Annotated in this window: 56 protein-coding genes, 1 riboswitch and 1 other annotated feature (1 of these 58 only partly in view); of the genes, 9 read left to right on the top strand and 47 right to left on the bottom strand. The window is 41.4% G+C overall.

Annotation, left to right across the window (positions count from 1 at the left end; translation table 11 throughout):
- Together M3593_RS17535 and M3593_RS17530 are read left to right on the top strand one after the other, a co-directional pair.
- Positions 1-225 carry the end of a DNA alkylation repair protein gene (locus tag M3593_RS17535; RefSeq protein ID WP_251543447.1) on the top strand. The gene continues 450 nt to the left of window position 1, outside the view, so only the last 225 of its 675 coding nucleotides appear in the window; the start codon falls outside the window, past its left edge; it ends in the stop codon at positions 223-225.
- Between the two features lie 19 nt (positions 226-244).
- On the top strand, positions 245-538 hold the full coding sequence (locus tag M3593_RS17530; RefSeq protein ID WP_144475416.1) for a hypothetical protein: 294 nt from the start codon (positions 245-247) through the stop codon (positions 536-538).
- Positions 539-601: 63 nt separating this feature from the next.
- On the opposite strand, the gene M3593_RS17525 is transcribed toward M3593_RS17530, so the two are convergent.
- The 9 genes from M3593_RS17525 to thiC form a co-directional block, all read right to left on the bottom strand.
- Positions 602-1,255, bottom strand: a complete 654-nt coding sequence (locus M3593_RS17525) for a YcnI family copper-binding membrane protein (RefSeq protein WP_251543449.1) — start codon at positions 1,253-1,255, stop codon at positions 602-604.
- A gap of 24 nt (positions 1,256-1,279) precedes the next feature.
- A complete protein-coding gene (locus M3593_RS17520; RefSeq protein WP_251543451.1) occupies positions 1,280-2,866 on the bottom strand; it encodes a copper resistance CopC/CopD family protein in 1,587 nt (528 codons plus the stop codon).
- A gap of 349 nt (positions 2,867-3,215) precedes the next feature.
- Positions 3,216-4,373, bottom strand: coding sequence for a mannitol-1-phosphate 5-dehydrogenase (locus M3593_RS17515; RefSeq protein ID WP_251543453.1), 1,158 nt, complete (start codon positions 4,371-4,373; stop codon positions 3,216-3,218).
- A gap of 1 nt (position 4,374) precedes the next feature.
- On the bottom strand, positions 4,375-4,809 hold the full coding sequence (locus tag M3593_RS17510) for a PTS mannitol transporter subunit IIA (protein ID WP_395883497.1): 435 nt from the start codon (positions 4,807-4,809) through the stop codon (positions 4,375-4,377).
- A gap of 2 nt (positions 4,810-4,811) precedes the next feature.
- Positions 4,812-6,932: a BglG family transcription antiterminator gene (locus M3593_RS17505; protein ID WP_251543455.1), complete on the bottom strand. Its 2,121-nt coding sequence runs from the start codon at positions 6,930-6,932 to the stop codon at positions 4,812-4,814.
- A 191-nt stretch (positions 6,933-7,123) separates the two neighbouring features.
- Entirely contained in the window at positions 7,124-8,542 is a 1,419-nt protein-coding gene (locus M3593_RS17500) for a PTS mannitol transporter subunit IIBC (protein ID WP_251543457.1), read from the bottom strand.
- A 170-nt stretch (positions 8,543-8,712) separates the two neighbouring features.
- Positions 8,713-10,515 carry a glutamine--fructose-6-phosphate transaminase (isomerizing) gene (gene glmS, locus M3593_RS17495; protein WP_144475423.1) on the bottom strand — a complete coding sequence of 601 codons (1,803 nt, stop codon included), beginning with the start codon at positions 10,513-10,515 and terminating at the stop codon, positions 8,713-8,715.
- 634 nt (positions 10,516-11,149) lie between these two features.
- Positions 11,150-11,365, bottom strand: coding sequence for a diguanylate cyclase domain-containing protein (locus M3593_RS17490; protein WP_251543459.1), 216 nt, complete (start codon positions 11,363-11,365; stop codon positions 11,150-11,152).
- A gap of 194 nt (positions 11,366-11,559) precedes the next feature.
- Positions 11,560-13,305 carry a phosphomethylpyrimidine synthase ThiC gene (thiC, locus tag M3593_RS17485; RefSeq protein WP_251543726.1) on the bottom strand — a complete coding sequence of 582 codons (1,746 nt, stop codon included), beginning with the start codon at positions 13,303-13,305 and terminating at the stop codon, positions 11,560-11,562.
- 170 nt (positions 13,306-13,475) lie between these two features.
- Positions 13,476-13,590: riboswitch (TPP riboswitch) on the bottom strand.
- Positions 13,591-14,124: 534 nt separating this feature from the next.
- Between thiC and M3593_RS17480 the strand changes: the two genes are divergently transcribed.
- Positions 14,125-14,442, top strand: a complete 318-nt coding sequence (locus M3593_RS17480; RefSeq protein WP_481825315.1) for an HAD family hydrolase — start codon at positions 14,125-14,127, stop codon at positions 14,440-14,442.
- Between the two features lie 18 nt (positions 14,443-14,460).
- Positions 14,461-15,042 carry a YdhK family protein gene (locus M3593_RS17475; RefSeq protein WP_251543461.1) on the top strand — a complete coding sequence of 194 codons (582 nt, stop codon included), beginning with the start codon at positions 14,461-14,463 and terminating at the stop codon, positions 15,040-15,042.
- Between the two features lie 283 nt (positions 15,043-15,325).
- Here the strand turns inward: M3593_RS17475 and M3593_RS17470 are convergent, their stop codons facing one another.
- The 3 genes from M3593_RS17470 to M3593_RS17460 all read right to left on the bottom strand — a co-directional run bounded on the left by M3593_RS17470 (position 15,326) and on the right by M3593_RS17460 (position 17,109).
- On the bottom strand, positions 15,326-15,751 hold the full coding sequence (locus M3593_RS17470; protein ID WP_251543464.1) for an ASCH domain-containing protein: 426 nt from the start codon (positions 15,749-15,751) through the stop codon (positions 15,326-15,328).
- Between the two features lie 135 nt (positions 15,752-15,886).
- Positions 15,887-16,588, bottom strand: coding sequence for an HAD family hydrolase (locus M3593_RS17465; RefSeq protein ID WP_251543466.1), 702 nt, complete (start codon positions 16,586-16,588; stop codon positions 15,887-15,889).
- A gap of 344 nt (positions 16,589-16,932) precedes the next feature.
- Positions 16,933-17,109, bottom strand: coding sequence for a hypothetical protein (locus M3593_RS17460; RefSeq protein WP_251543468.1), 177 nt, complete (start codon positions 17,107-17,109; stop codon positions 16,933-16,935).
- Positions 17,110-17,537: 428 nt separating this feature from the next.
- On the opposite strand from M3593_RS17460, the gene M3593_RS17455 reads away from it, so the two are divergent.
- On the top strand, positions 17,538-17,696 hold the full coding sequence (locus M3593_RS17455; RefSeq protein WP_251543748.1) for a hypothetical protein: 159 nt from the start codon (positions 17,538-17,540) through the stop codon (positions 17,694-17,696).
- A gap of 207 nt (positions 17,697-17,903) precedes the next feature.
- Complete coding sequence (locus M3593_RS17450; protein ID WP_251543470.1) at positions 17,904-18,251, top strand: hypothetical protein; 348 nt, start codon at positions 17,904-17,906, stop codon at positions 18,249-18,251.
- On the opposite strand, the gene M3593_RS17445 is transcribed toward M3593_RS17450, so the two are convergent.
- The 12 genes from M3593_RS17445 to M3593_RS17390 form a co-directional block, all read right to left on the bottom strand.
- Positions 18,248-19,627: a sensor histidine kinase gene (locus M3593_RS17445; protein WP_251543473.1), complete on the bottom strand. Its 1,380-nt coding sequence runs from the start codon at positions 19,625-19,627 to the stop codon at positions 18,248-18,250. The two genes, M3593_RS17450 and M3593_RS17445, sit on opposite strands and share 4 nt — an antisense overlap.
- Positions 19,624-20,304: a response regulator transcription factor gene (locus tag M3593_RS17440; RefSeq protein ID WP_144475426.1), complete on the bottom strand. Its 681-nt coding sequence runs from the start codon at positions 20,302-20,304 to the stop codon at positions 19,624-19,626. Before M3593_RS17440 ends, M3593_RS17445 begins: the two co-directional genes overlap by 4 nt.
- A gap of 126 nt (positions 20,305-20,430) precedes the next feature.
- Entirely contained in the window at positions 20,431-21,108 is a 678-nt protein-coding gene (locus M3593_RS17435) for an ABC transporter ATP-binding protein (protein ID WP_144475427.1), read from the bottom strand.
- A gap of 1 nt (position 21,109) precedes the next feature.
- Entirely contained in the window at positions 21,110-22,144 is a 1,035-nt protein-coding gene (locus tag M3593_RS17430) for an ABC transporter permease (RefSeq protein WP_251543728.1), read from the bottom strand.
- A 250-nt stretch (positions 22,145-22,394) separates the two neighbouring features.
- The gene (ilvA, locus tag M3593_RS17425; RefSeq protein ID WP_353056107.1) at positions 22,395-23,372 is read right to left on the bottom strand and encodes a threonine ammonia-lyase; all 978 of its coding nucleotides are present in this window, start codon (positions 23,370-23,372) and stop codon (positions 22,395-22,397) included.
- 27 nt (positions 23,373-23,399) lie between these two features.
- Positions 23,400-24,413 carry a ketol-acid reductoisomerase gene (gene ilvC / locus M3593_RS17420; protein ID WP_251543475.1) on the bottom strand — a complete coding sequence of 338 codons (1,014 nt, stop codon included), beginning with the start codon at positions 24,411-24,413 and terminating at the stop codon, positions 23,400-23,402.
- A gap of 28 nt (positions 24,414-24,441) precedes the next feature.
- Positions 24,442-24,738 (bottom strand): acetolactate synthase small subunit, encoded by a 297-nt coding sequence (gene ilvN / locus M3593_RS17415; protein ID WP_251543477.1) that lies wholly within the window; start codon positions 24,736-24,738, stop codon positions 24,442-24,444.
- Positions 24,735-26,453, bottom strand: coding sequence for a biosynthetic-type acetolactate synthase large subunit (gene ilvB, locus M3593_RS17410; protein ID WP_251543479.1), 1,719 nt, complete (start codon positions 26,451-26,453; stop codon positions 24,735-24,737). The genes ilvN and ilvB overlap by 4 nt, the downstream gene beginning before the upstream one ends.
- Positions 26,454-26,818: 365 nt before the next feature.
- Positions 26,819-28,486: a dihydroxy-acid dehydratase gene (ilvD, locus tag M3593_RS17405; protein ID WP_251543480.1), complete on the bottom strand. Its 1,668-nt coding sequence runs from the start codon at positions 28,484-28,486 to the stop codon at positions 26,819-26,821.
- 23 nt (positions 28,487-28,509) lie between these two features.
- Positions 28,510-29,403 carry a branched-chain-amino-acid transaminase gene (gene ilvE, locus M3593_RS17400; RefSeq protein WP_251543732.1) on the bottom strand — a complete coding sequence of 298 codons (894 nt, stop codon included), beginning with the start codon at positions 29,401-29,403 and terminating at the stop codon, positions 28,510-28,512.
- Positions 29,404-29,467: 64 nt separating this feature from the next.
- Positions 29,468-29,722, bottom strand: a binding site (T-box leader).
- A 183-nt stretch (positions 29,723-29,905) separates the two neighbouring features.
- Positions 29,906-30,301: a hypothetical protein gene (locus M3593_RS17395; protein ID WP_251543482.1), complete on the bottom strand. Its 396-nt coding sequence runs from the start codon at positions 30,299-30,301 to the stop codon at positions 29,906-29,908.
- A gap of 156 nt (positions 30,302-30,457) precedes the next feature.
- Positions 30,458-32,842, bottom strand: a complete 2,385-nt coding sequence (locus M3593_RS17390) for a glycoside hydrolase family 31 protein (RefSeq protein WP_251543484.1) — start codon at positions 32,840-32,842, stop codon at positions 30,458-30,460.
- A gap of 418 nt (positions 32,843-33,260) precedes the next feature.
- Between M3593_RS17390 and M3593_RS17385 the strand changes: the two genes are divergently transcribed.
- A complete protein-coding gene (locus M3593_RS17385; protein ID WP_483308923.1) occupies positions 33,261-35,009 on the top strand; it encodes an alkaline phosphatase D family protein in 1,749 nt (582 codons plus the stop codon).
- Between the two features lie 24 nt (positions 35,010-35,033).
- Positions 35,034-35,225, top strand: a complete 192-nt coding sequence (locus M3593_RS17380; protein ID WP_251543486.1) for a twin-arginine translocase TatA/TatE family subunit — start codon at positions 35,034-35,036, stop codon at positions 35,223-35,225.
- 504 nt (positions 35,226-35,729) lie between these two features.
- Here M3593_RS17380 and tatC read toward each other — a convergent pair.
- The 14 genes from tatC to M3593_RS17310 all read right to left on the bottom strand — a co-directional run bounded on the left by tatC (position 35,730) and on the right by M3593_RS17310 (position 46,945).
- Entirely contained in the window at positions 35,730-36,455 is a 726-nt protein-coding gene (tatC, locus tag M3593_RS17375) for a twin-arginine translocase subunit TatC (RefSeq protein ID WP_251543488.1), read from the bottom strand.
- A gap of 56 nt (positions 36,456-36,511) precedes the next feature.
- Entirely contained in the window at positions 36,512-36,706 is a 195-nt protein-coding gene (locus M3593_RS17370) for a twin-arginine translocase TatA/TatE family subunit (protein WP_144475445.1), read from the bottom strand.
- A gap of 117 nt (positions 36,707-36,823) precedes the next feature.
- Positions 36,824-38,257, bottom strand: coding sequence for an alkaline phosphatase PhoX (locus M3593_RS17365; RefSeq protein ID WP_251543491.1), 1,434 nt, complete (start codon positions 38,255-38,257; stop codon positions 36,824-36,826).
- Positions 38,258-38,827: 570 nt separating this feature from the next.
- On the bottom strand, positions 38,828-39,307 hold the full coding sequence (locus M3593_RS17360) for a MarR family winged helix-turn-helix transcriptional regulator (RefSeq protein WP_251543493.1): 480 nt from the start codon (positions 39,305-39,307) through the stop codon (positions 38,828-38,830).
- A 14-nt stretch (positions 39,308-39,321) separates the two neighbouring features.
- On the bottom strand, positions 39,322-40,128 hold the full coding sequence (locus M3593_RS17355) for an N-acyl homoserine lactonase family protein (RefSeq protein ID WP_251543495.1): 807 nt from the start codon (positions 40,126-40,128) through the stop codon (positions 39,322-39,324).
- Positions 40,129-40,345: 217 nt separating this feature from the next.
- Entirely contained in the window at positions 40,346-40,594 is a 249-nt protein-coding gene (locus tag M3593_RS17350) for a group II intron maturase-specific domain-containing protein (protein ID WP_251543736.1), read from the bottom strand.
- A 335-nt stretch (positions 40,595-40,929) separates the two neighbouring features.
- On the bottom strand, positions 40,930-41,676 hold the full coding sequence (locus M3593_RS17345) for an enhanced serine sensitivity protein SseB C-terminal domain-containing protein (RefSeq protein ID WP_251543496.1): 747 nt from the start codon (positions 41,674-41,676) through the stop codon (positions 40,930-40,932).
- 205 nt (positions 41,677-41,881) lie between these two features.
- The gene (locus M3593_RS17340) at positions 41,882-42,718 is read right to left on the bottom strand and encodes a DMT family transporter (RefSeq protein ID WP_251543498.1); all 837 of its coding nucleotides are present in this window, start codon (positions 42,716-42,718) and stop codon (positions 41,882-41,884) included.
- 246 nt (positions 42,719-42,964) lie between these two features.
- The gene (locus tag M3593_RS17335) at positions 42,965-43,735 is read right to left on the bottom strand and encodes a hypothetical protein (protein WP_251543500.1); all 771 of its coding nucleotides are present in this window, start codon (positions 43,733-43,735) and stop codon (positions 42,965-42,967) included.
- Positions 43,732-44,232 (bottom strand): RNA polymerase sigma factor, encoded by a 501-nt coding sequence (locus M3593_RS17330; RefSeq protein WP_251543502.1) that lies wholly within the window; start codon positions 44,230-44,232, stop codon positions 43,732-43,734. The genes M3593_RS17335 and M3593_RS17330 overlap by 4 nt, the downstream gene beginning before the upstream one ends.
- A 241-nt stretch (positions 44,233-44,473) precedes the next feature.
- Positions 44,474-44,767: an ASCH domain-containing protein gene (locus M3593_RS17325; protein ID WP_251543504.1), complete on the bottom strand. Its 294-nt coding sequence runs from the start codon at positions 44,765-44,767 to the stop codon at positions 44,474-44,476.
- 104 nt (positions 44,768-44,871) lie between these two features.
- On the bottom strand, positions 44,872-45,507 hold the full coding sequence (locus M3593_RS17320; protein ID WP_251543506.1) for a YczE/YyaS/YitT family protein: 636 nt from the start codon (positions 45,505-45,507) through the stop codon (positions 44,872-44,874).
- Positions 45,508-45,653: 146 nt separating this feature from the next.
- A complete protein-coding gene (locus M3593_RS17315; RefSeq protein ID WP_251543508.1) occupies positions 45,654-46,376 on the bottom strand; it encodes an endonuclease/exonuclease/phosphatase family protein in 723 nt (240 codons plus the stop codon).
- On the bottom strand, positions 46,373-46,945 hold the full coding sequence (locus M3593_RS17310) for a hypothetical protein (RefSeq protein WP_251543510.1): 573 nt from the start codon (positions 46,943-46,945) through the stop codon (positions 46,373-46,375). Before M3593_RS17310 ends, M3593_RS17315 begins: the two co-directional genes overlap by 4 nt.
- 148 nt (positions 46,946-47,093) lie before the next feature.
- Here M3593_RS17310 and M3593_RS17305 point away from each other — a divergent pair, with 148 nt between their 5' ends.
- Entirely contained in the window at positions 47,094-47,729 is a 636-nt protein-coding gene (locus M3593_RS17305; RefSeq protein ID WP_251543512.1) for a nuclease-related domain-containing protein, read from the top strand.
- 377 nt (positions 47,730-48,106) lie between these two features.
- On the opposite strand, the gene M3593_RS17300 is transcribed toward M3593_RS17305, so the two are convergent.
- The 9 genes from M3593_RS17300 to M3593_RS17260 all read right to left on the bottom strand — a co-directional run bounded on the left by M3593_RS17300 (position 48,107) and on the right by M3593_RS17260 (position 57,391).
- The gene (locus M3593_RS17300) at positions 48,107-48,751 is read right to left on the bottom strand and encodes a hypothetical protein (RefSeq protein WP_251543514.1); all 645 of its coding nucleotides are present in this window, start codon (positions 48,749-48,751) and stop codon (positions 48,107-48,109) included.
- Between the two features lie 111 nt (positions 48,752-48,862).
- Positions 48,863-49,069: a hypothetical protein gene (locus M3593_RS17295; RefSeq protein ID WP_251543516.1), complete on the bottom strand. Its 207-nt coding sequence runs from the start codon at positions 49,067-49,069 to the stop codon at positions 48,863-48,865.
- A gap of 311 nt (positions 49,070-49,380) precedes the next feature.
- Complete coding sequence (locus M3593_RS17290; RefSeq protein ID WP_251543517.1) at positions 49,381-49,941, bottom strand: TetR/AcrR family transcriptional regulator; 561 nt, start codon at positions 49,939-49,941, stop codon at positions 49,381-49,383.
- Between the two features lie 7 nt (positions 49,942-49,948).
- Positions 49,949-51,355 (bottom strand): efflux RND transporter permease subunit, encoded by a 1,407-nt coding sequence (locus M3593_RS17285; RefSeq protein WP_251543519.1) that lies wholly within the window; start codon positions 51,353-51,355, stop codon positions 49,949-49,951.
- On the bottom strand, positions 51,355-52,866 hold the full coding sequence (locus M3593_RS17280) for an MMPL family transporter (protein ID WP_251543521.1): 1,512 nt from the start codon (positions 52,864-52,866) through the stop codon (positions 51,355-51,357). Before M3593_RS17280 ends, M3593_RS17285 begins: the two co-directional genes overlap by 1 nt.
- 161 nt (positions 52,867-53,027) lie before the next feature.
- Positions 53,028-54,218, bottom strand: a complete 1,191-nt coding sequence (locus M3593_RS17275; RefSeq protein WP_251543523.1) for an FAD-dependent monooxygenase — start codon at positions 54,216-54,218, stop codon at positions 53,028-53,030.
- 442 nt (positions 54,219-54,660) lie between these two features.
- Positions 54,661-55,134, bottom strand: coding sequence for a hypothetical protein (locus M3593_RS17270; protein WP_251543525.1), 474 nt, complete (start codon positions 55,132-55,134; stop codon positions 54,661-54,663).
- 39 nt (positions 55,135-55,173) lie between these two features.
- Complete coding sequence (locus M3593_RS17265; RefSeq protein ID WP_251543527.1) at positions 55,174-55,455, bottom strand: hypothetical protein; 282 nt, start codon at positions 55,453-55,455, stop codon at positions 55,174-55,176.
- 604 nt (positions 55,456-56,059) lie between these two features.
- Positions 56,060-57,391, bottom strand: coding sequence for a CoA-disulfide reductase (locus M3593_RS17260; protein ID WP_251543528.1), 1,332 nt, complete (start codon positions 57,389-57,391; stop codon positions 56,060-56,062).
- Positions 57,392-57,671 lie beyond the last annotated feature (280 nt).

Genomic DNA, 57,671 nt, shown 5'->3' with positions numbered 1-57,671 from the left:
ATCTTATTCCAACTGGGATATAAAGAAAAAACGGACGTGGCTATGCTAGAGGATATCATCTCAAGAACATGCCACACCAAGGAATTCTTTAACAACAAAGCGATTGGCTGGGCATTAAGGGAGTACGCTAAACAAGACCCGGAGAAAGTGATCGAAATAACCAATACATATCCTCTGTCAAACTTGAGCCGGAGAGAAGCATTGAAGCATTTGAAGGTAGATTAATTAGGGAGCTGGGGGATTCATGAAAAAAGCAATTCTTTTGTTTATATTTTGGTTCCTCATCATTTTTTCCATCATTGCTCAGCTGTCTGATCGGTTCATTTACTGGCTGAGTCCAAACGCACTTTCTCTAATAGATGAAAGAATGACCTATACGTTTGTGCCTGTGCTGATCAATTTCTTCATTGTATTTTTACTGTGGAAAATAAGAGTTTCAAAATCTCTTTTCAATATGGTGTTAATCACCAACACTATTTTTTTCTTGTTTTATTTTTATTATCAATATGGCGATACAGGCCTCGGAATTACAAGATAGATTTCAGGCCCATTAACGCCAAAAAGGGAGCACAGGGTACGTCCCCCATGCTCCCTCTTCAAATCATCCTCTTTTTTTCAAAGAAAGAACCAGTGCCAGCAATCCTGCAATCAAAGCAGCGATCGAAAGGTAAAGCGGCAAATTGTTTGTTGCCGATTTTGCTTCCGTGTCATTTGCTAGGTCTCCAGCAGCATTGTGGTCTTTGGATGGCTCAGCTGCTGCAGCTCCATGTCCGTGATCCGAAGATCCATCAGCGGGATTTACTGTTGTCACTGAAGCTGGCTTGTCTGCGTCAGGTGCCCCGATCCATTCCACTGTACTGCCATCGCTGTAGGTTTGATAGGCTTTCCAAACGATTTCAGTCGCTTCATCGCCAACTTTTCCCTGGATGTTGAATTGAACGAATTCAGTTGCTGACAGGCCTTTTTCTTCCGCTGCCCACACAACACTTGTTATTTTTCCAGTGTCATCTTTTTGCACTTCATATGTCCAGCCTGGTTTGTCTTCAAAGCGGGTGATGTTCACCTCTTCAGGGAATTTCACTTCCACTTTCGTCGTTTGGGCATCCTCTTTTTCAGAAGGAACCCGGACAGTGAAGACTTCATAATTCCCTTGTGAAGTCTCCTGAGGCTGAACGGATACATGCGCGCTTGCCGCACCGGCAAAAAGTATGATTGCACCAATCATTGCGATGCCTAAAATTAAAAGTTTTTTCATCTTGAAAGCTCCTATATCTTCATTTTAATAAACAATAAAATCCTTATGGAACACCTTTTCATTATCCTCGGAATCTATTATTCGAAGCTCCGCTGTCCAGTTCCCTTCAATTGGCAGATACGAGCCATTGATCTTGAATTGGACTTTCCTGGATTGTTCGATTTCGGAAAAAGGAACTTGAATCGGTTGGATTTCAAGGTTGTCTTGATAGATTAAAAATAGTTCAATCCTTTTAATCTCCAGGTTTTCTTTCTGCGCATTCGCGGTCACTTTAAAATGATTGTACCCAGGTGCCTTCGGTGAGATCGATGTCGTGAAATCAATATACTGATCTTCATTTTTCCATTCCAAAGGTTCGTTTTCCGGTAGTGGATTCAAGTGGGTTAAGACACCCACAATCCCTAAAATGATGACCATCACACTGAAATCAATTTTCACCAGGCTGCTGATTGAATTCTCCTTTTTCTTTTTCAAAGTATGGCGTAAAAGTGCGCCAATCACGAACACAATTGTGACCAGGCCAACTTTGACTAGAAGCAGTTTTCCCCATAGTGCATGGAGCAGATAATTGAGCTCCGGCAAGAAGATTAACGTATAAGACACTCCAGTTAAAATCAGGATCAGCATGCTGATCAGAGCAACCTGCGAAAAGAATGGAAGGAATTGGCCAACGTGTTCCCTCTGCTTTTTCCAGTAGGCCAGAATATACAGGATGCCTCCTGCCCATATCGCGGCTGCGAGTAAATGGACGACATCCAGCTGCAATGACATCGATCGGATTTCCGTTTCAAAGGCGGCAGCATGTCCGTTAAAACTCTTTGCTGACATCACCGCCAATACCCAAATCAAGTCGAGCCATTTGAAACGAAGCAGTAGCGGTAAACCTAATAGAGACAAAAGCACAGAAGCGACCAGGGACAACCCGACTGTTGTCCCTGTCAGAACCGACCCGATTTCAGTCAGTGTCCAGTGATCAACCAAATCGGATAATTGGACGAATACCAATCCCAAAGTGGTGATCAACAGGGCAATTTGCAATCGAAACGCCCGCTGTCTAAAGGATGGCTTCATTTCTTTTTCCAAAGTATGTATGGCTCCCCATATGATCCAGCCAGTCGTCAGGATCATTGACATATAAAACAGAATCCTTACCGACGACTTCAATACATTAACTGCAGCCGAGCTCTCTTGCTTTTCCAGGACCTGCTGGTTAATATCCCTTTTGAAGACCGTTTCTTCCCCTATTGAGACGACATAAGAACTCTTTATGGGATGGCCATCCGCTGAAATGACACTATAGGAAATGACATAATTCCCGTCTGGCAGGTCAGGCAAAGGCTGCGTGATGAATTTTTGATCCTTGCTCATCTCCGGCTTGCCGTTGACCACCCTTTCCCCTTTTTCATTAAAAACCTTAATAGAATAGAGTTCATTTTCAAGTCTTTCATCGAAAGTCAGAACAATCTTTTCCGGGGAATCTGTTAATTCACTATCCGGAGCAGGCTCAGCCATCTTTAGCGTCGCATGGGCAAAGACTTGTTGCGGAACGATAAAAATGAATAAAAGAGAACATAAAATAAAAAGATTGCTAATGGGATTTCGCTTGGACACGATCAATATCACCTGCCTTTTTCAAAACTCACATACCCAATAGTGTATCACTTGATATTATATACTATCAATACAAGGTTTATGGTAAAAAACATAGGCACAGTGCTTTTCGCTACAAAGGGATTGTTCTGCTGTCTAATGAAATACATATTTTAACTCATTATGAATAAATCCCTTCATATGAAAAAAGAAGCATCGGTTACGTCCCATGCTCTGGTGAAGATATTAAAGTAAAAAAAAGCACCCGTTCCTCCATGAACAGGCACTCTGCTTCTACAGAAAAGACGGTTCTCGATTTCATGTTTGGCTATTTTCACCATTTCATGAACCAGAAGAACCGTCCTCGTTTTTATTTGCTTTCCTTCAACCGTTTATACTGTTCAACTATAATGTTGAAAAGTGGTGATTCCGGGGAAATCTGGGTAAAAGTTGCGATTGCTTTTTCAAACCCATTTTCCTCAATTGTGTTCTGGATTTTAACTGCTTCTTCGTCACCCTGGAAATCGTATAAGAAAGCTGCGGCTACTCCTTTTAGCAGGTTGACAGGTTCTTTGGCGACTACTTCGAAATACTGTCTTGCTGGACTTACAAGGCGGTCATTCGGACCGAGTTTCCTGATTGGGGAACGGCCGACCCTTGTCACTTCATCAACGATGTGCGAATTAGAGAAGCGCTGAAGAATCTTTTGAATATATTTAGCGTGATCTTCAGCATTGAATCCGTACCTCTTGACTAGAAACTCGCCGCTTTCGTTCAGCGCACCTTCAACCAGCTCACGGATATGCGGGTTTTCCATTGCCTGATTAATGGTTTCTTCCCCAAAGTAATAACCAAAATAGGCTGCCAGTGCATGGCCCGTATTTACTGTGAACAATTTACGTTCAATATAAGGGACCAGGTCCTGAACATAGGTGATTCCCTTTATTTCCGGCTTACCGCCGACAAGCTTTGTTTCTTCTACTACCCATTCATAGAATGGTTCTACCTTCACCATCAATTTATCTTCATTCGTCTGGTTCGGGACAATCCGGTCGACAGCTGAATCCGGGAATCCGAACTGGCCGTCAAACTGAGCGATTTCCTCTTCCGATAACTTCTCAAATACCTTCTCTTTTAAAAGGGAACTTCCGCCAATCATATTCTCACATGCAATGATGTTCAGCGGTCTGTCAGACTGCGCAGCCCTTTTGCGCAGGCCCTCAGCTACCAATCCCGAAATCAAAGGAAGAATATTCGGCCCAATCGCAGTTGTTACCAAATCGGCCTCTGCAATTGCCTGAATCACTTGATCCGGATTCTCTGCGCTGTTGATGGCTCTGACATTCTTAATGATATCTTCTTGTTGGCCAGGCTCTGCGAGAACCACTTTATACTCATTCTTTTCATTAAGCAAATTAACAATTTCAGCGTTAACGTCTACAAAAACCGTTTCATAGCCTGAGTGATATAATAAATTCCCGATAAAGCCCCGCCCGATATTCCCAGCTCCAAAGTGTACTGCCAGCATATTAGTTTACTCCTTCAAAAATCTCTATAATTTCTTCTGGTGATTTTGCTGAAATAAGCTTTTCGATATTTTCCTCTTCAGAGCAAACGATCGCAATATTAGATAAGATGCTCAGGTGCTCATCGTTTTTGCCAGCAATACCAATCAGAAGCTTGACAATATTTCCTCCTCCGAAATCGACGCCTTCTGGCACCTGTACAAACGAAATGCCAGATTCTTTAACAAACTGCTTGGAATCCTCCGTGCCGTGCGGAATCGCTACGAAATTCCCCATATAAGTTGATGTAAGCTCTTCCCTTTCCATCATTTTTTCAATGTAACTGGGTTCGACATATCCTCTTTCGACCAGGACACTGCCTGTCAGCTTGATTGCTTCTTCCTTTGTGTTAAGAGACTTATTTAATAGAATGTTTTCTTTCGTTAAAATTGATGACATGTTCATACACTCCTTAGATGTTCTATTTTTTCGGTGAAAAATTGCTCGAATCTGGTTGAAAGATAGGATGAAATTTGATTTTCATCATTAGATTCGAAAATAGCTGTACTTTCTTCACTTTCAATCAGCAACGAACTTAAATGGCTAAGCACTTCAAGCGTTTTTTCATCAGGTTCCTCAGGAGAAAGCATCAAGAGCAGGAATCTGACTCCCATTGGGGAACCATCCATGCCAGCAGTGATGATGGGATGCTCCAGGGAATAAATCGTGAAGCTCGAGTGAATGACGCCCGGGGAACGGGCATGAAAAAGTGCCATGGCAGTACCCGGAATACCTAATCCCCCTAATTGTTCCCTTGCTTTCAGCGCATCTACCACAAGATCGATATGTTCTACTGCCTTTTTCCGGTATAGCTGTTGAACAGCCTGATTTAGGATTTCATCAGTAGTTTTCCGTTCCCTTATTTTAACCAATTCAAAACCCAAAAGAAGTTTTGAGATCGTTTCACTATATTTTTGAACAGTCTGTAGTTCTTCAATGAAATTTATTGCGTTTTTTGTCTTTCCAGTTTTTTGGCTCGAAAAAGGAAGACTTCGATCGGAACGGTTGATGAGTTTATATTTATTGATGAAAGAACGAATCTTTTCAATTTCGTCCTTGTTCAGCATTGGACTGACAATGATGTAGTCATTGTAATCAGGAATTGGAATCGTCGAAATGACGAGCTGGTAATCAGATTGCTTCAACTTTTTGAATTCCATGACTGATACATTTTGGACATTCTTCAGCTCCGGAAATTCCTTTTGCAGTCTGGTGACAAGCATTTTAGATGTGCCGATGCCGCTCGAGCAGATGACCAGTGTTTTAAAGTCAGCAAGTTCCCTGCGCCCCAGTACTGCTGCACCAAAATGCATGACAAGGTAACCAACTTCCTCATCAGGAACATGATGTTCCGTGAAAACTTCCTCTACCGCCTGTTTAACGATCGAGAACAGTTCAGGATAATCCTTTTTAACCTTCTCTGTTAAAGGGTTACTGATGCCCATCCCCTGCTTGATACGGTACATCGCTGGCTTCAAATGCATGACCAGCCCTTCAAATAATGAACGGTTCGCCGATAGTTCTGTTTCTACTTTTTTTTCAACATAATCAATCAGGTGCTTTGCCTTTAGCGCAACCTGCATGTTTGATTCTTCCATCAGGTACTCATTATCATGTCTTAGCTTCGCGCCCTTAAGGTGCATGGTGATGTATGCCACTTCTGCTTCAGGGATTCCGATATTAAAAACCTGCTCCAATTGGGCCACGATTTTTTCGGCGAATTTATATTCTTTTGAGGATTGCTGATCCTCCATATAAGATGGATTAATGGCAATTCCTTCACCTTTTTGGATTCTTTCGATTGCCAGAGCAAGATGGACAACCAGTCCAATATAGGCACTGTCCGCCATTGCAAAAGGCAGCTCCTGTATGATGGAATCCACTACTTTTTCAACAATCAGCAGCTTCTGCTTTTCGACAAGGCCCAACAGCCTATCAGAAATTGTGTTCAATTGCTGGGTTGATCGCTTTTGGATGGTCTCCCTTGCAAGGGAAAGGATTTCTGATTCATCCAGATGAGCCGAAATCAGGTATCTCATAGCCCGCCTTTTTGCAGCTTCGTCTCCTTCAAGTTCGACTCCATACCCTCTTTTTCTAATCAGGCTCAAACCGAAGGATTCCAGCTTGTCCTCTAATTTTGATAAATCTGTGCTGACAGTGGCAATCGTGACGTTAAGGTCATTGGCCAGTCCGAGCAGCTTCACCGGACCCTTTGTTTCCAACAGTTCACACAGGATGATTGTCTGCCGTTCGTCTGGAGTATATTCTGTGTGAAAAAGATTAAACAGGAAAAGCTCCAATTGATGTATTTTCTCTGGGTCACCAGATATTTGGACGCCGACCCCAGCTTTTTTCAGCAAGGTAAGCTCATATTCCGCCAGGATATCTTCTATATTTTTCAAATCCCGATGAACGGTCCTTCCGCTTACACCAATCCTGTCTGCGAGATCTTTCACTGTCATTTCTTCTTTTTCAGTCAGCAAGATTTCTAAAACCTGTCTCTCTCTTGCTGAAATATACATAAAGGTCACCCCCGTCTGATGAAATCCAACTCCTCTTAGGTTGTTGACAAAATTGATATTTCATACTGACAATTCTATTTTAAAATGCAAAATCCCCTTATACAACAAATGATAAACGAAAATTAGTCAATTGAGTTGTTGACAAGATTTAATAAGTTAAAAGCCCAACCACAACTGGCTGGGCTCTTTACTTATTTTTTCAGTGAATTGATCAATTCATCGTATTTAGGACTGTTCAGGAAGTTTTCAACAGAAATATGAGTAGCATTTGGCAGTTTTGCCTTCGCACGGTCTGTCAAATCTTTATGTGTAATAACAATGTCTGCGTCCTCTGAAAGATTATTAATCGCAGTATTGATGACTATTTGATCAAGTCCTGCTTTTTGGACTTTATTTCTTAGGATTCCAGCGCCCATCGCACTTGAACCCATCCCTGCATCACAGGCAAACACGATTTTGTTGACATCAACAGCTTTCACTTCAGCAGGCTCACTTGTTAATGCAGATGAAACAGAGCTCTTCTTGCCTTTCATTTCTTCCATTTTAGCTGCAGCTGCAGTCAAATCTTCCTCCGTCGCCTTGCTTGTTTTCAAGATCAGCGATGCAACTGCGAATGAAACGGCTGCGGCTACGATTACACCAGCAAGAGTTGCGAAATAACCGCCTTTTGGTGTCATCGCAAGTAATGCGAAGATACTACCTGGTGATGGAGCTGCCACTAGACCTGCATCAAGAAGATTGAATGTGAACACTCCGCTCACGCCACCCGCGATTGCAGCAAGGATCAGCATTGGCTTCATCAGGATATACGGGAAGTAAATCTCATGGATACCACCAAGGAAGTGGATAATGACTGCACCAGGTGCTGTTTGTTTTGCTGTTCCCTTTCCAAATAACCAGAATGCAAGCAGGATACCCAAACCAGGTCCTGGGTTTGTTTCAAGCAAGAACAGAATTGATTTCCCAGCATCTGCTGCCTGGTCAATTGCCAATGGGCTTAAGATACCGTGATTGATTGCATTGTTTAAGAATAAAACTTTTGCTGGTTCGATAAAGATGTTAGCCAATGGCAGCATTTTTGCATTGATAATCGCTTCCACGCCGCTTGCAAGTACATTGCTTATTCCTTGTACAACTGGACCGATTCCCTTATATGCCAATAAAGTTAAAAGGCCGCCAAGAATACCAGCTGAGAAGTTATTGACAAGCATTTCAAAACCAGATTTTACTTTTCCATGGATGGCCTGGTCAAACTTCTTGATCACCCATCCGCCAATAGGTCCCATGATCATTGCGCCAAGGAACATGGGAATATCCGTACCGACGATGACACCCATTGTTGCTGTCGCACCGACTACACCGCCTCGGACATCATAAATCATCTTACCGCCAGTATAACCAATCAACAGTGGCAGCAGGAATGTGATCATTGGGCCAACCAGCTTTGCCAGATCCTCATTCGGAAGCCAGCCAGTCGGGATGAATAATGCCGTAATCAAGCCCCATGCGATAAAGGCTCCGATATTCGGCATCACCATGCCGCTTAAATAACTGCCAAATTTTTGTATCCTTACTTTGACATCTTGTTTATTATCAACAGATTCATTCATCTAGATTCCCCCTCCAATTAGAAGAATTAACTTTATAGTTTTATATTAAAGCGTTTACAAATCTGTTTCAATTTAATGAAAAGTGCATTTTGGCAAAAGGATTGTTGACAAAATTAAAAAGGGACCAAAAAGCCTAATTCAAAGAATGGCTTTTTGGTCCTTTATGATCATTATTCAACCGTCACCGATTTGGCTAGATTGCGCGGTTTATCAACATCGCATCCCCTGTGAAGAGCTGCGTAGTAAGCAATCAATTGCAGTGGAATGACTGAAATAAGCGGAGTAAGCACCTCATGTACTTTCGGGATGACAAAGCTGTCTTCATCCATATTCAGCCCCTTCATGGAGATGATACAAGGGTTTGCTCCTCGTGCTGCCACTTCCTTGACATTCCCGCGGATACTTAAATTCACACTCTCCTGGGTTGCCAGGGCAATGATTGGAGTGCCTTCTTCAATCAAGGCAATGGTTCCATGCTTTAATTCTCCACCGGCAAAGCCTTCAGCTTGAATATAGGAAATTTCCTTCAGCTTAAGGGCTCCTTCCATACCGACAAAATAGTCGACGCCCCGGCCAATGAAGAAGCAATTCGGTGTTACTGACAAGAACTCAGTGGCGATTTGTTCGAAAATTTCCTTGGAATCGCAAAGGACTTCCATTGCATTCGCGATGATCCCAAGTTCTCTTAAAAGCTCAAACTTAACTGGAATTTGACGGCTCTGCGCGGAAACATCCGCTAAGATGGCTAGAACAGCAAGCTGTGCTGTATACGCTTTGGAAGAAGCGACAGCAATTTCAGGGCCTGCATGCAGGAGCAACGTAAAATCTGCTTCGCGTGATAAGGTTGATCCCGCAACATTCGTTATCGTTAATGCAGGGTAACCTAATTCTTTCACTTTTACAAGCACAGCGCGGCTGTCAGCTGTTTCCCCGCTTTGGGAAATAAAGATGAACAACGGCTTTGCAGACAGCAAAGGCATATTATAGACAAATTCGCTGGCAATATGGACTTCAACCGGCTTTTTAGCAATCGTCTCAATGAATTGCTTTCCTACCAGTCCGGCATGATACGATGTACCCGCAGCAATGATATAAATACGATCCGAATCATTCACTGCATTTACAATGTTGGGTTCAATCGTTAACTTTCCCTCTTCATTTTGATAAGTCTGGATAATCTTCCTCATCACCAGAGGCTGTTCATCAATTTCCTTTAACATGTAATGCGGATACGTACCTTTCTCGATATCCGTCGCATCAATTTCCGCGAGATAAGGTTCACGTTCAATGCTTTCTCCATTTCGATCCTGGATCAGCACTTGATCAGCTTTTACAATGACCACTTCTTTATCCATTATTTCCACATATCTGTTCGTAACCTGGATCATCGCCATGGCATCGCTGGCAACCACATTGAAATCATCGCCTAATCCAACGAGTAACGGGCTTTTATTCTTTGCGACATAAATCGTTTCATCGTCCTCATTATCGATCAGTGCAAGCGCATAGGATCCTTGAAGCAGATCAAGCGTTTTCTGGAAGGCTGTTAAAACCTCCTGTCCTTCCGAAACAAAACGTTCCATCAACTGCACAATCACTTCGGTGTCCGTTTCACTGGCAAAAGGAACATCACTCAAATACTCACGCTTCAACAAATCGTAATTCTCAATGACTCCGTTATGAACAAGTGTAAAACGCCCTTCAGCGCTTTGATGGGGATGCGAATTCACTTTACTCGGCACACCATGTGTCGCCCAGCGAGTATGGCCAATCCCCATGGAAGCGTCAATATTCTCATCTACTATCGCTCTTAAATCAGCAATCCGGCCCTTTTCCTTAAAAACATGAACACCCTCGCCATTCATGACAGCAATTCCGGCGGAGTCATATCCCCGGTATTCAAGCTTCTCGAGACCCTTCAATAAAATTTCCTTCGTATCTTTATTCCCAATATATCCTACAATTCCGCACATGTTAGTATCCTCCAATGAAGGGGCAGAACGCTTTAAGGGCTTTTCTGCCCCAATAATTTTTCGCATATCCTTCTCTTTGTCCAAAGGATTGCCCCTCTGTTTTAAAGAAGAAATTTCGGTTGTGCGAACCAACCGAGAGGTATCCGCCGAAAGTTCGATAAACCTCTTCCTCGTCAACTAACCACTTCCAGGTTAGTCCAGGCGCTTTCACTTTCACAAATCTTCACGGCCCACCTTCCTAGGTTGGTATAAAAAGAACAACTTAATAGTACCTGATGGCCATAAATCCTACAATGCAGTTCATGAAATCGTCAATTAGTATTTTTGAATCAGCCACTATAAAATATTCTCTTCACAAAGAAAGGTTCATTAACCAAGCACCTAATCAACTCGAATCAAGGTGCACTCAGGACTCCTCCTTGCTTTATTTTTCGAAAAAAATGAAAAAAAACCCGTCCTTTCTTATATTTATAGAAAGGACGGGCTTTGTACTAGATATATATTTTTTTACTTTTATTTAGACAGAGGGACGGTTCTGTAGTCTCACACCCTTAAGTGTAATGTATTCCCCGACCCTCATTAAAGAAACATGATGTACCAAAATACCTGTGTAATTGACTCCGTTTCGAGTCGTCTACACAGGTTCTTTTTTGGATGTTTCCGCGATTATGGTTTGATTCTTGCCGTTCCTTTTCGCTTGATACAAGCTGTCATCTGCTGCTTTGAAGAAGTTTTCCTTACCGAGGCCCACTTCGTATGAGCACATCCCGACACTAATCGTGACATTCACGCTGGCCCCAGTATATGATTGAAACGTAACAGAGAAAGTGAAATGGCTCTTAATAGACAATTTATTCCCTTCGCATACGGAATTACTAATCAATTAAACCTGTAAAAAATGCTAAATGACCATTCCATGAGTTTGGGAAAAAGTTACCTGAACGATGTATTCATCGACTTAAAGGTGTGAAAATAGGCGCAAAAAGACGGACTTAAGAGATTACTAGATAAAAATAGAAAGCGGCTCCCCTTTTTAATCAGTTCTTATTGATAAAGCTTTCCTCCGGCTTTTTTAAATTCCTCTGCTTTTTCAACAAGTCCCCTCTTGATTGCGTCCTCCGGCTCTAGCTTATGCTCTTTTGCATAGTTCCGGATATCATGGGAGATTCTCATGCTGCAGAATTTAGGTCCGCACATAGAACAGAAGTGAGCAGTTTTTGCACCTTCAGCCGGCAATGTTTCGTCGTGGTATTCCAATGCGCGTTCAGGATCCAATGAAAGATTGAACTGATCTCTCCAACGGAATTCAAAACGGGCTTTCGACAGGGCATCGTCCCTTTTTTGCGCTCCAGGATGGCCCTTTGCCAGATCAGCGGCATGGGCGGCAATTTTGTAGGTGATCACACCCTCACGCACATCGTCTTTGTTCGGCAGTCCCAAATGTTCCTTTGGCGTTACGTAACAGAGCATAGCTGTACCGTACCAGCCGATCATCGCAGCTCCGATCGCAGATGTAATGTGGTCATATCCCGGCGCGATGTCAGTGGTTAGCGGTCCTAGTGTATAAAATGGCGCTTCCTGGCAAATCTCCAGCTGCTTATCCATGTTCTCCTTGATTAAATGCATCGGAACATGCCCGGGTCCCTCTACCATTACCTGTACATCATGCTCCCACGCAAGCTTCGTCAACTCCCCAAGTGTTTTGAGCTCAGCAAATTGGGCCTCGTCATTGGCATCAGCAATCGATCCAGGGCGCAAACCATCTCCCAGAGAGAAGGCCACATCATATGCCTTCATGATTTCGCAGATTTCTTCAAAGTGTGTATAAAGGAAGTTTTCTTTATGGTGATGAAGGCACCATTGAGCCATGATCGAACCGCCTCTTGAGACAATTCCAGTCAATCGTCTGGCAGTCAGCGGAACATACCGCAACAAGACGCCTGCATGGATGGTAAAGTAGTCAACCCCTTGCTCAGCTTGTTCAATGAGCGTATCTTTGAACACTTCCCAGCTAAGGTCCTCAGCAATGCCATTCACTTTTTCAAGCGCCTGGTAAATCGGAACGGTGCCAACCGGAACAGCTGAATTCCGGATAATCCATTCGCGTGTCGTATGAATGTTTTTTCCTGTAGACAAATCCATGATTGTATCTGCACCCCATCGGGTAGCCCACGTCATTTTTTCCACTTCTTCCTCAATGGACGAGGAGACGGCCGAGTTCCCAATGTTCGCATTTATTTTGACATGAAAGTTGCTGCCGATAATCATGGGTTCAGTCTCAGGATGATTGATATTGGAAGGAATGATGGCCCTGCCCCTTGCCACTTCAGATCTCACAAATTCCGGGTCCATATTCTCCCGTATCGCTATGAACTCCATCTCCGGCGTAATGATTCCCTTTTTGGCATAATGCAGCTGGGTAACATTCTTCCCTTCCTTCGCCCTCAATGGCTTACGCGATAGGTCCGGAAAAACCTTATCATTTGCCCTCGGGTCATGCTCACTTGAGTATCCATTGTCCTCGGGCTTTATTTTCCGGCCCTCATACGCTTCAACATCCCCTCGTCTCTGAATCCACCTGCTCCTCAGTGGAGGAAGACCCTTTCTAAGATCGGGTGTATAAGCAGGATCCGTATAGGGACCGCTCGTATCATATACGCGAACCGGCTCATTGGTTTCCTCTCCAAAAGATCCGCTGGTCGGACTTAATTCAATCTCTCGCATCGGAACCCTAATATCAGGCTGCGAGCCCTCCACATAGACTTTTTTGCTCCCAGAGAAGCTTGCCATAATCGAAATGCTGTCCTGGTTTAATGATTTTGCTGTTTTCACTGATCATCTCTCCCTTTTTTAAAATTGAGGGACGAGATCTGGCACCTGGGAAATTCCCTAGTATGTAAAAAAGCCGGCCCACATAAAGATGGACCGGCTTTAACCGCGAATGTCTCTGCACAAAAAGACTGTGCACTTGTCAACTTCCCCACGCTGGTATGATCCAGATCAGGTCCAAAGAGTCAAGGAACTTTAACGCGTCCCTTTCTCAGCCCAAGCTATTGGGCACCCCTAGTTATTGCTATTCAGTTCCCTTCGAGTATACACAATACGAAAAATAAAGAAAAGTTTTTTAAGCAATAGAGTGCTTATTGCCTATATGGACAATAGAACACACTTTCAAGGAGTTTAGCTAAAGAAGCCCTTAGACAAATACCGACCAAATTCTCCCTCTTCCTTAGAAAGTACAAATAATTACATGAAATTCTATCATTATTCTAAAAACATGAAGACGATTAACACAGCTTCGTAAAGGCTGGTTGACTTATGTTATTAATCATTTTTAAAAAATCCCTCATTTCAAGTTCATACAGTACCTCTTCTGTTAGAAAGCCATATAAAAAATAAGTTTTACGATAGGGGTGTAGGGTATAAAAATATCGAATGCTTATCACGCGATTAGGACATTGTTTTCGGAAAAATAATGGTTAACTTTGATACTTCTGAAAGGAGGAACCACAATGGCATAAATGGCTATTTTGCGCAGCAGTTCTTGCGGGTATCATTACACTTGCCTATTGGGCTGCCACAGGTGATTTCGAATTTGCTTTGGAACGAATGGTTACTGTTTTAATTATCGCTTGCCCTCATGCACTTGGTTTGGCGGGTCCTTTAGTAACATCACGGTCAACCGCCATAGCAGCGAAAAAGGGATTGTTAATTCCTAATAGAGTGGCATCCGAAGGGACATATAAAGGAGTTCGGATTGTTTTTGATAACACGGGGACACTAACCGAGGGAAACTTCGGAGTAACAGATATTTTTCCTGTCCAGGGAATAAGTGAGGAAGAACTTTTAACCCTGGCATATTCAGTTGAAACCCAATCGAACCATCCTATTGCAAAGGGAATTGTATTGATTAAAAAATCCAAATAGAAGAAAGGATGATTTTTAATGAAATCCAATAAATTTTTGTCCATTATAATCACTCTGATTATGGCTCTCGTTTTATCTGCTTGTAACGGAAACAACAACACTTCAGCTCCACCTGAAAATAACGCAGATAAAAAAACGGAAGAATCCAATGAACATATGGAAATGGATCATTCAAGTTCAGGTGAGGTTCCCGAAGAACTAGAAGTTGCGGAAAATCCAACCTACCCGGTTGGGAGCCAAGCTGTCATGCACGCAAAACATATGAAGGGAATGGACGGGGCAGTTGCAACCATTGCAGGAGCCTATAATACAACAGTTTATTCGGTTTCCTATACTCCTACAAATGGTGGTGAACGCGTAGAGGACCATAAATGGGTCATTCATGAAGAAATTGAGAACGCAGGCAAAGAACCATTCAAGCCTGGCGATGAAGTCAAATTGAATGCAGACCATATGAAGGGGATGAATGGAGCCACTGCTGTAATTGATTCAGCCGAAGAAACAACGGTTTATATGGTAGATTTCAAAAATACTGAAACAGGTAAAGAAGTAAAAAACCATAAATGGGTCATAGAAAGTGAACTATCGCCGCAGAAATAAATTTTCAATAACAAAAAATCCTTCTCTTAATGGCTTTCCATTAAGAGTGGATTTTTTCTTACATATGCCTGAATCTAGGGGCTACTACGCTGTTAAGAATAGGTTTATCTTAAAGAATGCTGCTTAAACAAACAGGTGCGAATGCTGAAGAACAGATATAATCTGACCCTTTTGTTGTATTGTTATTTTTATTACTGATTAACTTACTAAAACCTGTGTTAATAAACATGTTATTATGTTTTCTTCTTCTCAACCAAACGTGTTATCCCATTGAACAGGTGCTTTAAACATCATACTCCCATAACCCAAGCCTTCCTTTTGCAGGTATAAAGCTATCCAGCATCTTCATATCCTTGACTTCCCAGGCATACCCTCCCACTTTATAATCACCGAGGAAAAAGTCATTGCCTGAGACGATTCTGCCATCCTCCAATACCGCCCATGTCTCGTGGTTTTCCATCACCCTCCAACAATTATCAAGCTGGCAAGTGGCAATGATTACGCCAGTTGGAAGAGTATCAGCCTCATACCCGTGCTTTAAAAGCAGCGACTTGATCGCCACATGGCTGCAGACCGCCTTATCGACCTTTTTGCTGGTATGGATTGCAAGCGGGCCACGATACTTCGTACTCCACGACCTCGTTTCATATTGAGCCTCACGCAAGACAAACAGACTCGCCCAGGGCTGAATCATCGACAATACCTTCATTTCAGACACCCTCTGTCTCATTTGATAACTAGCATATCCAGAAAAAGTCCAAACACACGGGCGCGTTCCTAAATAAGGCAAAAAGTCCGAACTAGCTAATATCATTGGAATCAACTCATAATGAAGGTTTCACAATTAATTTCCAGCTTTGCCAGTTATACTCGATGTTGCAATTAAATATTCACTTTGCATGAAAATACCTTTTAACTGCTCCACGTTTTCAACAAGATAGGTAGGTTTGGAGTTCTGCAATTCCGCAATAGATCCATATCCATACAGAACCCCTGCTGAATCAATGCCGTTCTGACTGGCACCCAATATATCGTGCTTCCTGTCGCCAATCATAATAAAATCTTCCGGCTTATGCTGGCTGTATTCCTCTAGTATGTAGCGAATGATTTCAGCTTTTGACGTTCTAGTTCCATTAAGGTTACTTCCAACAACAAAATCGAAATAATGGTGGATCTCAAAATGACGAAGTATTTGTTCTGCAAAGACGGTAGGCTTTGAAGTAGCAATCATTAACTGAAATTGCTGTTCTCTTAAAAAGCTTAATAGGCAGGAAATGCCTGGATATAACTCATTTTCGAATATACCCTTCTCCTTGAATCTTTCTCTGTAGTATTCAATTGCTTCTTCAGTTTGGTGTTCATCAAAACCAAAGTAATCAGCGAATGAATCCTGTAGGGGAGGTCCAATAAAAGCTTCCAGTTGATCAACTTCAGGTGCAGCTATATCCATTTTTCGCAAAGCGTATTGAACCGACCTGGTTATTCCTACTTTAGGGTCTGTAATCGTTCCGTCCAAATCAAATAAAATTACTTTATATGCAGGCATGTGATTCTCCCTCCTAATACCAGTAAATCCATTCATAATAAAATAAACATAAAATGAAATCCGATACTGGTGTACCTAAACTGTGAGGCTTCCCTGTATACAAAAAATATTGATTCTAAATTGACCATAAACTTGGAATTTCTCTTTTATCCGCATATTTTGATTCTAACGTCACTATAACTACACTTAAGAAACCTTCCAGAATCCGCCCACTGACCTAACGGTGTTTTTCTCCTCTCAATCTTCAGATCAATTTAAATCACCTTTTGTAACGGCCGCGGCAAACATCTGTTAATACGAAAAAGAAGACACTTGCCTTAATGTCTTCTTTTTCGTTTGCACATCTACGCCTTTTCCTCTTTTCTCTTATCAGGCATGACAAAGCTTATTAACAGACTCACAATAATGACAACTAATGCACCTTTCTCTAAAGCCTGGTAGTCCCCCAGGGAAGTGAATTGGCAGATAAAATAAAGAACAGCCGCAAAAAATCCTATACCGCGTAAGACATTTATCATCATTTTCCTCCATTACTCTATAATAAAATTATTTTATCATAAATTGGATATATTTGGAATATGATTTTCCCTTTTTAAAAATCTATCTTAGAGAGATCTTTCCCAGATTCATTTTGCCACCTTCATTTTTTATATTACAAATAAACCGGTATGCATCTAAATAATACCAAATAATGGATAATAAACAATCCGACCGAAGTAGTAAAAACGCTATTTTCTTTCAGCAAAAAGGATCATAGCAAGTAAAAAACACCGGCACCTTTCCTAAACTTCTTAATGGTGGGAAGGGAGAAGTATTTCGGCATACTATTTCCCAACTTTTTCCGACTTTAATCCCAAATATTAAATACTTGATAGTATAATTGTTATATAGAAAAAGCAAAGAACATATCATTACAGCTTGATTTATCCTTGAGAAACGGAGGCGAAAAATGATGGATAATGAATATTTTGTTGGTTGGGGCACCCTAGCATTAATTAATGCTGGACTTGCACAAGGAAAGAACCGGACCGGGATAAATTGGTTTTTGCTTTCTCTTTTATTAGGTCCTTTAGCAACACTACTGTTGTTGTTTTCTGAAAAGAGATAAGATAGCCAGGAAGTGAACAGGATGAATTTTTTTGATAAAAATAACCTTTTTGAATTTGCGGTTATTGGTTCCACTGTTGCCGGGCTATATTTTTTAGTAACAGGATTCACTAGTGACTTTGATTCGAATTATATTAAGCTATCAATTGTGTTTTTTTCAAACACGCTCATTTTCTCTAGTATGAAAAAATGAGTAAGATGGCTGTTTTTGCCCTCTCATAAATTAAAAACCGAAGCATCTTCTGCCTTTGCCCACATCCCTAATAAAAAAGGAGAAGCACAGGGTTTATCCCCCTATGCTCCTGCCTTTATAGTTATGGTGAACAGAGCCCTGGCTATGCTGCCCTTTTTACCGACCACTGGAAAAATCGTTATTGTAATACGAGAAAATAAGATAGAAACGGATAACATAGTGCAGAATACCAAAGTTTCCTGTTCCCACCATCCAATCCCCCGAATGTGTATTACTCGTTATTATCTAATTTTCCCTTTAAAACTATTCTCTGCCAATGAAGCGGTGCTTTATCGAAAAACACCATTAGCTGCTGAACTTTAGTTCTTTGGCAACTCGATAATAAAAGTAGTTCCTTCCTGATCTTTACTATCTACTTTAATATGGCCACCATGCAGCTTAACAACTGTCCAGACAATCGAAAGCCCAAGTCCTGTTCCCTCGGTTGTTCGTGTTCTTGATGTATCTGCCCGATAAAAGCGATCAAAGATCCTCTCTATTTCTGTTTTGCTCAATCCTATTCCTGTATCTTGAAAGGTTACTTCGATCATTTTTCCTTTTTCTTCAACCGTTATGTCGATACTGCCGCCAGATTGATTATATTTGATGGCATTCGTCAATAAATTATCCCAAACAGTATTCAGGAGAGAAGGGTCTCCGTTGATTTCAATGTCTGGTAAGGTGTAGCTGAGCATAATATTTTTTTCATTTACCAGCCATTGATAATTTCGCAGCAAATCCTTAATTTGCTGGCCAACATTGTACCGTCTTTTTTTCAGGATATCTTCATTACGATCTAATGAGGCAAGGATTAATAGTTGTTTGGTTAAAGTAGACAGTCTTCTGATTTCACCATTAATAATCGAAAAGTACTGGCCTCTTTCTTCTGCACTTACTGACTTATTTTCCAATAGATTTGTGTATGCTTTTATATTGGATAGAGGGGACTGGATATCATGAGAAATGTTTGAGATGAACTCCTTTCTCATGTCTTCCATTTGCTCCAATCTTCTTGCCATCCGCAAAAAACTATGTGAAAGTTCTCCTAATTCATCATGGCGAGCGATATCGAGTTCGACATTAAAGTCGCCATTCGAGAGGGATTTTGTGGCTGTTGTTAGTTTCGAAATAGGTTTGACCAAATACTTGGTACTGACCAGCACGATGACGATACTTAACATAATCGTGATTAAAAGCATCCATCCAAATAAAAGATGCATCTCATTAAAAAGAAATTTGATATCAGGCCTGACGAAAAGTGCATAATTCACTCCATTATGTGTTAACGGAACGCCGATTGTATTCTTTAATTCATTTGCAAAAAAGCCTGTTACAAACGTTTTTTGCGGAAAATGAAGAATACCATGATAATCATTGCCGTTTAATACGGACTCTTTTGTTGAAACAGAAAGACTTTTGTCCCTGAACGGAGAGCCAAAGAAAGCTTCTTCTCCCGAATGGTCAACCAAGTAAATCTGATAGCCAATTGCAGAGATATTCTCCAGGTACTCGTTCAAGTTGGCACCGGGATGCTCGTCCGTGTACCTGGCAATAGAATGAGCAATCCTCGTGATTTTTTGATCGTTCTGCGGCTTCAAGTTTTGCTGATAATAAGCGTTGGATACGATAAAGGCAAGAATACTGCTAAAAACCATGATCCCAATCGTAATGACAACAAATTTAACATAAAGAGATTTCATTGGCGCTTTGCCTCCAGTGAATAGCCAACACCACGGACTGTTTTTATTTGAAAGTCATCTGTCAGTTTGGAAAAACGCTCTCTTAACCTTTTTATATGAACATCAACCGTTCTCTCATCCCCTTCGTAATCCAGGCCCCAAATGTGTTCAATCAAATGGTCTCTGGTAAACACCTGCATGGGTTTGGACATGAGAAAATACAAAAGCTCAAACTCTTTTAACGGCAGAAGAATTGTCCGTTTTCCGATCGTTACTTCATAGCTTTGTTTGTTGATCATTGTACTGCCAATGCGGAGGATGGATTCATCTGTTTTATGATCATATCGGCGCAGCAGAGCTTTAATCCGGAAACTTAACTCCTTCGGTTCGAAAGGTTTAACCAGGTAATCATCCGTACCTGCCCGGAATCCTTGCTCTTTATCCTCAATTTGACTTTTAGCCGTTAACAGGATCACTGGAATATTAAACTGGCTTCGAATTTTTTCAGTCAATGTATAGCCATCCATAAAAGGCATCATCACATCAACAACGGCCAGATCACATACTTCCTTATTAAGAATGTTCAGCGCTTCGAGTCCTTCCTTTGCCTTGTATACTGTATAACCCTGTTCAGATAAATGGATAGTTAAAAACGTTAAGACATTCACATCGTCGTCAACAATCAAGATATTCGCCATATTCAGATCTCCTTGGGTAAAAAGTTGCCGTCCACTTTTATTTCGTCACAATAAGCTATGATTCAAACAAAAAATAGCCTGGCGCAATAAGCCTGGGCTGTTTTTTGTGATAAAATACTGCTTTTCTCATTTTGCAATTTGGCCATCACTCATTTTAATGATGTGGTCAGCGTAACGAAGCATTTCCTCATCATGAGTGACCATTAAGGTAGTAATATTTAATGTCTTGGTTAAATCTCTGATTAATGTCATGATATCTTTAGATCTCTTTGAATCCAGGCTTGCAGTTGGTTCGTCTGCAAAAAGAACTTTAGGCTTATGAATGATGGCACGGGCAATTGCCACCCTCTGTTTTTCCCCGCCTGATAAGGAAGATGGATAAGCATTTTTCCGATGTTCCATTCCCACCAATTCCAGAATCCGTTTAATTTCTCTTTTTTGTTCCCGTTTCTCTAACTTTGCTTCCGAAACATCTAACATCAGCATGAGTTGTTCTTCAACGGTCAGGAACGGGACAAGGTGTGCAAATTGAAAGACAAAACCGAATTTACTTGCCCTTATTTTTCTGACCTGCTCTGGACTCATGTCCGTCAAATTTTCGCCTTCAAAAATAACATGTCCTTCCGATGTAGGCTGGAGGCCAGCAGCAATTGTAAGCAGCGTACTTTTACCAGAACCGGATGCACCCACTAAGGCGATGATTTCTCCTTCTTTAAGGGAGAGGTTGATTCCTTTTAGTATTTCTTCTTTGACTTCCCCATTCGTAAACGTCTTTCTCACTTCATCAATTTGAAATAATGCCATTTTACACCTCTCCTTGTTGTATCGCATGTAGTGGCTCGACCTTTTTGATTTGAATACCAGACAGTGTAGCTCCGATAAATCCAATGACCAAAAATACGACAGACAATTGTGCTGTTGTCTCAATTGGCAAACTGAAAGGCATTTCTTTTGGTGCTATCATATTAAAGATTTGACTGAATGCAATAGACAAAGCAAGTGACGTTCCTGTAATAAAAATCATTTGGGCCCACATCATTTTGAATAATTTACTTGTCTTCAGACCGATTGCCTTTAAAATACCGTACAAGCCAATCTTTTGAACGTTCATCATATAGAAGAAGATCGCGAACAGCATTCCACTAATCACGACTAAGAACCAGACAATCATGTTAAGAGACATCTGTTCCGCATTATAACTTGGAATACTATTGAGAAATTGGTTCTTGGAAAATGCCTGTAAACCATTCACTTCTTCTGCTTGATCCTCACCAGGTGCGAATACCAATTGCATTTCCTCTACTCGATACATTTCTTTGTAGTTCTCACTATTAATGAAAGCAACAGGTGCATGGCTGAACTTCGTTTGTTCAACAAATCCTTTTACAATGAACTCGCCACTGAATTGATTGTTAGTTAACGTATCCCCAACTTTTATCCCTTTATCCTTCATTGAACGGTCCAACCAAACTTCTCCGGCTTTGACATCCTTAAATAAGTCTGACTCTGTTGAGGTGACAAAAGCCACACTTTGCTGTTTTCCCTGCTCATCATTCAAAAAGCCCATTTGGATCGAAAGTGCCATAGCATCTTTCTGATCGTTCAGTAACTTTTCCTGGACCTCGCTATCTATTTTAGACAGATTAAAGGTTTCATCTGCCTCTTCATTCATATAAAAATATCCGTCTGGTAAATCTTTGATTAAAGAAGCATTATCCTGCGACAATCCATTCGCTAAACCAGAAATAATAAAGGTTAACAAACTAACCAGAAAAACAATCGAACCCAATATTAAAAATCTCACCTTATTTTTCTTCATTTCTTTCCAGGCAAGGTTCATCATTACATCCTCCATTCTCTCTTTGACTTCCTTAGAATAAACCTCTTATATGAATGGACGATGAACGGGATGTTACATTTTTCATCCTGGTTGAAGTTTAAGTTCCTTTTATGTATGAATGACCACAATAAAAAGCACTATATCAAATTCGTTGGTCATACACTACGAAAATCTATGTAGTAAGTTTTAATCGAAATAAAAGCAGCTTTCCTCATATGTGTAAGGAAAGCTGTTCGTTTAAAGCTAGTCTTTATCCAATTTTCTTCATTGATTTTGTCATTTCCTTATAGGTTTGTATTTGATCCGGGTCTGCATTTCCGCCACTGATGATGCAGCCTATTTTCTTTCCGTATACCTGAACCTTTTTGTATAAAATAGCTGCCAATGCTGCGGCACCAGCCCCTTCGACCAGCATTTTCTCTCTTTCAAGCATGAACATGATGGCATGGGCAATTTCTTCATCGGTGACGGTTACGATTTCATCTACATACTTCTCGATGATAGGATAGGTAATCACTCCGGGTTCCTTTACCATGATTCCATCAGCGATCGTGTGGATAGCATGTGTCGACTTCAATTTTTGTCCAGTGAATTTTTGATAGGTGGCAGCCGCCCCAACTGCCTGCACACCAATGATTTTAACAGCTGGCTTGATCGCTTTGATGGCGAGTGCCACTCCTGAAACCAATCCGCCACCGCCAATAGGGACAAAGATGACGTCCAATTGGTTATTCTGCTGCAGCATTTCCATTCCTATTGTCCCTTGCCCTGCAATCACCTTTTCATCGTCAAACGCATGGACAAAAGTGCTTCCATTCTGGCTCATATCTTCAACAGCTTTTTGATAGGATTCATCGTATGTTTCGCCGACCAGGACAATTTCCGCACCATAACCCTTTGTGGCAGAAGCCTTGGAAAAAGGAGTATGCTTCGGCATATAGATTTTTGATCTGATGCCCCTTAACGAAGATGCCATGGCTACCCCCTGGGCATGATTGCCGGCAGACGCAGCCAGGATGCCATTTTTCACTTCCTCGTCGGTCAATGATAAAATTTTGTTCATCGCTCCCCTTAGCTTAAACGATCCCGTTTTTTGCAGGTTTTCCAGTTTTAAATAAACATCAGCATTCGTTAAGTAATTTAAAGTCGCACTTTGCTTTAAAGGAGTCTGGTGCACTTGATCCTTCAGTGTTTCCATTGCTTCATCAATCTTGACGCTTTTTAACAAATTCCCAACGTGCTCACCTCGAAATGATTATTTAACTAATTCCCTCTTTTGCTTTTGCTGTACAAATGGCATCATTCTTCTCAGCTCTTTCCCAACCGCTTCGATTGGATGCTGATTTTCCCGATCGTTAATGGCGTCGAACTCGGCCCGGTCCATTTGATTTTCCAAAATCCAGCCTTTTGCAAACTTGCCAGATTGAATATCCTTCAACACTTCCTTCATGCGCGCCTTTGTTTCTTCATTAATAACACGCGGACCTGATACAAAATCCCCCCACTGAGCTGTGTCAGAAATAGAATGGCGCATGCCTTCCAGGCCTTGTTCATACATGAGGTCAACGATTAATTTAAGCTCATGCATGCACTCAAAATAGGCGACTTCTTTTTGATAACCAGCTTCCAACAACGTTTCGAAGCCGGCTTTGACGAGTGATGTCAAGCCACCACATAAAACAGCCTGCTCACCAAAAAGGTCGGTCTCGGTTTCTTCCTGAAAATTTGTTTCCAGCACCCCTGCCCTCGCAGCTCCTACACCTTTCGCATAGGCCAATGCCAGCTCCTTCGCCTGGCCAGTCACATCCTGGTGCACCCCAATCAGTGCCGGAACCCCTGCTCCTTCTTCAAAGGTCCTCCGTACCAAATGCCCCGGCCCTTTTGGCGCGACTAAAAACACATCCACATCCTCTGGGGGGACAATTTGATGGAAATGAACATTGAACCCGTGGGCGAAAGCAAGTGCCTTACCAGCAGTTAAAGCAGGTTTGACTTCGGATTCATACACAGCTGGCTGCTTCTCATCAGGCAATAAGACCATGACCACTTCTGCCGCTTCACACGCTCCCTTGACAGATAACACCTGGAATCCATCCTCCTCTGCCTGGGCCCATGATTTCCCCTGGCGCAATCCGACGACAACCTGATGCCCGCTATCCCGTAAATTTTGCGCATGTGCATGACCCTGTGAGCCATACCCAATGACAGCAACCGTCTTCCCTTTTAAAACATCCTCATTCACATCTGCTTGATAATACACCTTTACCATTTACAATCCTCTCCCTTTTAAAAATTGTTCAGATCAGCAACTTCTTCATCATGTCGAGTTCCCTCTCGATCATCAGTTCGTCTGTCACATCCGTGACATACAGGACATCAACCTGTTTATTGACCTGCTTGACCAGCTGCAGGAATTTATGGTCATCCTCCACCTCAATGATGACAGACATTTTGGAAACGTCCTTCAGCTCCGGGTATGCGACCACAACCGCAAGGCTCTCAATCCTGTATTGGTGCTTGTGGAACATGCCCATAAGCCTGGTAAAAATCCCATTTTGATTATGGACTAATGCCGTGATCATCCGCTTTTTCATGGTCTCACCCCAATCATTTCATGAAGCCCTTTCCCCGGCGCGACCATTGGATAGACCTTTTCTTCAGGATTCACGCGGCAATCAATCAGGACTGGTTCGCGGCCTGTTAAAACTTCACTGAAAACTCTCTCTGCCTCGTCTGTACTGCTCACTCTATAAGCTTTTATTCCATAGGATTCAGCAAGCTTCAGAAAATCTGGCTGCAGCGAAAAGATTGATTGTGAAAATCGTTTTTCATAAAAGGTTTCCTGCCACTGGCGGACCATTCCGAGTGAACCATTATTGATGATCAGCACTTTTACCGGCAGATTCCATTCTTTTAATAAAATCAGTTCCTGCAGCGTCATCTGAAAGCCACCGTCCCCGATGAGCGAAATGACCGTCGCCTCTGGTTCTGCCAGCTGCGCACCAATCGCTGCCGGGAAACCAAATCCCATTGTGCCCAGTCCCCCCGATGTGACCCAGGAGTTTGGCTGCGAAAACGCGTAGAATTGGGCAGCCCACATCTGGTGCTGGCCGACATCCGTCGTGACAATCGCATCCCCATTCGTATGCTTGTGAACTAATTCTATTAATTGCTGTGGCGATGGCAATTCTCCGGCATCCGTAAACCAGTACGGATACTCAACCTTATTTTCTTCCAAGTGCTTCAGCCAAAGCTGTGACTCCGGTCCAACAACTACGCGGCTTAAAAGCATTCGCAAAACTGCTTTCGCATCCCCCACAATCGGGAAATGAGTCTCGACATTCTTGCCGATTTCCGCTGGATCAATATCTGCATGGGCAACCCTGGCATTTGGCGCAAAGGTTGTTAGATTGCCTGTTAACCGATCATCGAAACGGGCACCAATATTGATCAATAGATCGCATTCATAAAGTGCCATGTTCGCGGTATAACAGCCGTGCATCCCCGCCATTCCCAAAAACAACGAGTGCTGTGCCGGAAATCCACCGAGTCCTAACAAAGTGTGGACGACAGGCAATTGATACTGTTCGGCAAAAGCAAGCAATTCCTCCGAGGCCTTGGCATGCAAAACCCCTGCCCCTGCTAAGATGACAGGCTTTCGGGAGTGTTGGAGCGCCTCAAGCAGGCTGTCTACCTGTAACGGATCAGGGTTTACGATTGGCCTGTATCCTGGAAGGTTTACCTCAGCCTCTGGCAAAAAAGAAGTCTGAAGTGCTGTAAGGTCCTTCGGTATATCGACTAGAACAGGGCCCGGCCGTCTAGTTGTCGCCAGATGGAAGGCTTCCTTCACAATTCTGGGCAAATCCTCTAACCTTCTCACCTGGTAAGCCTGCTTTGTGATTGGCGCAGTCATCCCGACTACATCTGCTTCTTGAAAGGCATCTGTCCCGATAACATGTGAGGCAACCTGGCCTGTAAAAATAACAAGCGGCAAAGAATCCATCATCGCATCGGCGATTCCTGTCACGACATTGGTTGCGCCAGGTCCAGAGGTAGCGATCACGACGCCCGGCTTTCCCGAAACCCGGGCATAACCTTCAGCCGCGTGGATCGCTCCTTGTTCATGACGGGCAAGAACATGCTTGATTGGCGACCTGTGCAGAGCATCGTAAATTCCTAACACCGCCCCGCCAGGATAGCCAAACAAGAGCTCTACCCCCTCCTGTTTCAGGGACTGGATGAAGAGATCCGCCCCATTCATGTTCAATTCTTCTGTTTCAACCGTTACCATTGGCTCTTTTGCTGCCATCCAAATCTCCTCCTATTCTTCTTTTCATCCCAGCGGGGTAAATAAAAAAAGCCCTTCACCCCACACAACATTCCATCATTGTGCAGGGGTGAAAGGCTCATAGCATTCCACGGTACCACCCTCGTTCGCTGCATCTCTTGCAAGACACAGCCTTTAAAGGCAGCTCAGGTCCCTTTTTTTAAAAAAGAATCTGAACTGTCTCGTTTTTGCTAACGAGTATACCCGTGTATACCCGGCTGTCCCTACTGCGACTTCAGGACCGCACTCAGAGGGGATGAAGGAATTGGCGTATTGCTGGCTTCCAGCGCGACCAGCTCTCTGTGAATACGGAATCCAATCCCTAAACCTCGTCATCGAGTTATCTATTAAATTTTCAGGATGCCACCCGTGCTCGCCGAGGTGACCAGCTTCGAATATCGAGCCAAATATCCTTTCTTGATTTTAGGCTCCGGTTGTTTCCATTGGGCTTTCCGATCATGTAATTCTGCTTCAGGAACCTCCAGGGAAATGGTTCTTTCCTCTAAATCAATGAAAATAGGATCCCCATTTTCCACAAACGCAATCGGCCCTCCTTCAGCCGCTTCTGGTGAAATATGGCCGATGGAAATTCCTCTTGAGGCACCTGAGAATCTGCCATCCGTAATCAGGGCTACCTTCTTTTCAAGGCCTCTTCCGGCAATCGCAGCTGTTGGCGCAAGCATCTCCGGCATTCCCGGACCGCCTTTTGGCCCCTCATAACGGATGACAACCACATGCCCCTCACGAACATCGCCACTTTCGATTCCAGCCAAAGCCTCATCCTGAGATTCATAGACAATCGCTTCACCTTTAAAAGTCTTGATTGAAGGGTCCACTGCTCCTACCTTGATGACACCTCCGTCTGGTGCAATATTTCCAAACAGAACGGATAGACCGCCGACAGGGCTATGCGCCGTTTCCTTGCTGCGGATGACATCACCATTCAGCACCTCCGCATCCTTTACATTCTCGTAAAGTGATTTACCGGTGATGGTGATCCGGTCCGGGTGGACAGCTCCTTCCATTTCACATAGCTGTTTGATAATCGCGCTGACACCGCCGGCATTATGGACATCCTGCATAGAATTATGGGAAGCCGGGCTGATTTTAGACAAATAAGGAATCCTTTTCGCCACTTCATTAATCCGGCTCAAATCATAGTCAATTTCCGCCTCGTTCGCGATGGCCAGCGTGTGGAGCACTGTATTCGTCGAGCCGCCCATCGCCATATCGAGCGCAAAGGCATCATCAATCGTTTCCTTGGTGATAATGTCTCTTGGCTTGATATCCTTTTTGACCATTTCGACCAGATGACGAGCTGCGTCATAGATTAATTGATGGCGTTCCTCCGAGGTCGCAACCAGCGTTCCGTTTCCAGGAAGCGCGACTCCGAGCATTTCCATAAGAGAATTCATAGAGTTGGCCGTAAACATTCCCGAGCAAGAACCACAAGTAGGACACGCATTCTTTTCAATATCCAGCAATTCTTCTTCAGACATTCTCCCGGATTGATAGGCACCGACGCCCTCAAAAACGGATACTAGCGATAAAGGCTGTCCAGTGCTTGAGACACCTGCCTCCATCGGGCCTCCCGAAACAAATACAGAAGGAACATTCGTCCTTACCGCCGCCATTAGCATTCCAGGAGTGATTTTGTCGCAGTTCGGGATATAGAAAACGCCATCGAACCAGTGCGCATTAATCACGGTTTCAGCCGAATCTGCGATCAGCTCCCGGCTTGGCAGGGAATATCTCATGCCGATATGCCCCATCGCGATCCCATCATCAACGCCAATGGTATTGAATTCGAACGGAATCCCGCCCGCCTCTCTGATCGCGTCCTTGACAACATCGGCGAACTGCCTCAGATGGACATGGCCCGGAATAATATCAATATATGAATTGCAAACGCCTATAAAAGGCTTTTCAAGATCCTCTAATTTCACGCCGGTTGCATAAAGCAAGCTTCTGTGCGGAGCACGGTCGACTCCCTTTTTGATCATGTCACTGCGCATACGAATTCCCCCTCGATTTATCTCTATACACTTTGCTGTTCATAGACTTTGACTCCGTCTTCAACGACGGTTTTTCTAAACTCTTTTAAAAGTTGATTTGTGACGGCACCTGGTCTGCCATCACCGATCGACCGGCCATCCACCTTCACAACCGCAATCACCTCTGCCGCCGTTCCGGTTAAAAAGACTTCATCGGCCACATAGACATCATGCCTTGTGAAAACTTCCTCCCTCATCGAGAAGCCAAGATTGTGGGCGATTTCCATGATGGCATTTCTAGTGATTCCCTCCAGTGCTCCCACATACCCGGGAGGCGTCAGGATCTCGCCCTTTTTCACGATAAAAACATTATCCGCAGAGCCTTCCGCCACATAACCCTGGTCATTCAGCATCAGCGCTTCATTCACCCCGGATAAACCAGCCTCAATCCGGACAAGAATATTATTCAAATAGTTCAGCGACTTCACTTTCGGTGAAAGCACATCCGAGCGATTCCGTCTCGTGGCCACTGTGACAATTTCGATGCCCGATTCATATAACTCTTTCGGGAATAGCGCAAGTTCCTCCGCAATGACGATGACCTGCGGCCGTGAACAGGAGGCAGGGTCAATGCCTAAATTCCCTACTCCCCTGGAGACAACCACGCGAATATAAGCATTCAGCAGGTCATTCACTCTCAAAGTTTCAACCACAAGATCGCTTAACTCCTGTTTACTGTAAGGAATGGACAACATAATGGACTTCGCCGAGTCATACAGCCGATCAACATGCTCCTGAAGCCTGAACACATTGCCTTCATACACCCGAATCCCCTCGAAAACACCATCTCCGTATAGAAATCCATGATCATACACCGATACAACAGCGTCTTTCTTACTGACAAACTGGCCATCCAAAAAGATCAATTGCTCCTTCATCATCCATTCCTCATTTCCGGTATTTTTTAATTTTTTTTGGAAAAATAAAAAAACTCGCCCCTAAAATAGGGACGAGTTTAACTCGCGATACCACCCTAGTTCCGTTCATGGATAGAAAAATCCACTTATACGGCACTCAATCAACGTACAATCATACGCGTTCCTAGTAACGGCGGACCACCCGGCAACACTTACTGAAAAAGTTCAGCATTGCATCTCGGAGATGATTTTCGGATCAGTTCTGAACATCGGCTTGCACCATTTACCGACTCTCTGTAGAACAGGGCACTCATCTTACTCTTCTCGTCATCGATTTTTATTTTCCGAAATTTATTAATTATTAAATTATCAGGATAAAATTGATTTGTCAAACTATTTCTAAAAGTATTTTTTGCACCAAGGGACAAAGGGTCGGTCCTGCCGTCCCACAAATCCTCTAATTTTGAAAGGAAGAATATTTTCTCTCACGAAAAATAAAAGCTACTCCGCTTTGCTAAATACATCACTCTGCACTTTCCAGCTGTTTGTAAAATCGATCTACAATAGGATTAATATCTGGGTTTGTATCATAATAGGTATTGCCAATTTTATTAAGAGTGAATTTAAAAACTTTCTCACCATCAAAAAGAGTAATTCCATACCTCCACCCATCACGTTTTTCTTGATTTTTTAGAGGAGTAAACTGTATATCATTAATCAGAGATAGAAATTCATCCATTTGTCCATTCTGTGTGATCGTCTTTGATGCACCAGTCGAACCATCTTGAATGATGATTTTGTCCACATTTTCAATTTCAGCATCTTTGTAAAACCCTTCTAATGATTGCGTTTTTCCATTCGAACAAGCGGAGACAAAAAACAGACTTACTAACATGATTAGGAACATGGATTTTTTCATTGACACACTTCTCCCCGAATTCATCATTACCTATTAGACGAAAGAGACAGAGGAACGGTTAATGAATTCACTTATATAAAATTTAGCTTCTCACTTGCTCCTCTCCTTTTCTCCACGGAAAAAAGTACAGGGTATGTCCCTATGCTCCGCCTTCGTTTAAAATAAACCACTCTTCTCGACCGAAAAGGTTACTAGTCCAAATGCCGGTTCAAACTTTGCTTCGTCTTGAAGTATTCCATTTATTTGAACCTTCAACTCTTGGTCGGCTCCATGGACAACAAAACTCATCCGCTCCCATTCAGGGTCATACTGATTGTGTAAGACATCGACCGTTATTTCCAGGGAGTCTGCTGCTTTTTTTTCGCCAATCTGCAATTGAAGATAATTACCTTGTTGATAGTCAAAGGTTTTGCCATCGTCTTCATAATGGACGAATGGGGACAAACCCTTTTCAGAAAGATATAAATGAACCTTGATTTCTGCTTCTTTCTGCTCGGTAGAGTTTTTCACAGAACCATGAACAAGCGTTGCTCCTTCTTTCACAAAAATCGGCATCGTCGCCATGTCGGCTTCAACCAGGTGGTGCTTACCACCGTTCAGTTTTTCATCAGTCCAATAGTTCACCCAGCTTCCCTCTGGCAAATAAACAACCCTGTGGTAGGTGTCCGGCTTCAGGATCGGCGCGACAATCACCTGTGAACCAATCATGAATTGGTCGGAAAGGTTAAAGGTATGTTTGTCCTCAGGGTACTCGAACACCAACGGGCGCATGACCGGAGCTCCAGACAAGCTAGCTTCACGGAATAATGTATACAGATATGGCAGCCACACATACCGCTCTTGAATGTACTTCCTGATGATCTTTTCATACTCCTCACCGAACGACCATGGTTCCTGGCGGATTGATTCGAGCACGCTATGGTTCCGGAAATACGGAGTGAACATGCCAACCTGGGTCCAGCGTGTCAGCAGCTGCCCTGTTGTATCATGCGCAAACCCGCCAACATCGGGACCGCAAAACGGAACACCTGACATCCCGAGATTCATGCACATCGGAAGCGACATCTGCAAGTGCTCCCAGAAGCTGCGGTTATCCCCTGTCCAAACCGTACTATACCGCTGCACTCCAGCAAAACCAGCCCTCGTCAGTAAAAAAGGACGTTTGCCATCCAGCTGTGCCTTCATTCCCTCATATGTCGCCTCACCCATCAGCAGGCCGTACAAATTATGCAGTTCACGATGGGTTTTAGGGTTGCCATCATTTTTATGCATGACCTTCAAATCCATCGTTTTCGTTTCATTAAAAACGGCCGGCTCGTTCATATCATTCCATATGCCTTCAATCCCCATCCTGGAATAGAACTTATGCTTCTCACCCCACCATTTACGCACATCCTCGCTCGTAAAATCAGGAAAAGCACTCTTGCCTGGCCAGACATCCCCAAAGTAAAGATTCCCCTCAAGATACTTGCAAAAGTAATCCCCGTTCACACCCTCCTGGTAAATAGGATACTCCGGGTCCTCCTTCACACCAGGATCGACAATCGGAATCACATGAATTCCCTCCTGCTTCAAATCCTCCATCAATTTCTCAGGATTCGGGAACCTCTCTTCATCAAAGGTAAACACACGATAACCATCCATATAATGTATGTCCAAATATATGGCATCAAGCGGAATGTCCCTCTCCTGAAACTCCTTAACAAGCTCCCTTACTTCCTGCTCCGACTCATAGCTATAACGCGATTGATGATAGCCAAGCGACCACTTAGGAGGAAGCGGCATCCTTCCGGTGATTTCCGTATACTGCTCCACCGCATCCTTTGGCTTCGGACCTGCAAATAGATAATAATCCAGCTGCCCGCCTTCCGCCCAAAAGGAATACGTTTCGTTCGATGTCCTCATGTCAAAAACACTCTTGAAGGTATTATCAAAAAACAGCCCATACGCCATTCCATTGCGAATACCCATAAAGTAAGGGATCGACTGATACAGCGCATCAATTTCAGGATTATGCGGAGCATACACATCCGTGTTCCACATTGTCATCTTTTCTCCGCGTTTGTCCAGGAAGCTCGTCTTCTCCCCAAACCCATAGAAATGATCATCAGGATGCATCTCTTTAAAACAAATAACCTCTTTCTTTTCATTGAATCCCATCGAGGACTCATGATCCTGTATGATTGTCCGTCCTTGTTCATCCAGCACCGTAATCCTTATCGGACTTTTATGTATGACAATCGCGAGCTTCCCACTTGAAAGCCTGATTTCATCCTCACTCTCGGCAAAAGAAACCTCCACCTCTTCAGGTTCTTTTACGACTGCGAAACTCGAACTCAATGACGGCTGTTCCTTAGGATTCATGACAACCCGAACAATATCATCCCGGTAAAAACAAACCGTTACATACCCATTTTCACAACTTAGGTTAAGGCTGTTGTTTTCAAGCTTACTAGAAACGACCGCTCCCACACTGCGGAAAGCAGCTCCTTTCCTCTGCCTCTTCATTCCTGGTTGAATTGCAAAGCTAGTATCTTGCATGTATCTGTCCTCCCGACTTGTGGTGCACCATTTAGTATTATTCCAGACAGCGGGGCGTCTTCGCTGTATCTCGAGTGAAGTAATTCAACACTCATTCGAAAAATCGCCCTTCTTCATCAATATACCTTATTTTTTTCTGCTTGACTCCCCCTTTGCTAGCCATCTGACAGTACCTACTTTGTAATTTTTTCTTAAAGAAATTTTTAAGGGATTTCGGGAAGATGGTACTGTGTTTTGAGCACGCCTTGGGTTGAAAAAATCCAATTTCTTAAACTTACAGAAAAAAGACCTGTTAACAATTACCCATGAAGAAACAGAAGACTCTTTTTGGGTTTACATATATTCACATTAGCTTAAAAGAACCCCTTTATAATCTGTTTTGTATTCAAAATCATTTTGCAGAGGGGAAGGTTTTACAATGAATGAGAGACCGTTTGATGAAATGATCAGCAGCTGGAGTCAAGAAGGTTTGAAAAAGAACATGGACCGCCGCAGCTTTTTGAATGGTGCTGGCAAGCTGGCAGGGCTTTCGCTTGGACTTGCGATCGCTCAATCACTTGGAGGCGGATTCAAGGTCAATGCTGCCCCAGTGTTCAGCGAATACCCATTCAAGCTTGGAGTTGCTTCCGGAGATCCTCTTCATGATAGTGTCGTGCTTTGGACAAGACTTGCGCCAGACCCGCTTGCAGGAGGCGGAATGCCACATCATTCTGTACCGGTGAAATGGGAAATTGCCGCGGATGAACACTTCCGCCAAATCATCAAGCGAGGAACTCAACTTGCTACACCTGCTTTAGCCCACTCAGTCCATATCGAAGTAACAGAGCTGAAACCGAACACCGTTTATTTTTACCGTTTTAAGAGCGGAGAGGAATTCAGCCCGGTCGGTAAAACCAAAACGCTTCCTCTACCTGGAGCAAATGTAGCTGCGATGACCTTTGCCTTTGCTTCTTGCCAGCAATACGAACACGGCTACTACACTGCATACCAGCATCTGGCCAAAGAAAATTTAGATCTTGTTTTTCACCTTGGAGATTACATATACGAATATGGCCCGAATGAATACGTGTCGCCAACAGGCAATGTCAGGGCGCACAGCAGTTCAGAAATCGTAACTCTTGAAGACTACCGCAACAGGCATGCACAGTATCGTTCGGATGAGCATTTAAAATCAGCTCATGCTGCTTTCCCATGGGTAGTCACATGGGATGACCATGAAGTCGAAAACAATTATGCCAATATCATCCCGGAAAAAGGGCAGTCGGTTGAAGAGTTTATCAAGCGCCGGGCAGCTGCCTATCAAGCATATTACGAACATATGCCACTGCGCGTTTCTTCCATGCCGCACAATGAAGGAATGAAACTCTATCGTGACTTTTCCTACGGCAACCTCGCTAATTTTTATGTACTCGATACACGTCAATACCGTGATGACCAGGCAAATGGGGATGGAACAAAGCCGCATTCTGAGGAATCACTCGATCCGAATCGCACGGCACTTGGCGAAGAGCAGGAAAAATGGCTCCTTGGTAATCTGGGTAAATCTACTTCCCACTGGAATGTACTGGCCCAGCAAATTTTCTTTGCCCAGCGAAAATTCGGGACAAGCACTGCCCCGAAATACAGCATGGATTCATGGGACGGTTATCCGGCTGCCCGCGAACGCATCATCGATTTTGCCGCAAGCAACAGCATTAACAACCTTGTCGTACTCACGGGTGATGTTCATGCAAGCTGGGCGTCGAACCTGATGGAGGATTTCAATGACCTGAATGCGAGGATACTCGGGGCGGAATTTGTCGGCACCTCGATCACCTCCGGAGGCAATGGCTCCGACGTCCGTGCCGATACAGCGGCAACGCTTGAGCGGAATCCGCATATTAAATTTTTCAATAATTACCGTGGTTATGTAAGATGCCATGTAACGCCTGACAAGTGGCAGGCAGATTACCGTGTGGTTCCTTTCGTCACCGTTCCAGGAGCCGATATCTCAACCAGAGCATCATTCGTGCTTAAGAAGGATGAGCAGGGAATCAAGGAAGCTTCATCCACGATCGTTCCAAACGGTGTCAAGCTATCAAGTGAAACAGAGGAAGACCGCCATAAGGCACATGCAAAAGCGCATCAAAAACAGCTCGAAAAAAAGAAGCAAAAAGTCACTAACTAATAGCCAGAATGGAGGTTCACTTTTATGATTCAAAACATCGGGATTCCCGGTTTAATCCTTGTTCTTGTCATTGCCCTGATCATTTTCGGTCCATCGAAGCTGCCTGATATCGGACGGGCCTTCGGCACAACGATAAAGGAGTTCAAGAAGTCGACGAGGGAATTAGTAGAAGATGCAGAATCGGAACAAGACAGCAAAGAGAAGAAAACAGTTTAAACGGGAAGATGCAAGCAGTAATTGTACTGCTTGCATCTTTTTTTACGCTTAATTTGCATTGATCGTTACATCCCTTTTATAACCCTGCCCGATTTTCTTTCTGATAAACTGCCCATCATTCCGCTATATGAAATCAGCGTACAGGAGTCTATCTGAAAAATAAATAACCAATAGAAAAGAAGCACTGGTACGAAGAAGTGAGCTCCAGTTGTTTGAGACACCTAACAACTGGAATTGCAGTTCTTTTCCCAATGCTTCTTTCTCAAGTACTATGTCCCCTATAGCATACCTTTCTAATACATACGGATACCCCACATTACCAAGGATTGATCTTATCCATTCCAGCTTTAATAGAACTATATTTGCCAACTAAAAAGGAATGGCAAGAGCAAAAGTCTGATAGCGGTTGAATCCTCGGTTCTTTTTGTGCCCGTACTCATAAGATAGAAATTCTAGGACCTCGTGACAGTCATTTAACGACTGTCACGGACCTATCATTCAAGTTTACGCTGCGGATAGTTCAGTTCCCTGTTTTCGACGGTAAACGACCTTTGATAACAAAACACTGCATTCATACAAAAATAACAGCGGAAGTATGACAAGAATGTCCGATAGAAAATCTGGGGGCGTTATAAGAACGGCCGTTACAATCAACATAAAATAAGAATACTTTCTGGCTTTTTGCAGTCTGTATGGATTTAACACACCGAGGCTTGTCAGAAACATAATAATGACAGGCAGCTCAAATAAGAATCCGAAGGGCAGGATCATGTTCATTAAAAACCGAAAGTATTTCTCTGTTGTGAAAAATTCCATGAACATGTCTTCCGAAAGCGATAGCAGGAATTGAAACACTAACGGAAAAATGACGAAATAACCAAAACTAATGCCCATTATAAAAAGCAAGAATAAGGCCGGTATGTAGGCTACTGTTACCTTTTTCTCCTTTTCCGATAAGGCAGGCCGTACAAACAGCCAAATTTGATGGGCAGCGATGGGAATCGTACCTGCTATAGCAATCACAGCTGCAAGCATCATATAAACCCACAAAATATCACTCGGGCCAAGAACGGCTAATTGAATGGATAAATCCTGGATTAACCATTGGTAAATATTCTTAACATAAATAAGAGCCAAAATGACAAATAGCATAAAGCTTCCAACAATGATCATCAAACGTTTACGCAATTCGCTCAAGTGGTCCACAAGATTCATCTGTTTTCCATCCATGAAATCACCTCTTAAAAAAGAAGATGAAAGGTTGTTACCTGCATCTTCTGCTAGTTCTATTGAATTTGCCTGCTTTTCTTTTCATCCTTTTCCGGCTCATCATCTGAAACCAACTCACGTGTTGATTTTTTAAACTCTTTTAATGTAGACCCAAACGCCCGGCCTATCTCAGGAAGCTTGGATGGACCAAAAATAATTAAGGCAATGACTAGAACTAAAATTAAGCCAGGTATCCCTATATTCTGTAACATTTCATAACCTCCAATACTTCAAATCTTTCAAGTTCGCCCACAGCTGAGATGATAAAAAGATGTAAACCATACCAAGTGTTCAGTTTACATCTTTTTAATGGTACCTATTCTATCGTTTTAAATCATTTTTATTCCGTGCCGCTCAAATGCCGCTGCTTCAAGAATGGACATACCTTGCGCCTTGGCCGCCTCAGCCACTTTTTCAGAAACCTGTGGTGTAAGATTCGCAGGTGCAGCAAAGGACATTTCCCTTGCGCGCGCAACATTACGGCGCTGGAACGGTCCCCAAATGGCAAATGTTTTACCAGGGCTTTGAATATTGACAAATAGCGTATTTCCATCTGGAGAGAAGGTCGGACCAGCCAATTCAGAATCGCTTAAACGGTTGGCCGCAAAAGGATATACCTTACCTTCTGGAGTAATTCCCATAATCCGGTCCTGTCCAGAACCATCTTCTGCATACCAGAGGTCTCCCCAAGGGGTACAGCAAATATTGTCCGGATATTCCATGTACTTTTTGTCATTTCCCTCATAGAAAAGCTCCAATGTATTCGTGTGCGGAACATATCGATACACGCGGCCAAGCTTTTTATCACCGGCAGATGTGTCATCGAACCAGAAAACTCCTTCTTGAAAAAAGGCTCCCTCAAGTCTTGAGAACACAATACAGTTTTGCGCGGCAGCCTCTTCACGGCACCAGTGAGGATCTACTTCCTTCCAAACAAGTTTAAAAGTTTGTCCCGTTTTAAATGTGCTGGCTGACGGGTCAGCGACTTCTTCAATCGCAGCCGCATACAGCTTACCGCCCTTTTGCAGGGCACCCGGCTTTTGGCTCAAGTCATTTGGGATAAAACGATACAGGAAGCTCGGGCTTGCATCTTCGGTCAAGTAGACATATCCTGTCGCTGGGTCAATAGCACATGCCTCATGTGCAAACCTTCCCATTTCCTTGATTGGCGTTTTGGACATATCGTTTTCAGGCTGGGTTGGATCCACTTCGAATACATAACCGTGGCCCTCGGATCGGTTTTCTTCGCAAGTTAGCCAAGTACCCCATGGTGTCGCGCCACCCGCACAATTTCGGATCGTACCTGAGGAGGTCACATACTCTTTGGTCACTTCACGATTTGCCCCTACAACTAGTGCGGTAGTTCCACCCTGGGCATTTGCATCATAAGGATTTCTTCCAAATGCCGGACCTGATGACAATTCATGATTGCGTACAAGAATCGTCGTGTTGTTCGGTCCTTCAAAAGCTGCCATTCCATCGAATGCACCAGGAATCTTGGTTCCGTCTGTCATCAAGCTGCCTTCTCTGGAGATAATTTTGTAATGGAAGCCTTTTGGAAGATCGAGGATACCATTAGGATCTGGAACCAAATCTCCGTATCCGCCAAATCCGCTGGCTGGATTTTCAGCCGCATCCGCAAGTGCTGTTGAACCCAGTCCCATTACCCCGGTGGAACCAAGAGTAAGGGCAAGCGCGCTCATTCCACCCGCTTTTAAGAAATCCCTTCGGTTCAAGCCATTATTAGACATTTGATCAGTCATAACTTATCTCTCCTCATCTATGTATTTTTGAATCTAGTAATAGATTAAAAGGAAATTATTAAGTCATAACCAGATTATTGTAAAAATTCAGTTTAAAGATAGTAAATGCAAAATTAACAATACCTATTTGGTAAATCTATCACCTTTCTAAGCCGGTGGAAGGAGCCATTCTGAATGTGGCGATTCAAATAAGGATAGGAAAGTAACAATGGGGATTAGGTACATTGAAGTTTTGTAATTATACTAATTCAGCGATTTTTGGAGATTTTGATTGTGGACACACGGGACGGTTAAAAAGTGTACAAAAAAGCCACCCCTCCCAAAAAGGTAACGGGTTCCCTTTTGAAGTGCAAAATTGAAAAAAGCATAGCAAATAACCACACGTTTCACATATGAATTAGCAAACAAAATCGCATACTATTTAGCAATAAAGAAGGAGCTGGATGTGAATCCTAGCTCCTTTATTTTGCATTCTTTATTATAGTAAAGCACCCCCGTTTGTTTAAGTGAAACATTACACAAATCCGTCAATAATTATAAGGTAAAGGCACCTTACTTTTCCTATATCCTTTAATTATCCTCAAATTTGATTGAGTAACCTCGTTTCAGTAATGTGTTTGATAATGGAGATTCACTTAGAAATCTGCTCAAGACCCCATTTGAGAACTGCAATTCATCTACTGTATAGAACTGTGTGAGTTTTTGATAAAGTATCATTTCTGTTTCCACTATCATTTCATATTTACCCATTCCTAAACTTGTAAGTTGCAGACGAACAAACCGTGAATCATTTTCATCCTTTACTCGTTCAACTAGTGCATCTTTAACCATCCTATCAATCAATCTCGAAGGGCTTCCAGCTTCGCAAATTAACAGTTCTCCTAATTCTTTTAAAGAGATCGGTTGTCTCTCCTTTAAAATACTTATCACTTCTGCTTGTGAGGGTGTTACACCTACACCTCCTAACAATTCTTTTAAAATTCGATTTCCATATCTTTGAACAGCTAGAATTAAATATCTAAACTTTTCTGCTTCTTCGTAATTACTCATGTTTATTTCACCATCTACCATTCGATTATTTCTTGCTTTATTGCAGGATCATGGTTTGCGATAACTCTTATAGTATCGGTCTTGCTTGAAAAATCCTTAACCCACTCTAAGGACTTTTGTGCTGTTTTTTTGTCTATAGTTAAACCTGGTAATATCATTTCTTTCCAAGATTTTTCCGCATAACCGACATCGCTTACTAATAATAACCAGCCATTATTCGATTTTACCAGAACTGAAAACATTCCTTCGCTATGTCCCGGAGTATGTACAAGATAAAGAGAGCCATCTACATATAAATCTAAACCCTTATTGAAAGGTCCATAAGGTATATTCTTCTGCTGAAATGTTTCAATCGGAATACCTGACCACATTGATTTTATATATCCTGCTCTTTTATGAGCTGCCTTCCACTCAATCTCACTTGTGAGAATTTTTTTAGCATCTTGTACATGTCTCAAACCACTTACGTGATCTGAGTGTAAATGTGTCAGTAAAACAAAATCTATATCCTTGCTTTTTATTCCCATATGTTCTAGTTTTTCTGCAATCGAATCTCCCTCTGGAAGATCACCTTTGAACATTGAGGAAGCTAATCGTCCCAAATGTCTTTTTTGAGCTGTCCTAATCTCATCATGCCAGCCTGTATCAACTAAAATTAAACCATTTGGATGTTCAATTAAGTAGGAAGATACAGGAACCCACATCTTTTTACTTTCTCCCCTTAGCCAACCTGAATATGGAATTGGATGCAAGCTTTTTTCCTTAAAAGCTAAAGCTCTATCAATGTACACCATACCAGTATGCATTATATGTACTTTCATCAAAAATCCCCCAAACCTGATACTAGTTAAATAAATGACATGTCATCTATATATTAGATGACATGTCATTTATTGTCAATATCCTATAAATAAGATATCTTCTTATTAAACTAGTCGAGTAGAAGGGAGCCTTTCTACCTTGCGGTAAATTGTACTCCTCCTCCCTCACAGAACCGTGCTTGCGCTATTAACGCACACGGCTCCTCCAAATTATCATTCACAGAATGTAGCTAATTTCTTTTCTCAAGTCATAGATATTCACTTTGATTCTTGGTGAAGGTAGTGGATATTTATTGAGAAAGAGCCTCAATTTATCCCATGTAAAGGATTTCCTTTGGCTTCTTCTATTTAGCCATTTAAATAGTAAGCGCTGGATTTTCTCTTTGAAGTTGTTAACCGTTTGGATATTATCTGTGATGCAATAAAAGTTGTAATAGCCTGTTAGTGAGCGTTTAAATCCATCCATAATCATATGGATATCTTTATTCCTATTATTCTTCAGCCATTCTTTAGTTTCTTTTAGTTTACCTTGGACTTTCCTCCTGCTGGTTTTCCGTTTTACTCGGAAATCACCCTGTTTACTTACCCCACAATAGTGGGTAAACCCGAGGAAATCAAAGTATCTGGTTTGCCAGCCCCGTCTCGTTTTGCATTCTTTTCCGCAAACCGTCCGAAAGGAATAATTTTGGTTTTATCCTTGGTTTCCAACCCGATCAACCCGGGAGGATAGATGGACTAAATCCTTGTTGGCAGCCTACACCTGCTTCACTTTAATATTAATCTTGGACACTCGGTAACCTCCTACTCAAACATCGTCCGAAATTCTTCTACTGGTTCATGGAAATAAAATGGCCTGGTGTCTTCAACAATGGAGCTGGCCAGCGGGATGGCATCATCTAGAATCAATACTTCAACCTGCTGTTCTCCTTGTTGATTTATAGCCTCAAAAACTTCTTGAGTCAGGCCTTTTTCCAAGTCATCCACATCCAATGCCACTAGAGGGAAAGAACGCCCAACAGCCGATGGGGTATATATATTTGCTAGGTAGGCTTTTCTTATCGACGGAAACTTCTTAAGGCATGAGCGAAATCTTTCCATTACACCTTTCGAGAGTTCCACTATTTGTTCAGTCAGAATCCTTTCCTTCTCTTCATCACTTAACTGTTCGAAAAAATAGTGCAGAATTCTGCCGTCCTTCATCGTTTCCAGCTCTTCACAGATGATTTTCTTACTCAAACCGGTAAAAGGATTCAATACCCAGGGAATATCCGTCCCCGCCATCTCCAAAAGCAGCTCTACCGGGATTTTCACATATGGATACTCTGATTGGATGATCACATCGAACTTCTCCCATCTCGTAAAGACTGGCAAGACCATCTCTCCATTCTCTTCGATGTACTTTAAGTTCAGCGTCTCATCTTCCGCAACCGACCCAATCACGACCAGTTCAAGTTCAACCAATGCTTTATAAAACTGAAAACGGCTAGAAGGATTCTCAATAGCCGCAGACAGCAAATCATCAAAAGACTCAATCACATGATTATTCATAACCACTCCTGAAACGACATAACCAATATATAATTCCACAAATATCCAAATATTCCTATTGGAAAAATATGAGTCAAAAGACTCAAAAGTCCATAAAAAAGCTTGCTATCCAATTAAGGTTAGCAAGCTATATGTAATATTCGAGACAGATCACATCCCCTGTCTACCATTATGGAGTCAATTCAGTGTCGCCAGCTTAATTAACTCAAATTTTTGTAAAAATAATACCAAGCAACGCTGAAAAAATTCCAACCAGCTGGTACATTTTGATTTTCTCCTTGAAAAGCCAGATGCCAGCAAGTATGACCACCAGGCAATTCAGGCTGACAATCGGGAAGATGATGCTGGCTGTTCCCTCTTGCAATGCATAAAAATAACAGCTGTAGCCGATGACACTGATCAAGCCAGCGAGTGAACCGATATTGGCTTCCGTCCGCTGCCAATGCTCTTTTTCCCGAATGCTGTTAATCCCCAAATAAATACTTCCGCCTCCATACATGCAAATTAATGTATTAAGCGAACTGATTTGCAAATAAGAAGTAGTCTTCATCAAGATTCCTAGAATCCCGAACGAAAGAATGGCCAAAAGTACCCGGAAAAGCCATGGACCATACTCGGTTCCGCGGTTCGAACCTGGCGAATATTGAATCACTAAGGCTGAGCCCAGTATGAAAACAATGCCTAGCCATTGGAGCAGGCTGATCTGTTCGTGAAAAATAATCGCTGCACCAAGAATGGGAAATATCGCGTTTGCCCCTACCAGAGGTGATGTCAGGCTGGCCGGTCCGTTCTCAAATGCCCTCGACATTTGGATATTCCCATTTGCATTCAATATTCCAATCAGGCCGCCAAGGACCATTGCCAGTAAGTTAAACTCCAGCGCCCCAGACACCACTCCATAACCAAGGGTGACCAGAAAGGCTACCAAGTAAAAGAAAAACTGAATATGTACCTTTGATAGATGTCGTGCAGTGCTCCATTTAAAAATCGTATTATTGATCCCAAAGCTCAACGTCGTTACAAATGCCGCGGCAATCCACATGCTGATCCTTCTCTCTCTATCACTTTGACTCCCTCATTTTAAAACTCTATCAGAGTATTCGCAATCTATTTTTTCGTGTTTCTAAATAAAAAAAGAACCTCAATTAAGGTTCTTTTCACTCTACCACGGATAGCCTGATAAAAAAGTGCCTCTATCCAGAGTTTAGTGTTTTTCAATAGATTTAATGAATGAACATGCTTTTTCTTCTGTTCGTCCTGGTTTTCATTTATTATTTTTGAATGTCTTTTATTCTGCATTTTGCGGTTGAAGTGGATTGTTTTCTAAAATGTTTTCTACTTCTTCATACCCCTCTGGAAATGCATAGTTATATCTGGGTGGAAGTGCAAAAACATACTCATTATTTTGTCCCAGGATTGATGGGCGAACAGGTGCTGCTCCAATATGAAATTCTTCCTTTTCAAGTAAGGACCACTGATTAAGTGTAAAAATCATGATCGGAATATCTTGTTTCGGTTTTTCCTCCGTCCATTTAGGATGTCTAATTGAAAGGATTTGGCCACTTTCAATTATTTGTTGATTAGTAGAAATACCTTCCCAGGAATCAGAGACAATCTTGTAACCCTCCCAACTTTTTGGAAGCTCAAAGTTGAATCCATATTCTGTATTTTCATAAAGAATAGTATCTGTTACTTTATCATCAGGTTCGTTCTGATCCAGAGGATCTTTATTATCGTCCACTTTGTTTTCATCTATTGGAGGATGTTCCTCGCTTTGTTGCCCTTGTTCATTTGAATCAGGACTTGATGGACGTTCCTCATTAAACGGACTAATAAGAATGGCGAATAGCAATATAGCAGCAACACTTGCTAAACCAGCAAAAAACCTTTTCATGATCGCAGCTCTCCTTTTTTTCTTCTTATCATTTGACCTTGCAAATTGCAGCAGATTTTGATGGATCATATCTTGTGTATCTTTAGTAAACTTTTTATCATAATCAGGTTCTGGTAATGATTTGATTTTTCTCTCTAAATCATAAAATTTCTCATGGTCTTTCATAGTGAAAATCCTCCTTCGCTTTTTTGCAGGATCTTTAACGCACGATGGTAGGTAATACGCACCTTATTTTCAGTCCAATTTAAAATGGATGCTGTTTCAGATACAGAAAGTTCTTTAATCCCTCTAAGGATGATGACGTCCCGATAATTTGTTTTAAGCGATTGGACTGCTTGATAAAGCAATCTGTTATTTTCATTAAGCTGGAGGATTTTCTCAGGCGAAGCCTGATCTGTTTGGTCATCCCAGAACCTGATCATTTGCTTCACCCTAAAACGCTTCCTTTTTCTAATTTCATCTATCCCCACATGGCGCGCAATCGAAAAAAGCCAGGTTTTAGGACTTGATTTTTCCTGATACGTATCAAAGCCTTTAATTGCCCGGATAAAAACTTCCTGCACAAGATCTTCCACATCACTTGACCCGATATAATAAACTAAAAAATGGTATATATCTTTGTTGTACAAGTAAAACCACTCTGAAATTTTGTTGCTAATCATCAGCTGGTCAACTCCATTTTCCCATCAATTTTTTATACTTATAAATTAGTCGAAACCGTACAACATTTATTTCACTTATTACAGTTATTTTTAAGAATTATTTTAATTAGTTTAATATGAAAATGAATGTCCCACGCTAAACTTTCTGCAGGATAAATAAAAAAAGCAACGGAACTTATTCTCCATTGCTTTTCTGTTGAAATTTAATTGTGATTGCTAAAGCTCCCCATTGCATCTCCTGCTATGGAGTATAAATTTCATAAGTGCCGTCTAGCATCTCTTTCATTGTCCAACCTTCACAATCAAAGTCATGGAACGGAATGTTATCATACATCTCTTTAAAGGTACCATAGCTCCGCAGTTCTGTTACTTTTACAGTCAATGTTTCATCTGGTTCAGGCACCTTAACAAATTCGATCAGATCGCCAACTTGAATTTTTCGTCTCTTTTCATCGTTCAAACGAACTTCTACTTTCTTCTTCCCCTCAATGATCGATTGAAAGTATTCTTCATACAAACCCATACGATGCAGCACGTTTTTACTCCTTTAATGCTTAATTTTAGTAATTTACACTACACTCAGAAAAGACAGCAAGACGGCTCAGCTGTCCCACAAAACTGCCACAAGTCTCTGTTTTATTACATAGAAATCACCTTTTTGTTTATTGACCCAGAAAACTTTTCAATCCATCTTGTACAGACCTTGTAAGAAGCCTGGAAAATTGGACTCTGGATAAATGTATAAACAAAGGTGAAAATAAAGACCGGCCCGCCCAGTAACAGGGCAACCACCAGCACAATACTCTCCACAATCATTCGCACTCTGCTGATTGAATACCCGTGCTTAACTGAAATCGCCAGCATAAATCCGTCTCTGGGCCCTGATCCGATTCGAGCAGCATTATACATTCCGCCTCCGATACCCATGATCACCACACCAAGCAGCAACACCAAAACATCAAACATGAGCGTGGAAGCCTGGGGCAAGATATCCAGCCAGAGAAAAAAGTCAACCATCGTGCCAACCATCAGCGCATTAATAAAAGTACCAATATTAACATAAGAACGATCAATCAAAAGCGTTACAAGAACTAACATGATACCAAAAATCACGTTCCATGTTCCGATTGTTAACCCAAACTTATCATAAAGTGCAATATTCAATACATCCCAAGGGTGGACCCCTAAGTACTTAACCTTGATTGCCACAGCTATACCGTAACTAAAAAGTATAAGTCCGACTATAAAAAAGGGAACTTGTATTTTAAGTTTCATTTTATCACTTCATTTCTTTTAACTTGCTTAATGACTTTAGTTTAAATCAACACGGGAAGTATTTAAAATAGAAGTTTTCATGAGATTTGGCTGCCTCTTTTTATGATTAATAATAAAAGCTTGCGAGAAAATAGAAACTCGTTTTCTCAATCACCCAATTCAGAATTAAGTTCCATAAATATCGGCATATGATCACTGAAACTAATCCATTCATCATAGGTTCCAATTTCGAAGTTTCTTACCTGTTTAAGGAGTGTCTCTGATGCAAAAATAAAGTCAATGTGAAATGGGCTAGATTTACTCTTCCTAAAATAATGCGTTGGCTGTAATTCAAGACCTTGTTCCTCATTAAACAAATGATGATATACACTTTTAATATTTACTTTCTCCAGAAGGTCAACTACCTCTGAGTGGGTTCCTACCCGTTTAATATGATCAAAGATTTTATTACTGTTCCAATCACCCACAATAATACAAGGCTCCTTAAGTAAGGCTTCATAATACTTTAAGGCAAGGAATATTTGCCCTATATAACTATCAAACCTGCTCTTTGTAAATTGAGACCAAACCGCAAACAGCAGGAAACTTTGTTTTCCAGTAACAATTAAAGGAACAATATACCGAAAATCCTTATTATAGGATGGATGCAATTTTATATTAAAGGCATCATTTAAATTGAGAATTCCAATGCCCTTATTCAAATTGTCACCAAACCAGAGAAATTGATTAATATTCTTATGATGATTTTTCCCTCTCCATTTTTCTGAGGCTTCACATTCCGGGATAACTAAAATGTCTGCGTTGAATGGAGCTATATTATCAATTTTATCTCTGAATCGCATAGAAGCATTCCATGCAACCAGCTTCATATTAAAACTCCTTCTACGCTATGAGACAGTACTGTCCAGGTCATTTTACCATCTACGTAGTGACCCGATAACTCTGTTAATCGATCTTTTGCCCATACTTGTTGCTCGAGTGTCAGCCAAGAGTCATCTTCAACATATTCGTATTCCGCTTCATGGATAAAGGCTAAATAGTACTGAGTAGTGGCTGATGGTGTGGCATCTATATAGTTCTTTATTTTTAGTACATCGTCTTCGAAAAACTTCATTGCACCGCCTGCTTTATACTTCAACTCCACGATTGCCAGGACATTTTCGATGCCATCCTTTAAATGATCACTATCACTAGGATCATCTTTCAATTGTACAATGGCAAGATCCGCAATAAATCCACCATGATAAAATTCTGTGAAAATCCTTAAATTATGCTTTTCTAATAAACTTGCGAGTTTCGTTCGCAAATGGAAATAGAGAGCGTTTTTTAAAGTGTCTTCTTTTAAAAGATAAAATAAACCATGGTCTTTTGAAATTTTACTTAACCAAATATTTTTGATAGCTCGATCAATTGTTTTTAGTATTTGCTCCAGTTCCATATAAGTCACCCTTCAATAGTAAAATAAGTTCCTAAACTCAAGCAGTAAAATTAGTTATTTTTTCCATTATATCAAATAAAAGCTTAAATAAAGAGAGTATTAGAACGAAAGTATAAGAGAGGATACTTTACAGCAAGGAGAGAGAATCATGTTATTATTTCTTAATTTCTTGAAGAAGCAAAAGACAGAGGCAACTCCTGAAAAGGCGAGAACTGTTGCTCCAAAACAGGTTGCCGTAAGAAAAGGTAAAATTGGAGAATACAAGATTGATATACAGCTAGATCAGCTGCCAAAGGACTGCCGGTACTTAAGTGACCTTCTGATAATGAACCCAAAAGCAAAGTCAGGATATTCACAGATTGACCATGTTGTGCTCACACCATACGGCATTTTTGTCATTGAAACGAAAAATTTTCAAGGAACGATATACGGCGGGAAAGACAGAAAAACATGGTCAGTCAATGGAAAGTTCAAAATGATGAACCCGTTCGTCCAAAACTACGGGCATATAAAAGCACTATCATCCTTGATTGATCAAAAGTACGAGGAGTTCTTTGTATCATTTGTTTCTTTTACTAAACGAGCTACGTTTAAAGTTGATTTGGATTACCGGAAAATACAGTCAAACGAACTGATCGTTTATGATATCGAGTTATCAGAGTTCATTCACCGAAAGGTTTCCGTTTTAAAAATTCCAGCACAAAGAACCTCTCTTAAGCGAGAGCGAGATTTCAATGGCTTACAATGCATTTTCAGATACAAATATAAAAGACCCTGCAATTAGACGAGAACACGAACAGGCATTAAAGGCTGATACTACATACAACCCCACTCAATCAACTTGTTCAATCTGCAATAAATCCGTGTCTGATAAAGTTAAATCATAATGTTTATCAAACCATAAATTCAATGGGAAGATTTATTGTTATGAGCACCAGAAAGATGTTTATTAACAGTTTATTAATAGTATATAAAGGAAAAAGTCTGGGATGTTCCCAATCCTTTTGTTAGCTATATGAATATGAATAAAAAAAACACCTGCATGTCTCTATTCGAATTTAAAGGGAAGCATTATTAGCTTCCCTTAGGTTATTTAGTCATCATTCAGCTTTTATTTCGACTCCTGAATGGAACAAGATCATCGTTCCTCTTTCCCTTCCGCTATTTTGCACGGATCATACTAATTCCTAATACTGTCGCCGGAAAAAGTGCCAGGACAGCACCAATAAAAAACTGATAAGATTCCTTTACCATATCTGGCTGGGTGAAGATTTTATATCTTATGACATTGAGCATTAAAAATATTAACGCAATAGTTACCACTGCTAAAATTGTTCCTGTTACATAGGCTTTGTAACTATTCATTCTCCGTATTTTTGGGGAAGAGATAAATAGAGACAAAACAACATAAATGACAGCACTAGCAAAATATACGACTAAGGTTAACTGGGAGTAGTTAACTTCCTCGATAATTTGCCCCTCCCTGACTCCAATTGTATACATTCCAGTTGAAGTCAGGAGGAGCTGCAAGCTTATGACAAGGAGGAAAAAGAAGATTTGGAGTCCTCCATTAAACCAGGATATGCTCTTTTTAAAAAGTGATACTCCATAACCGAAGATTACAATTGAACAGATTAGTAGACTAATGAAACTTATATTCAACCAACTTGGCAGCGTTGAGATTGACGATATATTTATCACTGAAATAAATAGACTGATTATGAAAAGCGCAATAGTTACAAATCTGAAGTTCTTTTGCATCTCTTCTTGAGTTATATGTCCCGACCGGGCTTTTACCGTCTTCATCACAAACTCCTTTCTGTCTTGCAAACCTTTCTACAATGCAAAAAAGGAGCAAAGGGCTCGACCCCATGGCTCCTGCATATTCATAAGAATTTACTTGGCATAACGGGAATTTTAGACATAAAAGCCAATGGCATTTAAAATTACAACTCCAATTCCAGTTACAGCAATCCCTGTTATGGCAGTGACGAATACTGTTCTTAATTGCTTAGTATCAACCCATACTGTAATTCCTAAAATAATCGTAAATAGAATACCAAAAAATATAGATGCTAAAGGATTAGTTGGTGTTATCCAATCATACCAAGACAAAAAATCCATTAAACCCACCTCCATGAGATCGCAAAAAGTTCTATCATTATATTCTGAATATTACCATAAAAAGTAAATTATTTCAAACACTGTAAAAAAATGAAAACCCCGGTTACCATCCAGTTTAAATAAGTGTTAATGCTATAAATTAAGTGAGCTTAACAAAGACTCTTTGATGCTAAAAGTTTGCAAAAAAATTGCATCAATCCTAGTGGATCGATGCAAACGTACAGCCTGCTTATTCATTTTATTTTCGGTGATTTTATCAAGTTCTATATTAAAGGTGTGTTTAAAAACCCATCACTTCTCGATAATCCTACTTATAAATTGGCCATTAATGAAGTTGTATAATGGTCCAAAATCTTCTGTTTTTCTTCTTTTGTTAATTTGTAATAGGGTGTCTCCTTTACAAATAGAACATTGCTGACAAGGATGCCGGTAATCTGGTGTGCAAAGATCCCTGGATCGGCGGCAATGTTTCGTTTTTCAAAATGCAGCTGGATTCCTGCCTTCAATCCATTATAAATGACGCTCGGAAAATCAAGATCACCAGTCAAGTTCCCCATCATGCTTTCGGAAACAAGCATTTTAATCAATTGATGGTTCTTGGATATTACCTCCAGACGTTCATCGAGGATTTCTTCAAAAAATCGGCCGGTTTCCTCTTCAGCCAGTTTAAATATCCTGGTTTTGAAGTGATTCTCCAGTGATTTCTTAATAACTGTCTCGAATAAATTTTGCTTCGTTGAAAATTTCCGGTATAAGGTAACCTCTGCAACATCTGCTTCTTTGGCTATTTCCTGGGTAGTTGATTGCAAAAACCCTTTTTTGATAAAGACATTTATTGCAGCTTTTATAATTTGGTCTGTTTTATCTCTCAAACCACGTTCACCCCGTTTTTGTTTGCACTTCCTTCTCAGCTTTCGTTTTAGTCTTTACCAGCCTGTCTAGAAGGACCAGTATCGCAGGCATGACAATGATTGTGCTGATCAGTGAAAAGAAAACGTTTATTAAGGTCATCATACCAAAATTACTTAAAATAACGAAGTCTGAAACAAGAAGGGCACTAAAGCCTCCTATTACAGATAACCCTGAAGCTAAAACTGCCTTGCCAATTTTTTTGTTGGCAATCAATATTGCTTCAATGCCAGAGTAACCTTTTTTCCTTTCCTCATAAAAACGCTCCATGATCAAAATGGTAAACTCTGTCCCTATTCCGATAATCAAAGCGCCAAGTGTGGCAGTAAGCGGTGTATAGCTAATATCAAACAAATACATGATGCCTCCAGACCACCCAACAATGAAAAGAATGGGAAGCAGCGGAATAAAGGCCTTTACGGGATGTCTGTAAATCGCCAAAAGTCCAATGAAGACAAGGCCAATTCCAAGCAAGGTCATATCATGACGCCCGGTTGTCAGCGAAGATACCATTTCAACATCCAGTACCGATTTGCCAGTAACAGTTGTATCGATGCCATTCTGCTCCTCGTCTTCAACATAGGATTCCAGATTGCCGATAAACTCTTTCAGTTCGCTCGCCTCAAGATGTTTAATGCCAACAGTGATAACGCCCTTTGTCCGTCCTTCATTCACCAGAAGCTTAACCTGATCCTCGGGCATATCATTTACAATTCCCTCTGGATCCTCTGGAATCTTCCCGTCATTTGTCTGTTCCAGGACACTTGCAATCGACTTTGTTTCTACTACTACTTCAGGATATTCATTACTGATTGATTCTGTCATTCGGTCTGTCCAGTTGATTGTTTCTTTATCCAGTACATTGTCGGTGCTGTACATAATCGTTACCTGATCGGTTGTTCCAAGTATATCTCTTAATTTGTGAATATCCTTTAATTCCTGTGTATCCTGCGGCATGAAAGTTTCTACATCGGTCTCTACTCCCGCTTTTAAATCTCCCCATATGCCAAAAACCGCCGTTGATAGAGCTAGAAAGATGACCAGCCATTTTAAAGAAATTACTTTCTTTGTCAATCCCTCAAGTAATCTCTCTGATTTTGACGATTCACCTGTTTTGATGCCTTTCTTGCTTTCTTTTGCAAAAAAATGGTCCCTTGTAAATAGAATTGGAATCAAAAGGAATAAGCCGGCAAAAAAGCTGATGACGATTCCAAGTGTCAGCATTTTCCCGAAATCCTGGATCATGGGAACAGGTGAGGTAAATAGCGCCATAAAGCCAAGCCCTGTTGCAATAATGGCTGTCATAACAGCAGGCACTATGTGTTTGACGGTTTGTTTTAAACTTAAAATGCTTTTCTGTTTATTGTTTTTTTCCATTATACTTCACCCCTTGTGTCCAGTTCCTCTGAATAGCGGCTCTGGAACTGGATCGCATAGTCAATGCCAAGCCCAATTAAAATCGGGAATACAGCCATTGAAACCATTGTCATCGGAATGCTCAGCCATCCCATCAAACCTACAGTTGCGACAACCGCCAGCAAAATGACCACAAGCGGAAGCAATCTCCATCTGACCTTGAAGACGAGCGTTAAAACAAGGATCATGAACAGGATGGACAGACCCATCATTTTTTGCATGCTCTCCTTCATTGAAGTCCTGATCGCATCGTCAAGCACCGGCTTTCCTGACACCATCGTTTCGACGTTTTCCAATTTATTATCATCCAGATATTCTTTAATCGCGCCTGAAATCTCACTTTTCACCGAGTCATCAACATTCCCTTCCAGCTTCACGATGAAAAGCATGTACTTTTCGTCTACAATTACCTCACTGAATAAATCGCGAAGGTCACCATTTTCTTCATAAATCATTTTATCCAGCGTTTTTTGTTGTTGCGGAAGGCCCGGGGACATATTATCCGAATAGGAAACCATTGTTTCCAGGTTTTCGCTGATTCTGCCCAAATTGCTCCCCATATCCGAAAGTCCGGCAGACAATGTTTTTAAATCATTCAATTGGCTTGCTTGCTTCTTATTCAATTCACTGAAGGTCGCTTTTTGACTATTAAGCCCCTGTTGCATCCCGTTTAGCCCTTTAATCGTATTTTCAGGTATGGCCGTCATTTTCGAACCCTTCACGGAGGCTTCATTCATTTTTTCCGACAGCTGGACGAACTGATTGCTCATCTGGATCAGCTGCTGAACCTGTTTTTGCTGTTGCGGATTTGAATCAAGCGATTGGCCCAGCTGCTCGCTGACTTTTTGCATGTTCAGAGCAGCCTCATGCAATTGTCCACCCATTTGCGTATAGCCATTCGCCATCTGTGCAGTTCCAGCAGACAGCTTTTTCTGCCCATCGATCATTTTACTTAATCCATTGTTCAACTCATTCAGGTTCTGTTCGATATTTTTTCCGCCGGGCGGCTGTCCTCCGGCATTCTGGTTCAGCTTTTTGCTTATATCAGTCAAGCTGCTGCCCATTTTGTCCAAACCAGAAATGACTTCATCAAGACCTTCCTTGTATTTTTCGGACTGCTTGATAGATATCTGATTGATCATCGTATTAGGGCTTATAACCGTATAAATATCCTCATAAGAACCGAGCTTTTTTTCCAATCCCGCCATGTGGTTAACAGTATCGATTGTTAAGAGGTCCTCAGATTTTTCAGCTTCGTATAATACAAGAATCGATTCACCCCCAAACTCTTCTTCCAACGCAAGGTTATCCTTATAGGCTTTCGTATCCTCCTCAATCAGAGTTTCATTGCCTGTAGCCATTTTCATTGCAGGTGCACCAGCAGCAAAAAGCAGGACAGCGACAATAGATAGGATAATAAGCTTCATAGGATTCTTTCGGATCATCTCAGATAAAAACGTCAGGATTTTCATAGCTTCCCCCCTAAATTAAGTTAGTACAAACTTACATTTTTGCGGAAATTTTTATTATACCTTTTGATTGAATGTTAGTTATAACTTTGATTGGCCGTTTTGATATAACATTTGAATGTTAGTAATAACTAACATATATCTCAAAAAAACTCCTTTTTAACTTACCCTGCCTTTCTCTGATTTACAGGGAAGAAAAACTTTTTCATAAGAACGTTGACTAGCGGAGTTTTGGACATAAATTGTACGACATATGGACGCAACTTGGATACAATAGGATTGGTGGTAAAAATCAATGATTCTACCTTGATTTGTAATCTTTGAAGTTCATCGGCTTCCGGCTTGCGCTTCTTTTCTATCTCTGACAACTTATTAACCGAATAATCACCTTCATTAAGGGCTTCAAGAATGACTTCAGCAGCTACAAGAGAATCAGCTAACGCCACATTAATTCCTATTACCCCGATCGGAGTCATCACATGAGCAGCATCTCCAACCAAAACTAATCCATCTGAAGCCCAATGGTCCAATGTCAGGGAAATGACTTGAAGCTTGACGAATTGTTTTGAGTTTTCCACCCGTTCTTTTAATTCCGGAATTTGTTCAATTACAAGATCTTTAATTTCTTTATAATTATTTTCTTTTACCCTGGCTTGTTGTTCTTTTGTAAATGTATATCCTATTTGCATTTTATCTGGGTACTTTGGAATCATGAATAGATTATTTTTCCCAGTAAACATATACATTAATTCATGAGGTAAATGGGATGGCCAATTTATTGTGAACCATATTAAGTTACTGCGGTGATGCTCATTAACTTCCTTAAATGATGCTTCCCTCCTAATTGTAGATTGTCTTCCATCACTGCCTACCGTTACTTTCGCAAAAACCTCTGCTGGCTCCTTTTCAATGGTGCCTTGCACTCCAATCACTTGACCGGTTTCATCTTTTAAAAGTGTTTTAACATTAGAGTTGAAATGCATTTTAAAGTTCGGAAATTTTTCTGCCTCTTTTAGTAATGCCTGAATGAATGTTGATTGTGCCATTTGAATGGCATAAGGGTATTCTCTTGAAATGTCATCCATTTTAAATTCCATTATTCTTTTTCCTTTATAATGGATCCCGCCCTGTGCTATTTTCTTATGAGGCTGCTCCATTATATATTCGAGCAGATCAATCTGATCCAGCAGCTGCAGGGTAGATGGCTGAAGAATTTCTCCCCGGTAATCTCGTTCAAGATTAGCGAACTTCTCTAAAAGCAATACTTCATGTCCTTGTTTAGCTAATAACAAACCAAGTAATGCACCCGATGGCCCTGTACCTACAATACATACATCGGTTTTGATGTTTTTCATGTTTATTCCTCCTATTCTCAAAGCGAGTTAGTGATAACTAACATTAGTTGTAAAAAATTTTATTATTAACCACCTAACAATAGAAATTCTCTTAAGCTAATCTCCAGAAATGATAAAGAGGTTACGAACGCAATTATATGTGCATTATAGTAGTCACTAACAAGAACGAATGTTAGTGGTAACTAACATTCATTATATATGATTGTTATCCAGATGTAAACCCTGCTCTTATTTTTATTTTCTAACTAATTCATTTCTTTCTTCTGGTCTTAAAAAAAGAAAAGTTTCAGTTATGGTCATTAAAACCATATACGCAGCGGTTATTGGTTCTATAAGACGCAGAGGGACGGTCCTTTCGCTTCCAATAATCATTCACAAAAAAGAAGCAAAAGGTCCGTCCCCATGTCTCATTTCCCTACAATAGTACCTATCATCACGTCACCTATTTAATAATTAAAAACTCTTCTGCTCTTATGTTTTCTCCGTCTTTTATTTCGCCATATTCTAAATAAACAAGTGTGTATCCTGTTTCTTCAAGTTTCCCCACATGAAGTTTTACAAGTTTCAAATGAGTATTTTCATCCATTGTTTTAATATCTTCTTTATTTTTAATATCTCCTTCGGATAACTCCCAACTCTCTCCGGACCATTTACCGGTCACTTTTTGGTTATCCGATGCTTCTACTTTCCCTTTATAAGTAAGCTCTCCGTATTTCGTTTGAACCGTGTTGCTTTTCAAATTGAAAGTTAGGTTCTTGATGACCTCTGACTGGTCTGCGGCAAGAGTTAATTCATTCTCCTCATTGGCGATCAGTACGGAGGTTTCACCCTTCTTCATCAGCCTCATATAATCATCAGAGTTGAGAATAATTTCATATTCCCCTTCTGTTATCCCAAAATTCGGGTGATATGGCATCTCCTGACCTTCCTTAACCTGTGCAACGTATTCAAGGAATCACTCTCTTTTATCCTGCAGGTTAGCTTGCATTTTATTGGTTATTTCCATCACCTTATATGCAAATTGGGGATCCATGCCAACTTCCATAATTTCTCCGGTTGAAAGTCCTTCTTGCAGAAGTTCTGAAACAGGAAGTTCGGATGTCTGTTCCTGTGTTTTTTCGGTTTTTGCACTTGTTTCAGCTGCAACTTTTTTAGTTTCTTCTGCTGATTCTTTTGAGCTTGTACATCCAGATACAATAAAAATAGATAAGACTAATAGTATAATAGCTTGCTTCATGCTTACATCTCCTTCGTATGCCACTTCAGTTTATATTGACCATCGACTGCTTTTTTATTGAGATGAACCGCTGAAATAACTTATCAATCCTTCCAGTACTAAAAAGACCATTAAGTAAAGAACCACTAAAGAAAAGACCTGATATTTACTTTTTTGTTCTTTAATACTGAAGGAATAAAACTTTTGAATTTTCTCTTTGATTTTAAGAAAAATAAATTATAAAGGTAGGATAACCTTCGAATTCAGCTTCACTTCAAACTTAATTGCGTCACTCACCTGGCTTAACTCTCTTTCCATCCGTTCTCTCTCTCCTAGTCAGTTATTTTATGTTTTTATCGGCATTATTCCCCTTATCTGAACTAATTTTTTCACAGGAACAGAGCAGATTTTAAATCCTTTACCAAAAGAATGAAGCTTTTAGAGGAAAGTACGGTGTTTCCTGTAAAAAAATACGATAAGCAGCTTGAACTGCTTATCGTACTCATTCGATTTATAAGTATTTATCAAGTAGGTGTTGCTAATTACTAGCTTATTTTTGCCAACGGGTAGTTTAACTTCAGGCCCGTTTTGACTGTCCCGGATTAAAATAAAGTCAGAATCCCACTTACTCCACTCTCCTAGCCGCCTGCTGAATAGGATCCCACACCCCATTATAAGGCGGAGCATACGCCAGATCTAAATCAAGCAGCTCTTCGGTCGTCATGGAATGAAATATGGCCGCCGCTAGTACATCGATCCGCTTATCGACGCCATTTTCTCCAATAATTTGCCCTCCAAGGACCTTATGTGTCTCTTTATGATAGACAAGTTTCAATTTCATTTTTTTATCATCGGGATAATAACCAGCGATATCAGATGCTGTAATGGTTACAGAGCCACAGGGGATGTTCAGCATATTGGCCTCTTTTTCTGATAGCCCTGTTCTTCCCAGGGTTAAATCAAGAAACTTAATAATGGAAGTGCCGACAATTCCTTTAAAGGTTTTATGTACATCAACCATATTCAATCCGGCGATTTGTCCTTGCTTATTGGCATGTGTTCCCAATGGGACATGATCATCCTTTTCTTTTACCCGGTGATATTGTGTGGCACAATCTCCTGCTCCGTAGATATCCTCCACACTGGTTTGCATATAGGCATTTACCTGGATTGCACCATTCCCAATGGTTTTGATTCCTGTTCCTTCTAAAAAGGAAGTATTGGGCTTCACACCTACAGCGACTAGCACCAAATCTGTTTCATACTCTCCTTTATCGGTTTTCACCGATTCCACATGGTCACTTCCACCGAATGATTCCACGGATTCACCCATTTTCAACACAATGTTTTGTCTTACTGCTTCTTCATGAATCAGTTCGGCCATGTCTGGATCAAATATTTTGGCTAATTGCTCATTTCTTTCAATGATCGTTACCTTCTTGCCGAGCTCCGCAAAACTTTCGGCCATTTCAAGCCCAATGTATCCGCCGCCAATCACGGTCACATTATGTATATCTCTTTCCAAATAATCCATTATTGCCTTGGCGTCAGGGATGGTCTTTAGTGAGAAAATACCCGGAAGTGTCACACCTTCCCACTCTGGAACGACCGAGCTTACACCAGTCGCAATCAGAAGGCGGTCATATGGAAGGCTGAACGTTTCACCATTACTATGGTTTATTCCACTTACCATTTTATTTTCCACATCAACCTTCTGGACTTCATGAAATACACGTGCATCAATGCCATATTTCTCTTTAAAAGTAGACGGAGTACGAGCGATTAACTCATCTGTGGACTCAATCTTCCCACTGATCACATAAGGCAGGCCGCATTGACCGTATGAATACACGCCTCCCTTTTCCAATACAGTGATTTCATGGCCAGAGTTGTTCCGAACCATTTGCATCGCAGCACTCATACCTGCCGCATCGCCGCCAATAATCAGTATCTTCATCTTCATCCCTCCATCCTTTTTGTATCCATTTATTATGAAGTTTTAAACATTTATATCTATATATAGGTGACTTTTGAAAAATGCTGATTAACATTCTATTTATCTTTCGTGAAAATAACCCCGTTACATCTATGTAACGGTTGGCAGTTCTAGAATCCGATCTGATGCTTGATAAACAAGGATATAGGATTCTCGTTCACCGCCATAATATCGGTTAACACGACTATTTAGGACTTCTTAGGACTTAGAAAAACTACAACCTTTACGGTAAAAAGCCTCT

The organism is Mesobacillus sp. MER 48 (assembly GCF_023714225.1).
Lineage (GTDB): Bacteria > Bacillota > Bacilli > Bacillales > Cytobacillaceae > Mesobacillus > Mesobacillus oceanisediminis_A.
Note: the sequence above shows the minus strand (reverse complement) of the source record. Positions and strands in the feature narration are given on the sequence as shown.

Coding starts and splice junctions, on each gene's coding strand:
- M3593_RS17530 (WP_144475416.1), top strand. CDS start 245: ATGAAAAAAGCAATTCTTTTGTTTATATTTTGGTTCCTCATCATTTTT.
- M3593_RS17525 (WP_251543449.1), bottom strand. CDS start 1,255: ATGAAAAAACTTTTAATTTTAGGCATCGCAATGATTGGTGCAATCATA.
- M3593_RS17515 (WP_251543453.1), bottom strand. CDS start 4,373: ATGCTGGCAGTACACTTTGGAGCTGGGAATATCGGGCGGGGCTTTATC.
- M3593_RS17510 (WP_395883497.1), bottom strand. CDS start 4,809: ATGTCATCAATTTTAACGAAAGAAAACATTCTATTAAATAAGTCTCTT.
- M3593_RS17505 (WP_251543455.1), bottom strand. CDS start 6,932: ATGTATATTTCAGCAAGAGAGAGACAGGTTTTAGAAATCTTGCTGACT.
- M3593_RS17500 (WP_251543457.1), bottom strand. CDS start 8,542: ATGAATGAATCTGTTGATAATAAACAAGATGTCAAAGTAAGGATACAA.
- glmS (WP_144475423.1), bottom strand. CDS start 10,515: ATGTGCGGAATTGTAGGATATATTGGGAATAAAGATACGAAGGAAATT.
- thiC (WP_251543726.1), bottom strand. CDS start 13,305: ATGGCAAGCTTCTCTGGGAGCAAAAAAGTCTATGTGGAGGGCTCGCAG.
- M3593_RS17480 (WP_481825315.1), top strand. CDS start 14,125: ATGGTTACTGTTTTAATTATCGCTTGCCCTCATGCACTTGGTTTGGCG.
- M3593_RS17475 (WP_251543461.1), top strand. CDS start 14,461: ATGAAATCCAATAAATTTTTGTCCATTATAATCACTCTGATTATGGCT.
- M3593_RS17470 (WP_251543464.1), bottom strand. CDS start 15,751: ATGAAGGTATTGTCGATGATTCAGCCCTGGGCGAGTCTGTTTGTCTTG.
- M3593_RS17465 (WP_251543466.1), bottom strand. CDS start 16,588: ATGCCTGCATATAAAGTAATTTTATTTGATTTGGACGGAACGATTACA.
- M3593_RS17460 (WP_251543468.1), bottom strand. CDS start 17,109: ATGATGATAAATGTCTTACGCGGTATAGGATTTTTTGCGGCTGTTCTT.
- M3593_RS17455 (WP_251543748.1), top strand. CDS start 17,538: ATGATGGATAATGAATATTTTGTTGGTTGGGGCACCCTAGCATTAATT.
- M3593_RS17445 (WP_251543473.1), bottom strand. CDS start 19,627: ATGAAATCTCTTTATGTTAAATTTGTTGTCATTACGATTGGGATCATG.
- M3593_RS17440 (WP_144475426.1), bottom strand. CDS start 20,304: ATGGCGAATATCTTGATTGTTGACGACGATGTGAATGTCTTAACGTTT.
- M3593_RS17435 (WP_144475427.1), bottom strand. CDS start 21,108: ATGGCATTATTTCAAATTGATGAAGTGAGAAAGACGTTTACGAATGGG.
- M3593_RS17430 (WP_251543728.1), bottom strand. CDS start 22,144: ATGAACCTTGCCTGGAAAGAAATGAAGAAAAATAAGGTGAGATTTTTA.
- ilvC (WP_251543475.1), bottom strand. CDS start 24,413: ATGGTAAAGGTGTATTATCAAGCAGATGTGAATGAGGATGTTTTAAAA.
- ilvN (WP_251543477.1), bottom strand. CDS start 24,738: ATGAAAAAGCGGATGATCACGGCATTAGTCCATAATCAAAATGGGATT.
- ilvB (WP_251543479.1), bottom strand. CDS start 26,453: ATGGCAGCAAAAGAGCCAATGGTAACGGTTGAAACAGAAGAATTGAAC.
- ilvD (WP_251543480.1), bottom strand. CDS start 28,486: ATGCGCAGTGACATGATCAAAAAGGGAGTCGACCGTGCTCCGCACAGA.
- ilvE (WP_251543732.1), bottom strand. CDS start 29,403: ATGAAGGAGCAATTGATCTTTTTGGATGGCCAGTTTGTCAGTAAGAAA.
- M3593_RS17395 (WP_251543482.1), bottom strand. CDS start 30,301: ATGAAAAAATCCATGTTCCTAATCATGTTAGTAAGTCTGTTTTTTGTC.
- M3593_RS17390 (WP_251543484.1), bottom strand. CDS start 32,842: ATGCAAGATACTAGCTTTGCAATTCAACCAGGAATGAAGAGGCAGAGG.
- M3593_RS17385 (WP_483308923.1), top strand. CDS start 33,261: ATGAATGAGAGACCGTTTGATGAAATGATCAGCAGCTGGAGTCAAGAA.
- M3593_RS17380 (WP_251543486.1), top strand. CDS start 35,034: ATGATTCAAAACATCGGGATTCCCGGTTTAATCCTTGTTCTTGTCATT.
- tatC (WP_251543488.1), bottom strand. CDS start 36,455: ATGGATGGAAAACAGATGAATCTTGTGGACCACTTGAGCGAATTGCGT.
- M3593_RS17370 (WP_144475445.1), bottom strand. CDS start 36,706: ATGTTACAGAATATAGGGATACCTGGCTTAATTTTAGTTCTAGTCATT.
- M3593_RS17365 (WP_251543491.1), bottom strand. CDS start 38,257: ATGACTGATCAAATGTCTAATAATGGCTTGAACCGAAGGGATTTCTTA.
- M3593_RS17360 (WP_251543493.1), bottom strand. CDS start 39,307: ATGAGTAATTACGAAGAAGCAGAAAAGTTTAGATATTTAATTCTAGCT.
- M3593_RS17355 (WP_251543495.1), bottom strand. CDS start 40,128: ATGAAAGTACATATAATGCATACTGGTATGGTGTACATTGATAGAGCT.
- M3593_RS17350 (WP_251543736.1), bottom strand. CDS start 40,594: ATGGATGGATTTAAACGCTCACTAACAGGCTATTACAACTTTTATTGC.
- M3593_RS17345 (WP_251543496.1), bottom strand. CDS start 41,676: ATGAATAATCATGTGATTGAGTCTTTTGATGATTTGCTGTCTGCGGCT.
- M3593_RS17340 (WP_251543498.1), bottom strand. CDS start 42,718: ATGTGGATTGCCGCGGCATTTGTAACGACGTTGAGCTTTGGGATCAAT.
- M3593_RS17335 (WP_251543500.1), bottom strand. CDS start 43,735: ATGAAAGACCATGAGAAATTTTATGATTTAGAGAGAAAAATCAAATCA.
- M3593_RS17330 (WP_251543502.1), bottom strand. CDS start 44,232: ATGATTAGCAACAAAATTTCAGAGTGGTTTTACTTGTACAACAAAGAT.
- M3593_RS17320 (WP_251543506.1), bottom strand. CDS start 45,507: ATGAAACTTAAAATACAAGTTCCCTTTTTTATAGTCGGACTTATACTT.
- M3593_RS17315 (WP_251543508.1), bottom strand. CDS start 46,376: ATGAAGCTGGTTGCATGGAATGCTTCTATGCGATTCAGAGATAAAATT.
- M3593_RS17310 (WP_251543510.1), bottom strand. CDS start 46,945: ATGGAACTGGAGCAAATACTAAAAACAATTGATCGAGCTATCAAAAAT.
- M3593_RS17305 (WP_251543512.1), top strand. CDS start 47,094: ATGTTATTATTTCTTAATTTCTTGAAGAAGCAAAAGACAGAGGCAACT.
- M3593_RS17300 (WP_251543514.1), bottom strand. CDS start 48,751: ATGAAGACGGTAAAAGCCCGGTCGGGACATATAACTCAAGAAGAGATG.
- M3593_RS17295 (WP_251543516.1), bottom strand. CDS start 49,069: ATGGATTTTTTGTCTTGGTATGATTGGATAACACCAACTAATCCTTTA.
- M3593_RS17285 (WP_251543519.1), bottom strand. CDS start 51,355: ATGGAAAAAAACAATAAACAGAAAAGCATTTTAAGTTTAAAACAAACC.
- M3593_RS17280 (WP_251543521.1), bottom strand. CDS start 52,866: ATGAAAATCCTGACGTTTTTATCTGAGATGATCCGAAAGAATCCTATG.
- M3593_RS17275 (WP_251543523.1), bottom strand. CDS start 54,218: ATGAAAAACATCAAAACCGATGTATGTATTGTAGGTACAGGGCCATCG.
- M3593_RS17270 (WP_251543525.1), bottom strand. CDS start 55,134: ATGCCATATCACCCGAATTTTGGGATAACAGAAGGGGAATATGAAATT.
- M3593_RS17265 (WP_251543527.1), bottom strand. CDS start 55,455: ATGAAGCAAGCTATTATACTATTAGTCTTATCTATTTTTATTGTATCT.
- M3593_RS17260 (WP_251543528.1), bottom strand. CDS start 57,391: ATGAAGATACTGATTATTGGCGGCGATGCGGCAGGTATGAGTGCTGCG.